Raw genomic sequence first — 57671 nt, 5'->3', positions numbered from 1 at the left:
AGGACGCGCCTTCTGGATCCTCGGTCTTTCCCCCATCCCCCGTTCCCGGGTTCTCTGGATCAAGCTGGGAGTCAACCTGGCTTGGGCGCTCCCGGTAGTGGTGGGACTGCTCGCCCTCTCCTGCCGGTACCTGGATATCTCGGGAAAGGCCTATCTTCTGGTCCTGCTCTCGGGCGCGGCGATGACACTGACGCTTGCCCTCTGCGCCGTAGGCATGGGGGCGATTTTCCCCGAATTCGGACAGGAGAACCCGGCGCGGATCGCCGCCGGCTTCGGAGGCACGATCAATCTGGTGGTCAGCCTGGCGTACGTGGCGGGAACCGTCGCCCTGGTAGGAAGCGTTTACTACCTTCACCTCATCCGGCGGGGGTCACCGCTTCTTTTCGCGGAAGGAGCGGCCGTTTTCCTGCTCCTCTCGGCGGGAACCGGCCCCTTGGTATTCGTCCTGGGCCTGCGCCGGTTCCGGCGCCTGGAACCCTGACCGGGCGCCTGGAACCGCCCCCGAAACCGGGGTTATAGATCCCGGAGGTTCCGGGATGGCGCGCAGATACTTTTCGACCTCTTCTTCCCGGGCTCGATCCCCCCGCTCCCGCAGCAGTAGCGCCGCTTCCTCCAGGAGACGACGGGCGGTAGCGTAATCCCCCATCTGCGACGCCGAAAGCGCGGCGATGACGCGGGGGTTGACCTGATCGGAGCGAAGTTCGATCGAAACCGCGCATTCTCGCCGGGCTCCCGGATAATCGCCGGCGCCGTAATAAGCTTGTCCCAGTTGATGCCGGGCCAGTGCATACCCGGGGTGGCGCTTCACCACCTCGGTCCAGAACCGCCGGCTGTTTCCCCAGTACCGCTCCAGGATCAGCCCGTTTATTCCCCAACAGCATACGACCGCGACTACCGCCAGCCGCGCCGGCATACCCGGCCGGGCCGTTCCCTCCGGCGCCGAACCCAAGGCAACCGCCGCTCCGGCCAAGGGCAGATAGAGAAAACGCAGCGCGGCGATCTCATCCCCCCCGAAGGGCACGATCCGCAGCACCGGGAGCAGACAAACTACGGCGAAAGCAATCCCGAAAACCGCCGTCCGTCCCCGGGGCGAAAGGCGGCGGCGAGCGGCCGAAACCGAGACCAGTACCGCTCCCCCCGCCGCCGCCGTCAACCCGAGAACGTCCCGAAAACCGGGCACGAAAGATCCTGGAGTCAGGGGATACAGCGGGGCCAAGCCGACCGGGAACAGGAATTTCTCCATGTAAAACCCGAGAGCCGATACTCCCAGCGCCGCCGAGGAGATCGCGGACGGGGCCCGCCCTTCAACGAACGGCTGCAACCGGGCGGCCTGCAGGCCGAAAAAAAGCGCCAGCAGGAAAAACGGCAGCTTTTCCCATATCTTGCGCGGGGTCAAACCGTCCAAAACCCATTCCAAGCCTAGAAGGACCAGGGGCAGCGTGACCGTGGTCGCCTTGCAGAGGAGCGCTCCCAGGAAGCAGATCAACGCCAGGGCCGACCCGGGGAAGCCCGGGCCCCGCTTCCGGTACACGAGCAGGGAAAGGAGAAAAAACGACGTGGCCATCAGGTCCTTCCGGGCCGAAATCGACGCCACCGCCGCGGCCTGAGCGGGATGGATCGCGAAACAGAGCAGGCCCGCCCATAAGCCGACGCCCGGACGAATGCCCAAACGCGAACAGAGAACGCTGACGAGAAAAACGTTGAAAAGATGGACGAGCAGGTTGTCGAGGTGGAAAAACAGGGGACTGGAACCGAAAATCCGGTACTCGACGGCGAAGGCCAGCGTCACCAGCGGATGGTATTGGTGCACCACCGATGTCCTGAAAATTTCGCCGACCGGTACCGGCCCTCCGCCGGCTACCAGCGGATTGGCCATCACTTGGGCGGGGTCGTCCCAGTTGATGAACCCGTGGCCGAGGGTAGGGACGGAGACGATTATCGCCGCCAGCGCCGCCGCCCAGAACGCGCGCCGGTCACCGCTCACGGCTGCAGCCCCCGTACCTTCAGCTCAGCGGCGCCGACGTCGTACACCAGGTATGAATAAGCGATGGTTTCGACCGGCAGAAAATTGTTCCGCAACCACGCGTACTTCTTCGGCCCCCATACCCCGACCAGTTCGTTGACGGAAACGACGATCCGGCCGGAAACCGGGAACGGCGGAGAAACCACGACACCGGGGTGGCGGCGGACGTACTCTTCCAGGTACGGCAGGTTCTGCCCCCAATCGAGGTTGGAATCGGCGAGGAGCAGATAGGCTCCCTTTCGCTCGGGCAGAAACTCGTTGAAATACGACAGCAGGTGCGGGTACCAGGAGTAGCCGGAAACGACCAGCCAAATCGTCAACACCGCGTAGAGGGCCGGGGAGACCCGCCCTCGGTCGGGCACGGCGAAAAGCGAGGCCACGAAGACGATCACGAAGGGGAAAGCCGGCAGAAGATAGCGGATGCCGAGGTTCACGTTCACCGCCAGGCTGAAATAGAGAAAAAGAAAGAGCGGAACGCTCAGCAGGTGGATCCCTTCCGGAAGCATTCGCGGCGTTTCCCGGCGGGAGAACGCCGAAACCAGGGCCAGTAGAGCCAGAATCAACATCGGGATCGGGACCTTATAGAGAACGGCCCACACATAATAATCGGGGAACCCCCCGGTCTTGCGGGTTTCCCCTTTCAGGTACATGTAGCCGAACCCCTCGCCGGTGCGCTCCTTCTCCGCGGCCCAGACGATTCCGTTGAGATAGGGGTAGGGGAGCGGCAGCCTCCACCCCCCGCCCTCCCCCTCCGGGGGAGAGGGAGAGCGGTAATCGTTCGCCGGCGCCATGGTCCCGGAAAAACCGAAGCCCAGGTTGACGATGAGCAGCGGGACGAGGAGAAAAAGGGCGGCGGCACCGAGCAGGCGCCCGGGGCGGCGCAGTACCCAGATCCGGGCTCCGGGGAGTGCGGCTCGCGCCGCCAGCGTGAACAGGAATATCGGGTAAAGCAGCAGACAGGTGTATTTGGTCAGTTGGGCGAGCCCCAGCACCGCGGCGGCGGCCAGGCACTTCTTCCAACCGCCTTCCTCGATGAAATTGCGGAAACAGTACCCGGCGGCGATGAAGCCGGTCGCCGCCCAGATATCGTGGGATGCCAGGCGGGCATGAGCCATGATCGTCGGGGAAAAAACATAGAGCGCCGTCGCCGCCGTCGCCGGCCAGGCTCCGAAAACGCGCCGGGCCCAGGCCCAGACCAGTCCCCCGGCCAGAAGGCCTCCGGCCACCGAGACCAGCCTGGCGCCGAAGAGAGCCCCCGCCCCGGCGCTGTCGGCCACCGCCGCGCCCAGGGCGTTGAGGGCCATCACCGGCATCGGACCCGCGTTTTCCCTCCCGGCGTGGCCGGCGAGCAGGCGCCGGCCGTAGCGGATCGCCCCGGGCTCGTCGTACGTGGCCGACTTGGGGAGTGAGGAAACGACGGCCATAACGGCGAAAAAAACCAGCAGCATCCTGGCCGCGGAGGTTTCCGCGGGCGTTTTCATCGTGTTCTCTCCTCCCGCAACCGCCGCAGCAGCGCCAGATTTTCGCGTCCTTCCCTGAAATCGGGGTTCAAGCGCAGCGCCCGCTTCATCAAACGCTCGGCGGCGGCCCATTCCTTCCGCTCGGCGGCGGACGCCCCCCTCAGCGACCAGGCCTCATAATCCCACGGGTTCAGGCGCACGGCGTAGGCCAGCAAGCGGTCGGCGCCGACTATATCCCCTTCCTGAAGAACCAGCCACGCCAACCGTTTGACCGCCCGGGCGTCCGCCGGGTCGCAGCGCACGGCTGCGCCGAGCAACATCCGGGCCCGGGCGTCTTCACCGCGGCCGTGACTGAGATCGGCCAGTCCCGTCAAAGCCGCGGCCCGTTGCCGCGGCGGCGCGGGCAGGTCGAGGGCGGTTTGGAACAGGGCCTCCGCTTCCGGTCCGCGGCCGCGCCCAAGCTTCTCCATCCCCAGGTTGACCGCGGCCGCGGCGCTGGCGGGGGCGCGGTCCCAGGCGTGTTCCCAGAGCCGAAGCGGATCGACCCACATCCGCCCGTAACTGACGGTGAGAACCGCCAGGGAAACCAGGACGATCGCCGCCGGGACGGCCCGGGCGCCGAACCGGTTCCGTTCCCCGGCCGCCGCCAACCCGGCCATGACCATCCCCCACCCCGCCAAGGGGATATAGAGATACCGGTCGGCCAGTGCCTGGGGAAGCGCCGTGAGGTGAAGTCCCGGCAGCAGCGTTATCCCCAGCCAGGCCGCGCCGATTTTCCGGAAACGGTTCCCGGAAACGCCGGCGAGCAAAAGCGCGGCCGCCGCGACGAGAGCCACGACCTCAAACGGGCGCGCGGCCAATCCGGGATAAAGACCGCCGACGGGATAGACCGGGCTCAGCCCCAGGGGGAGAAAGAGAAGCCTCAGATCGGCCAGCGCCACCGAGGCCCCCAACCCGATCCGGGCGAAGGGCTCAACGGGAGTGACCGTCTCCATTGCCGGGCCGGGGAAGAGACGGAAACGGACCAAAGCGTACACCGCCCCAGCCGCCGCCCAAAGCACCCAGGCCCGCCACCGCGTCCGCCTCCGACCCGAAGCCAGGCACAGGACCACCAGCAGGGGGAAAAAGACCAGGCCGTTTTCCTTGGAAAAACAGGACAGGAGCAGACAACATACCGAAACCGCCAGCCGCGCCCCGCCTCCCCGATCCAGGTACTCCAGGGCAAAAAGAAGGGCCGCAAGCAGGAAGAGCAGGCAGAAAATGTCGTCGTTGAAAGCGATACAGACCACGCTCTCCACGGCGAGGGGATGAAGAACGAACAAGAGCGCCGCGAAGGCGGCCGGGCCCGCGCCCCGCGACCAGCGCCCGATCAGGAAAAAAAGGAGAACGCCGTTGAAGGCGTGGAGAACGACTTTGAAGAGCCGGTGGCCGGAGGCATCGAGACCGAAGAGCGCATATCCGGCGAAGTAACCGGCCGCCGACACCGGCCGGTACCGCGGTTTGCCGGTGCCGGCGAAATACCCGTACCCCGCCAGCTCCGCCAGGTTGCCCGGGTCCTTGACGAACCCGTTATGGACGATATAGTCGAGATCGTCGTAAACGAACGGCGCCGACAGCGCCGGCAGGTATACGATCCCGGCGGCGGCGGCTATCGCCGCCGAGGCCAGCGCTGCCCTCCAGCGGAAGCTCACTCCGAATCTTTCCCGGCTCCGGTAAAAAAGGTTCCCACCGAACGCAACAGATCGAGCAGCTTCAGACGCGCTCGGCCGTAACCGCTTATCCCCACCGAGACCTCGCCGCTGTCGCGGTCGTAGGACCAATGGTAGATCCCGAACGTGGAGTCGGGGACTTTCCCCCCGTCGAACATGCTTCCCTCCAGTTTCTCGGGATAGGCGCCGGGCCCCCCGCGGCTGCGTTGTTCCCAGTAATAGGCGGAAACGGCGCTGCGGACCAACCCGGCCGTGTTCAGGGCCCGCAGGTGGTCCTGCCGGGACCGGGTATCGGTGGGAAGGGCGGGCTCCGGCCCCAGGAGAACGTATCCCACCGCCACGGCGACCATGACGACGATTACTACCAGCAGCACCAACAGCGAACTTTTCACGGGCGGCTCCTCAGTTGCGGTTTCTCCGTGCGGCTTCCAGCCCCATCCGGGCGCGCCCCGAATCCGGAAAAAGGCGCAGTGCTTCCTGAAAATGAAGTTCGGCGCGCGCCCAATCCCCGTTGCGCAGATCCGTCAAGCCCCTCCATTCGGCCAAAAAAGCGGGACGTTTGCAGCACCGGTCCTCTTCCAGGTCCGGTATCCGCGCCCAGCTCAGCCCGGTAAAAAGAGCGACCGCGATCAGGCCCAGGGCTACTCCGCGGGCGTCCCGGCGGCGGAAACAGGCGGCCAGGTCGACGGCGAAGCCCGCGGCGAACAGAACCAAGACCGGGACCGCGGCCAGACGGTATCGGGGCGTGACGTACAGGATCAGAAAAGAGAAAAAATAGGCGCCCAGATAGATCCGGGGAAGCGCGGTATTCCGGGCGCGGTGCAGGAAGAAGCCGGACAAGGCCAGGGGAAAAAGTATCCCCAGCGCGGGGAGCCGCGCGCCCGCCGCCGCCCGTTCGATCACCTCGGGCAGATCGTGGGGCTCGTAGCGGTTGAGGGCCGCCGCCAGCTTGCGGCCGAGCAGCAGGAGGTAGGCCCCCGGATTTTCGGAAATATACTCCCGGCCTCGGGCGAACCAATACGCGGACGCCTCCGCGGCGGAAAGAGACCTCCCGGCGTTGCGCGAGGCCAGGACCTGGGAAAAAAGATGCTCGGTATAGCCGAGCTTCTCGCCGGGAGAGGCGTAGTAGGAGATCGCCAGCTCGTCCAGTCCCGGCGGCGGGGCGTAGGCGAACCCGTTGGCGTTGGGGTTGTTGGCGCAGTAGAAAACCCATCCGCCGCTGGCGGTAACCGGTACCGGCGCGGATCCGGCCAGTACGTTCCAGAGGGTGACCGGGACCACCGCGGCCAGGGCCCCCAGAAGCGGGATCAGGCCCCGGCCCAACCTCCGCGGGAGCGCTCCCCTCCCCTTCCAGAATACGAAGGCGGCCGTGCCCAGGGCGAAGAGGAGGGCATTGGGACGGGTGACGATGCTCAGCCCCAGCCAGATCCCCGCTCCCCAGAGATCGCGGTGGCGACGGGAGCCCAGCCACCGCCCCGCGAAGCCCAGCGCCCACAAGTTGAAGAAGATCGCCCAGGTCGCGGGAAGCAGCGTGCAATCGTACAACACCAGGGGGAAGTAGACGACGCTGACGGCCGACGCCAGGCGGGAGACGTTTTCCCGGAAAAAGAACCGCCCGGCCCACCAGATCAGAACGCAGTTGGCGGCACCCACCAGGCATTGTCCCAGGCGCACGTCCAGGGGCCCGAACCCGGCCGCCTGCAGAAGCGCCGTCAGCGACACGTACCAGGGGCTTGAAAAAAAAGGGGCCGGGAGCGGCCCCACGACTCCCCGCAACCGCAGCCCCAGTTCCCAATACTTCCCCACCCAGGTTCCGGCAGGGAACACGTAGAAAAGAAACAGCAGCCGCACCCCCAGAGCCGCCAGGAAAACCGCGGCGGGAAACTTCCCATTCCCGGGGGGTTCCGGCTTCCTGCTCACGGCGCCCGGCCCCGCCGTCAGACCGGAATCTGCATCTGATAGAGGTAGTAGGCCATGAAGAAGAAGAAGATCCCGAACATCAGCAGGATCAGCCCCATGGTAATCCGGTACTTCAAGGCCTCGCTGTCGGTGGTCACGATCCGGTTCATGAACTCGCTCAGATGAATGATCGCCCGGGGACGGAAGAGAAAGAGCGCCCCCATCACCACCGTCAGCACTCCCATCAAGAGAAATGCGGTCATCGCTTCATCCTCTCGCGCGCTTTGGTTTGCCTGCCGGTTTCGGCGGAGCCCGGACTTTCGGCCCCTTCGCCGCCGGGGCCGCTCCCCTCGTCGGACGGCACCGGAGTCGGCTTCAGATCCGGTTCGTCGATATTGCGGTAAAGGTACGGCCGGACCCGGTCGTCGGAGACATAGCCGACGTCTTCCAGCGATTCCGGAGGGGCTTTTTCCAGCATCAACTTCTCGTATGCCGAAAGTCGGCTTTCCTCCACCACCCTGGCGGTGATGAAGATGAGCAGGTTCGTTTTCTTGGTGGCGGTATGCTCCTCTTTGAAGAGGTACCCGAGAATGGGAATGTCCCCGAGCAGGGGGATCTTGCTCTCCTCGTCGGCGGTGTAGCTGTCGACCAGGCCGCCGATGACGATGGTATCCCCGTCCCCGATGGTGACGTTGGTGTCGGCCTCCCGGATGGAGATGATCGGGTAGGTCGACTGATAGACCTGCCCGGTGGGGGTGTAGGCGATGGCGTAGCCTTCGATGTTGCTTACGGCCGGGTGGACGATCATGTTGATCGCCCAGGCGTTGCTGGCGGTTTTGCGCAGCTGGGGTATGACCTTCAGGGCGATCCCGATCTCCCGCCATTCCTCCACCTTGGTCCCGCCCACCGCTCCCGCCGAGGCGCCCCCGGCGGCATCGAACTCGGTGGAAAGAATAGGATAGCGCTGCCCGACGAAAATGTTGGCCGCGTAATTTTCATGAACGATGATCCGGGGGTTGGAGAGGATGGTGATGTCGGAGTCCGATTCCAGGGCGCTGATGAGAACGCTGAAATCGGCGGCGGAAAGGACCATGCTGGCGGTATTCCCCGCCTTGGCGATGGACTCGACCTGATCGACGATGCTGTTGATGTAATTGTCGAAGTAGGTGGTACTGTCGGCGCTGCTGGAAAGGGCGGTGTCGCTGTGGGAAACGACGCTCTCCTGTCGGTTGCTGTTGATCTGGTAGGGACCGGTGGAGTTGCTGGCGGTGTAATTGATGCCGGAATCGTTGATGAGGCTGTGCTCGGCCGAAGCCTCGTCGGAAATTTCACGGCTGGACAGGTTGGTGTTTTCCCACTCGTTGCCCGAGCTGCGGGTCACGGAGCCGGTGGAAGTCCTGGTTTTTTCATACGACTTGCTCAAGCCGACGCTGGCGCCGGTGACGTCGATCTTCAACTGATCGAGCGCTCCCGACCAGTCCAGCCCCAGGCGGAAATCCTGGTTGATGGGGACTTCGATCAGCTTGGCGTCGATCATGATCTGGTAGGGCTTGCGGTCGAGTTGTTCGATGACCCTGCCGATTTCGGCGACCACCGACTCCTTGTCCTTGACGATCAGGGTGTTGGACCGCACGAAATCGCGGGTTTCCTCGGTGCTCCGGGCGGCGGAGTAGGTGGTGACGTTCTCGAAGGCGAACCCGGTGAACTGCTTGGTTTCCAGGACCACGGCCGTGCCCGCGGGCTGGTTGACCCCGGCGACGGAAAGGAGCGGCTCGATCGCGGCCTGGACGTTGGTGGCGTCGATATACTTAAGCCGGAAAACCTTGATGATTACGGGCTCCTTGGCCAGTTCGGCTTCGGCCTGTTTCTTTTCCGCCTCCAGGCGCTTGGCCTGGGCTTCCTTCCTGATGGCTTCGTTCTCGTCCTCGATCTTGAGTTTCTCCAGGGTGGTAATCCGGAGTATGTCCCCCGACTCGCGGTAACCGTAACCGTAATCCTTGAGAATATTGTCGATGACGTCGCGGATTTTGACGTTCTGGAAATCGGCGGTAACCTTCCCCGTAACCTCGGGGGCGATGGTGATATTGAACTCGTAGGCCCGGGCCAGGCCCCGCAGGACGACCCGGATATCCTCGTTGACGAAACGGAAGGAATGGCGCTGGGAGAGCGCCGCGTCCAGCGATTCGGGCCCGGGAGGGGTGGGGACCGCGGTCGGCGCGGGAACGGCGACCGCCGAAGCCGGCGTGGATTTTCGGGCCGGTTCCGGAACGGGAGGGGACTCCTGGGCCGCCAGGCGGTGGGCCGGCCGGCCGACCGCGGAGATAACCACCAGGGTTGCGACCGCCAACGATTTCAGGGGAACGTTCATACCATCATTCCTCCGGAAGAGATATCGTGAATGTATTTCCGTTTTTGGAGAAGGTGACGAAAGACGCTCCCACCTCCACCAGCTCGTAACCCAGCATCGTCTCTCCCACTTTCAGGTCCTGGCCGTTGACGATGGCCACCCCGCCGCCGGCGGCGGGGAAAACTCCGCTGAGCACGAACCCCATGCGCGACTCCTCGCCTCCCAGTTCGGGTACGGGGGTGGGCGAAGCCTTGAAGGGGTTGCGCCCCCAGGGCTCGGCGTCGATCTCGCGTTGCCGGGCGCGCTGCTCCGCGCTCAAGACCGGATACGTCCTCGCCGAGCCCGCGGAGGCGGAAACCGCGACCGCGGCTTTTTCCTCGACCGCCTCCTTTTCAGCGGCGGCGGGGGGAGATGCGCCCGAGGTCTTCTTCCCGGCCAGGAGGTTGGAATAAACGATGTACCCCAGTACCGGAATCAGCAGTCCGATCAGGAGCAGCTCTTTCTTTTTCTTATCCAGTGCCATCCGTCCCGCTATTCCCCGTTGCGGCTCAGATAGGTGGTGAGATCCAGGGAGACGTCGAGTTGGCCCGGCTCTTCCCCCTCCGGAGACGCGGTGGCGGTCAAGCCGGAGATGACGATCAGAACCGGGAGATGGGTGACGTCATGGAGAAAATCGCCCAGCGAAGCGTAGCCCGACCGGGCCTCGATCTTGATGTCCCATTCCTGCAGCAACGATTTTGTTCCCTCCCCGGACGCATCCTTGCCGTCCGTCTTCTTTTCCGGCCGACCGACCGTGCGGTTGTTGAGGATGGTGAAATCGTTGCGCCGGGAAACCACGGTAATGGCCTGGTAAACGGTCTCGATCGCCCGGGGGTATTGTTCCTCGAGGCGTCCCAGCTCTTCCCGGACTTCGGCGATCTGCCGGGCGATATCGGGGAGCGCCACCTGCCGGCGGCGCAGCCCGTCGATTTCCGCGTCCAACTCCCGGCTGCGCGCTTCCAGAGCTTCCAGCTCGCGGGAACGGGGCAGATAGACGATCGCCACGAAGCCGAGCAGGACGATGAAGAGGGCGACGATGCTCAGCAGCGCTTTCTGCGAATAATTCACTGCTCTACTCCCCCTCCCTTTTCAATAGACCAGCTCCGCGTTGAAGCTGAAGGTCCCGGCGCGGTTGTCTTCCCTGATTTTGCTCAAGTTGCGGAAGTAGGGGGAATTTTCCATGGCGACCACGAAATCCGTCACCGGCGAGCGGGCGGCGGCGGGACGGGAGCGCAAAACCTGCCCGGCTATCTCCATCTCGTGGGGCTGAACGCCGGCGCTGGCCAGCAGCGTGATCCGGGTCAGGGTTATTTCCGGAGGCGTCAACCCGCCCAACTCTTTCAGTATCCCCCGCCAGGCCGGGCGGCGCTGGTGCGAGTACTCGTGCAGATGGCCCCGTTCCCGCAAACGGGCCCGGAGCTGGTCCAGTTCCTGGTAAGGAGCCAAACCGCCCCGGAGCGAGGTCGCCAGGGCTTCCTGGTCGGCGATCTGGCTCTGCAACCGGGGGATAACGGCGGCTTTGGAGCGGTAGAAGAGAAAACTGAGCAAAAACAGAAAACCGGCCAGAATCACCACCGCCGCTTTGCTGCGGAGCAGGTTCTGCAGGAAGAGGGCCAGCGGCGGGACGAAATTGACTTCCGGCTTCGACGTCATGGCCAGGGCCGCGCTCCGGGCCAGGATGGGGAACTTCCGAATAACGTCTTCCCGGTCCTGGATGGAGGGATGAAACCGGACCGTCTCCGGCGGAAGCAGCAGTTCGACCGGCACGCTGAAGCGTTCTTGAAAAAAAGAGGAGAAGCCGGGCAGGAGGGCGCCCCCCCCGGTCAGATAGACCCGTTCGACCTTGCCGTCGCGGAAAAGTTGATCGTAGTAATCCAGGGAACGGCGGCATTCCTGTACGATACGCTCGATGACGGGCCGGACCATACTCCCGGCCTGGGCCACGGTCAGGGAACTGCGCAGCTGGCCGCCGCCGAGACCGGTGACCAGGTTGTTCCCGCGCTTAAGAGCTTCGGCTTCTTCCCATTCGATATACTGTTTCTCCCCGAAAGCCTTGCCCGCTTCGACGATCCCGGAAGTGACCTGATCCCCTCCCCAGGGAAACTCCCGCGAAAACCGCACCTGGCGGTCCTTGCAGACGTGAACCTGGCTCCGGGCCGACCCGATATCCACCACCATCACCGTTCTCTCTCCTGCCCCCAGCGTTCCCAGCAACTGCTTCCAGACGAAGGGCATCGGGACCAGCGCCTTGAGCACGAGCCCCGTTTCCTGAAAAATCTCGAGGCGACGTCTCAAGACTTCCCGGCGCAGGACCGTGACCAGGTAGTTGACCTTCGCCCCCGGGCGGCCGGTCTGGTCCCCCACCGAACGGCTCTGGAGCAAGGCCTTCTCGACGTCGAACGAGACCCGGCGCTTGGCTTCCAGGCGGCTGGCCCCCTCCAGTTCCTTGCGCGGCATCCGGGCCAGGGGGATGAGGATGGTGTTGATACCGTCGCCACGCAGGCAGCAGGCGAATTCGCGGCTGCGGACATGCGTCAGGGAAACCAGTTCCTTCAGGACCGCAACCACGGCTTCGATCCGGTCCAGCCCTTCCTGGTCCGGATCGAGCCTGACTTCCTTGATCGCGACTCCTCCGATCTCCCATCCGCCCGCCACCGGGTAAACCTGGACCGCCTTGAGGGAGCTGCGGCCGATATCGACGCCGATCAGGGCGTTGCGGCGGTTGGGGAAGGTGCCGACGACGAAAATCTCGCCGGCCGTTTCCCCGGAGTAGGGTTCTCCGCCGGCGGAAGCGGAGGGGGCCCGGGCGCTTTCGCTCTGGCTTCCCCCTTCTTCCAGGGAAAGCGTCTTCGACCCTCCGCCGTTTGCGGCTTCCGCGCCGGAATCGCGGGGCGCCGGGGGCTTCTCCGAACGGCCCGCGGCCTCGTCGCTCCTGCCGTTGCCGATCTCCTCCAGCCCGGCGAAAATCGAAGAAATATCCTTATTCAGCCCTGACTGTTTCTTCTCTGCCGACAAATTCCAGTATCTCCTCGGCCAGTTCCTCGTAGTCCCGGGCCCCGCGCGAACGGGGGGCGTAAAAACTGATCGGAAGCGCGGCGCTGGGGGCTTCCGCCAGCTTGGCATTGGTCCTGATCACGGTTTTGAGCACGCGCCGCCCGAAAAAATCCCGTAAGCCTTCAAGGACGTCCCGGCTGATCAGCGAGCGCCGATCGTAAAACGTGGGCAGCAGACCCAAAACCGAAAGTTTCGCGTTGACGCTTTTTCTCACGATATTGATGGTCTTGAACAGCAGTTTCATTCCCTCAAGGGCGAAATAGTGGGTCTGGACGGGGATCAGGACCTCATCGGCGGCGGCGAGCGCGTTGACCGTCAGCAGGCTCAGGGAGGGAGCGCAGTCCATGACGATGAAGTCGTACCTCGGTTTTTCTTCCTCCAAGCTCCGCCGCAACAGCACCTCTCGTCCCATTTTTCCCGCCAAGTCCAAGTCCATCCCCGACAACCGCAACGACGACGGGATCATTTCCAGATTGAAAATACCCGTCGGCTGAATCATCTCCCGGGCTCTTCTCCCTTCTTCCGTCAGGAGCGCGTGCACGTCCCGGCCCGCTCCGGGCTCCGCGCCCAAAGCCAGGGTGGCGTTGAACTGCTGATCGAGATCGATCAGCAGCACCCGTTCCCCCCGCTGAGCCAGGCACGCCGAGAGATTCACCGCCGTCGTCGTCTTTCCGCAGCCTCCTTTCTGATTGACAACCGCAATGATCATCGTTTTCGTCCCGATCGGCGGTCCGGCGATCAGGCCCTGAAATCCTCCGGAATCAAAGCGAACTCTTCCCGGTTCTTCGCATGTTGAATCGCTTCCTGGTACGATACCTTCCGGTCCAGGATCAGTTTCTTCAGGCTTTGGTCCATGCTGTGCATTCCATGCTGAGTCCCGGTCTGGATCAGGGTCGGGATCTGGTGGGTCTTGTGTTCCCGGATCACGTTGCGCACGCCCGGGGTCCCGATCATGACCTCCGTCGCCACCACCCTTCCCCCCCCTTCCCGGGTCGGCAGCAGGATCTGGGCGATCACTCCCTGCAGGCAGCTGGCGATCTGGACCATGACCTGCTTCTGCTGCTCGGCGGGGAAGACGTCGATCAGGCGGTCGATGGTCTGGGCTGCGTCCGGGGTGTGCAGACTGCTCAGCACCAGATGCCCGGTCTCGGCGGCGGTAACGGCGGTGGAGATGGTTTCCAGGTCCCGCATCTCCCCCACCAGGATCACGTCCGGGTCCTGGCGGAGAACATGCTTGAGCGCGGCCGCGAAGGAGTGGGTGTCGGAGCCGACTTCACGCTGCTTGATGATGCTCTGCTGGTTTTGGTGGAGATATTCGATCGGGTCCTCGACGCTGATGATCATGCACTGCCGTTCCCGGTTGATCAGATCGATCATGGCCGCCATGGTCGTGCTCTTCCCGCTCCCGGTGGGGCCGGTGATCAGAACCAGGCCGTTGGGCCGGCGCGCCAGGTCGGTGGCCGCGGGGGGAAGGCCCAGGGAATCGATCGGCGGGATCTTCATGGGAATGGTCCGAAACGCCGCTTCCACGCAGCCTTTCTGGAGGTGCACGTTGACCCGGAAGCGGGAGAGCCCCGGGATGAAGAGAGAAACGTCCAACTCCAATTCCTGTTCGAAGCGCACCCGCTGGGAGTCGTTGAGAATGCCGAAAATGATCCTCTTGGTGTCGTCCGGGCTCAGGATCGGGAACTCGGAGGGCTGGAGTATCCCGTTGATCCTGATGATGGGGGGAACGCCCACGGTCAGGTGGAGGTCCGATGCTCCGTGGTTGACCGTGTATTCGAGTATTTCCTTGAGGTGCATCAGATTGCGATCCTTTCTACATCACCCTGAAGGTGTCCTGCCCGGTGTAGATCCCCTTGATGGCCAGTTCCAGCAGTTCCGGGTTGTCGGAATTCTCCAGAGCGACGTCGTAAGCGACGAGACCGTCGCGGTAAAGCTTGAGAATGGACTGGTTGAAGGATTGCATCCCGAAAGTGCCGCCGTCGTCCATGATCTTCTTCAGGTCCTCGATCCGGTTGTCCATGATGGCCTTGCGGGCGGTGGGGCTGGGGAGGAGCAGCTCCACCGCCGGGATCCGGCCCTGGCCGTCCTTGCGGGGCAGGAGCCGCTGGCAGACGATGCCCCGGAGCACGAAGGCCAGCTGCATCCGGATCTGGGGGTGCTGGTAGGCCGGAAAAAAATTGATGATCCGGTCGAGGGTCTGGGAAACGTCGATGGTATGCAGGGAGCTGACGACCAGATGACCCACCTCCCCGGCCATGATGGCGGTGCTCATGGTTTCCAGGTCACGCATCTCGCCGATGACGATCACGTCCGGGGCCTGGCGGATGACGTACTTGAGCGCTCCCCGGAAACTGAAGGTGTCGTAGCCGATTTCCCGCTGGTTGATCAGGCACTTGTCCTCGGTATAGGTGAACTCGATCGGATCCTCGATGGTAATGATGTGTTTGGGTTTCTGGTGGTTGAGGAATTCGACCATCGCCGCCATGGTCGTGCTCTTCCCGCTCCCGGTGGCTCCGGCGATCAGGATCAGGCCGCGCGGTTCCAGGCTCAGCTTTTCCAGGGCCGAAACCGGCAACCCCAGTTCTTCGAACCCCTGAATATGGGCCTTAACCCTCCGCATCACCGAAGCCGGATTGCCCTGCTCGTAGAAAAAATTGATCCGGAACCGGCTCCCCCCGCTGATCCCATAGGCGATGTCGAGCTCCCTCTCTTCCTGAAACACGGCCAACTGGCGGTCGTCCAGGATATGCCGGGCCAGGGAATCCATGTCTTCCCGGACCAGCGGCGGGAACTCCCCCAGAGCCGCGATCTGCCCGTTGATGCGCATGTGGGGAGGACGGCCGACCTTGAGGTAGAGGTCGGACGCCTGTTTCTCGTCCATCAACCGCAAAAGTGTGTCCGGGCGCATCGACGACTCACTTGGTAACGGGCTCGTCCCCGCTCTTTCCCCAGTAAACCCGGGCCCCCGCCCCGTAGAACCACAAACCGGACCCGCCCCGGAATATCCCCGGGAGAACGGTGCCGTCCCCCAGGTAATCGGCGGGGACGGGTTGATCGCCGATCGTCCCCAGGAAGAACCTGGTCAGCCCGCGGACCGCCCAGAGCCCCTGCGCAGGGCGGTAGACGGCCGGCAGGGAGAGCGTACCGTCGTAGTTCCCGGGAACCGGCAGGTCGCCGAGTTCTCCCAGATAATACCGCGTCACCCCCCGCACCAGCCAGAGTCCCGATACCGGTCGGAAGATACCGACGTCGACGCCGGCGGCCCCGTCGAACTCCTCGGCCAGAGGAAGATCGTCGCCTCCCCCGAAGTAGAACCGGGATATCCCCCGCTGGACCCAGAGCCCGCGCGACGGGCGGTAGACGGCGGCGTCGACGCTTCCGTCCCCGTCGTAATCCCGGGGGAAGGGAATGTCCCCGCTCCGGCCGAAATTGAACTGGGTGACTCCCTTGGCCGCCCAGAGGCCGGCCGCGTCCCGGAAGACCGCCAGGTCGGTGGTGCCGTCCCCGTCGTAGTCGCCGCTGACGGGAATGTCTCCCGCCTGGCCGAGGAAATCGGTGCCGACGCCGCGCACCGCCCAGAGGCCCGCGGAAGCGCGGAAGACGGCGATGTCGGAAGTGCCGTCGCCGTCGTAATCCCCGGACTGGATCAGAATGCTCTCGGGGAGCCCCAGTTCCGGGGTCGGAGTCGGTTGCGGCGTCGGGGTGGGCGTCGGCGGCGCCCAGCAGAGGGTGAGGCTCCAATCGGTAATCGATCCTCCCCCGCCTGACGTCGAGTTGAGCACGGCCAGGACCCAGTCTCCGGGAGCGAACTCCCCGGCCAGATTGGCGAAGGCCTGGGCGGGCCGGAAGGTTCCCAGATAGGGGGAACTGCCGGCGGCCATCAGCAGGCCGGCCGAGTCGTCGAGGCGGGTTTCGTAGAGGCAGCAGCCGGAGAGGGCGCCTGGATTGAAGAGGGTAAGGCTGGTTCCCGACGGGGAGATGAGGTAGGCGGAAACCTCCCCGAGATCGTTGGTCACCTGCGCTTCCAGTTCCATGGTCAGCCCCCGGATCTTCCCTTCCTGGGTGATGGTGATGGTCGACTCGGAAACCTGGCCCCCGGGCAGATCGAAGGAGGAACCGTCGTATTGAAGGCAGTTGCCGGGGGTGGGGATGGGGGTGGGTTTGAAGGGGGTGGGGGTGGCGGCGGCGCAGATAAGGATGCTCCAGTCGCTCAGGTGGACCGGGCAGGTGGTCACGCAGCCGGAGGTGCTGTTGTAGACCAGGAGGGACCAGGTGCCGGCGATGGTTTCGGATTCGAAGTCGGAGAGGTTGCCGGCCGGCTGCCAGTATCCGGGGTAGGGAGCGACCCCGTCGGTAATGGGGCTGGACGCGTCGTCGTCGAACCAGGTTCCGGAAAGTGCGGCCCCGCTCAACTCGTCGACCTCGAAGAGGGCCACGACCTTACCCGCAGGAGAGTAGAGATAAATACCGACGTTCTTGAGCGCGCTCTCGTTTTCGGTGCTGAGCTGGTTGATCGCCACCAGCACCCGGTCCACCCGGCGGGGGTCGGTGGCGGTGACGCCGGTGAGCTCGATATCCTGCTGGTAGATGTCGGTGGGAAGTCCGGCGTAGAGGACGCACCGCTCCAGGGGGGTCGGGGTCGGCGTCGGCGAGGGGGAGCGGGTCGGGATCGGGGTCTTGTAGCCGACCGGCGTGGTGGTAGGGGTGGCGCTGGGCACGGGGGTGCGGGTAGGGGTGGCCGACGGGGTCGGAGTGGGAGGCACCAGGTAGGCGTACTCTATCTTCCAGTCCGTGACCCGGCCCCCGTTCTCGTCGTTGTTGTTGTAGAAAACCAGGGTCCAGGTCCCGGTCAGCCATTCCCCGTCGAAAGCGGTCAAATTCTCCACCGGCCGGTAATCGCCGGTGTAGGGTTCGACTCCTCCGGTAATCGCCTGCGGAGCTTCGTCGTTGAAGAGGGTCTTGTAAAACGATCTCCCGGTCAAGTCCCCCACCCGGTACATGGCGGCATGTTGGCCCTCCGGAGAAAATAGGTAGAGGCCGGTGTAGATAAGGGTGCTGTTGCACTGGGCATCGATGCCCAGGTTGATGTCGGTAACGATACCCCGCACGGGGATGTTGACCCGGGAGGTATACCAACCACCCCGCTCCCAGGCAAAGGCCCCCCCGAAGACGGTCCCCTCCCCCCCCGCTCCCGACGGCGTGGGAGACGGAATGGGAGTGGGGGTCGGCGATTCGAATTCGTTGACATAAAGTGTCCAACCGGAGATTGATCCGTTGTTGCCGTAAGCTTCGTTGACCAAATGCAATACCCACGTTCCCGTCATCCACTCCCCGTCAAGGGTACTTAAAACCTGCTCCGGCCGATAATTCCCGGTATAGGATCCACTTCCGTCACCGATCATAATGGGGGCGTCGTCATCGAAGCGGGTCAGATAAAGACTGTGTCCAATGACAGTATCCAAGGGGAAGAGACAGACGCCGGTCCCATCCGGAGAAACCAAGGAAAGAATAATATATTCGAAACCAGAGCCGATAGGAATATTCCCCTCCTGAATAAATACTTCCACTTCTTGAACGTTGCCGGAATCCGGCACGTAGATTTCCGATGAATAACCTCCCGCGCCGACGGGCCAAGTGAGAGGGGCGGTGGAAGAATATTCCCCGGCACGAACCGGAACCACCCCCAGTAAAAATCCCAGAACCAGCGCCGCCCGGATGCCTTTCCGGATTTTCATCTTTTACCTCGTTACCGGTATCGACCGGCTGTCGCCGTAGTAAAACGCGGTTAGACCCCGGACGACCCAGCGGCCGCTGCCGGGGCGGAAGACCCCGAACTTGTCCACGCCGGTTCCGGCGTAGTCGGCGGGGACCGGCTCGTCGCCTTCCTTTCCCAGATAGAACCGGGTGAAGGCGTACATGGCCCAGCGCCCCGTGTCCGGGTTGAAGACGGCCAGGTCCGCCCCCGGAAAAACATCGTAATCGCCGGGGAGCGGGATGTCTTCCGCTCCCCCGTAGTGGTAGCCGGTCAGCCCCCGCAACGCCCAAAGCCCGCTCGAGGGCCGGTAGACGGCGGCCCGGGTGGGAGCGGAGACCCCGGCCTCGTAACGGGCCGGAACCGGGACGTCGCCGCTGCGCCCGTAATAAAAGGCGCTCTGCCCCCGGATCCGCCAGAGGCCGTCCGCGCTCCCGAAGACCGCTCCGTCGGCGGTGCCGTCGGCGTCGTAATCCCCCGGAACCGGGACGGACTCGTCGTCCCCCAGCCAGAACCGGGTCAGGCTCCGCGCCGACCACATCCCCGTAGCGGGGCGGAAAACCGCGGCGTCGGTGGTCCCGTCCCCGTCGTAGTCTCCCGAAGCGGGGTAGTCCCCCATCCGTCCGAAATAGAACCGCGTCAGACCCCGCGCGCTCCAAAGCCCGTCGCTCCAGCGGAAGACGGCGGGGTCGGCGGTCCCGTCGCCGTCGTAGTCGCCCGAGGCGATCACGAAGCGCTCGGGGGCGTTCTCCGCCGTCCAGGCCGGGCGGGCGGCCACCAGCGCGTACGGCTGGGGACCGCAGGGAACGTTGTAGCCCCGGACCCGGAGGGTATAGACACCGGGCGCGGGAAGATCGATATCGACGGTCTCGACGTTGTTGGTCCGGTCCTGGACCGAAGTCGCGGTCGTTCGGGCCCGGATGAGGGCGTCGAGAATCGGGATCTTGACCCATCCGCTGCCGGGCACGTACTGCCAGGTGCGCCCGGCGGTTTCGAGATCGACGTCCGCCGCCCAGAAGAGATCGTCGTCGAGGGGAGCCACCCCCAGGAAGATGTCGCCGGAAGCGACGGCGATCCCTTCCCCGGAAAAATCCACACTCTGCCAGCCGGGCGCGGTCACCGTGCGGTTCCCGCTCCAGAGCAGCTCCTTGGGTCCGGACGCATCCCCCCGGTAGACGCGGATGCCGGTCTCGGCCGGGTAGGACCCCGCGGTGCTGCCCAGGTAGAAAACGCCTTCGTCAAGCCGGGCCGGGTAACGGGAGGGGGTGAAGCGGACCGCCTCCACCACCCCCAGAAAACCGGTCTGCTCGTCTTCGACGGTCCCGTCGTCGTACACCAGTCCTTCCGCCGCCGTCGCCCGGTTGGGGTAGTAAACCTGGCCGCCGGGACCGGCGACGGTCAGGTCGAGATCGTTGACCAAGGCTCCGCCGGCGGGCGCCGAACCGGGGTAATCGCTCCAGGCCAGGGTGACGCTGAGGGCGGCCAGCATCGGGGAGACCGAAATCCGATAACTGTCTTCCCCGCCGGTGGACAAGCCCGGAGTCGCCTGAAAATAATAAAAATCGCCCTCGTCCTGCAGAGGCGCGGAGGACGGAAGATCCAGGCGCCCCCAGCCCTCGACGTTGTTGGGCCGGGGAGCGGGGGGAACCTCCCGGGCGGCACCGGTGCCGTACTGCCCGGGGGTGGTGTCCCGGGCCCCGTTGAGCAACGTGGCCTTGATCAGGGCGGCGCTGGGGACGGCGCCGAAGGCGGTCCGGTAGCGCTCCCGCACCAGGGCGGCGGCGCCGGTCACCAGGGGCGCGGCCATGCTGGTTCCCCCGGAAAAAGTGTAGTACTCGCTCAAGCTCCCCGAGAGCCCTCCGGGCCCCCAGAGAACGGACTGGGAAAGATCGATGGCATGGCTGCGGCAGGAAACGACGTTGGTGCCGGGCGCGACGATTTCGGGTTTAAAGCGGCCGTCGAGGGTGGGCCCGCGGGAGCTGAAGGCGGCCAGCCCCTCGGGGTGGTTGGAGACGTGGTCGTCGCTGATGGGGGCGGCGGGGTAGTCCCAGGGCCAGAACCACCCGTAGGCGGCATTGTATGCCGGCTCCGGGGTCGAGGACTCGTCGCGGTCGTTTTCGCCGGCACCGACCGCGATGCAGTTCTTGGCATTGGCCGGAGCGTTGATCGAGGAACCGTCGACGACTCCGGAGGCGTCGGCGTCGATGCCGGAATTGCCGGCGGAGAAGACCACCGAAAACTCGGGGTTGTCCCAGATGAACTCGTCGACGTCTTCGCTATAGGAGGTGTAGCCGTTGGTCCCGATCTCGCCCCAGCTGTCGTTGTGTATCCGCGCCCCGCCGCCGTAAGCCTGGGCGAAAAGAACGTTGAGGTCGTCGGGGAGACCGGTGATGTTGCCGTTGAGGTCGGCGATGTTCTGCACCACCAGTTCAGCCTCGGGCGCGATCCCGGCGTAGCAGGTGGAAGGGAAAACCCGGGAGGACGGCGTCGCCCCCGAGAGCTTGCCGTTGCCGAGGATGGTCCCGGCCACGTGGGTCCCGTGCCCGATCATGTCCTTGACCGCGGTGGAGAGGTGGACGATGGCCGTGACCCGCGAACTCCCGGACCCGTCGAGAAAATCCGCCAGCAGCTCCGACGGTTTCTTCGATCCCCGGTCGATCCCGGAATCGGCGATCCCCACCGTCTCCCCGGAACCGTAGACGGCCAGGCTGGAACGGACCACGGAGGCTCCCACGATCTCCGAAGCCTTGTTGTTATGCCAGTCCCAGCGGGGGGCGGGCTCGACCCATTTCACCCCTTCTTCGGCCGCCAGCTCTTCCAGGCCCGCTCCCGGGACCGTAGCCAGGACCCGGGTTTTCCAGGGACCGGCCGCCGTCGCCGTCACCTCCCCCCCAACCTTCCCCACCGCTTCCCGAAAAGGTTCGGGATCGACGCCGGGGAAGAGAACGAACACCACCTTCCGCGCGGCGGCTCCCCGATTCCGCAGCGACGGGGAAACCCGGTAACCGGGCAGCCAGGGCCCGGTCCAGGCCAGGTGGGGAAGCTCCGAAATCGCTTGCCGGCGGTCGCGGGGGACGCGGGCGATAAAGGCGAAGTCGGGAACGTAGTCCAACAACTCGATCCCCGCCGCCCGGCAGGACTCCAGCCAGGAGTCCTGGACGGGACCGTCGAACTGGATCAATCGGTAGGCGGAATCTCCGTCGAGCCCGTTTCGCCCGGAAAGAGCGCTGGTATCGACCGTGCCCGCGGCCAACCTGATGACGGACGCGGAGGCCATAGAAAAAGGCTGGATCCAGACCAGGAGGAAACCGGCCGCAGCGGCTATTGTCCGTACCGTGTTCATCTTATGTAATAATACTATGCATCGGGGCTTCCGTCAATCCGGCCCGGGGCCGACCCCGGCCTGGTCCGTTTCTCTCCGGGCATCGAGGAAAGCGCGGTAATTCGACGCCGCCAGGGCCGACTCCGAATGAAGTTCCAACGCGCGCCGGTAGATCCGGTCAGCCTCGGCGTAATTTCCCTCCCGGGCCCGGAGCCCGGCCAGGAGGATCAGCGCGCTCTCGTTGCCCGGATCGATGCCCAGGACCCGTTCCAGTGCCTTTGCTTCCGCAACCCGGTCGTCTTCCCGTTCGGCCGCGACCGCCGTCAGGACCAGCACCGGAACCGCCTCCGGATCGATCGCGGCGGCCCGATCCAGGGCGGCGCGGGCGGCGCCGGGTTCGCCCCGGGCCAGCCGTGTTTTCGCCAGCATCAGCCAGGGGTCGAGGGCGCCGGGGTTGAGACGGGCATACTCCTCGGCCAGAGCCAAGGCTTCCTGCATGCGGCCCAGGGAAAACCGGGCCGCCCAGCGGTTGTGAAAGGTGTCCAGCGAGGGAGTGAGGACCGCGGCCAGGTCGGCCTCGCGCAGCCCTTCCCGGAAACGGCCGAAGCGGATCAGGGACCCGGCCAGGCTGTAGCGCGCCAGCCCCGAAGCCGGATAACGCCGGACGTTGCTTTCCCAGAGCGCGACCTCGGTGCCCCAGCGGAGGTTCCGGGAAAAAGCCATGAGGGCCAGGCAGAAAACCACGGCCCAGGCCGCGGCCCGGGCCGGGGCCGGACGGGCGCCGGAGGCGAGGGAAACCGCCGCGGCCAGCACCGTCCCCGCGCCGGCCAGGCCCAGGTAGAGGTGGTGTTCGGAGAAAAACGGCCAGAGCACCACCACCGAAGAAGTGGGGAGAAGACAGAGCACGAACCAGAGCATCCCTCCTCCTCCCACCGAACCGGCGCCCAGAAGCCGCGCTCCCAGGAGCAGGAAGCCGGACAGGAGCAGAGCCGAAACCGCCACGTCCGCCCGGAGCAGGGAGCGCGCCGGCTCCAGCTCGTGGTAGACCGCCTGGCCCACTGGTACGGCGGCCAGAGCCAGGTAATCCCGGAAGGCGTTCAACTGGGTGTAGAGGTATTCCCGGCGGGAAGCGAGGCTGACGCCTTGAGCCGGGACCGTCAGGGCGGCGGAGCCGGACGAAAAATTCCGGCGGTAGTAAAATCCGTCCATCCCTTCCCCTTCCGGCCGGGCCGCCGTGGCGGCCACCGCCGCCAGCGGGACCAGAACCGCCAGCACCCAGGGCAGCGCGAAGAGCAGGCGCCGGCTCCGCGGGCGCTCCGCCGAAGACGACGCGGCTTCGCCGACCAGGATGGCCGCCGGGAGCACCAGCGCCGACTCCTTGGAAAAGGAAGCTCCCAGGAAGCAGGCCAGCCCCGCCAGGTAGGGAACGGCGATCTCGGCTCTCCCTTCCCCCCGCAGCCACGCCCGGCGCCCGGACAGGTAACCGAGGACGGCGGCCAGGACCAGGCAGCCGGCCAGGGAGACGAACCGCTGGACCACGTAACTGACGGCCTGGGTGGCGGCGGGGTGGACCGCGAAAAACAGCGCCCCGAAAAAGGCCCCCGCGGCCGCGGCCGGGGTCCGCCCCAGCAAAATCCTCAGGATCCCGTAGAGAGCGAGGGCGGACGCGGCGTGCAGAGCTATGTTGAAACCGTGAAATCCGGGAAGGGACCAACCCCCGACGAGGAAGTTGAGGCGGAAGCTCCACAGGGCCAGGGCCCGGGAGGGCCAGAAAGCCGCCGCCGCGCCCCAGCCCCGGAGCAGGGCGGGGTTGTGGCGGATGATGTTGTAGTCGTCGAGCTGGAACTCCCCGGTCAAGACGGGGAAGTAGACCAGGGCCACGGCCACCGGAATAAACCAAGCCAGGGGAACGGCCCATCCTTCCCCGGCTCCCCGGCGGTTCGTTTTCACGCCCGTCTGACCTCCCCCCGCCCGGCGCGGGGCGCGATCCGGCCGGACGCTTCCGGAAATACGAAAGGGCCTCCCCATGAGGGGAGGCCCTTTCGTATCATGCCTGTTGCCCGTTTCAGTTGGTGGAAACCGTGCCGGTGGCCGAATCGTAGGACCAGGTCCAGGTCCCGTTGACGGTCGGGGGGACCGTGGCGTCGGCGAAGAGGTCGGCCACGATGGTGGCCGGGAAGGACGGTCCGCCGGCGGCGGCCTGTTCGGCATAGTACATGGTCACCGCGGAACGGACGGCGGAAACGTTGCCGTCACGGGCCGCCTTCTGGGCTTGCTCCTGCAGGTCCAGGTACTTGGGGATCGCGACCGCGGCCAGAATGCCGATGATCACGATCACGATGATCAGTTCAATCAGCGTAAAACCCTTCATGTCTTACCTCCTTGGTAAGGGGTTTCCGGTTTGTCCGCGCCTTAATAGAAGCAACAGTCATGCCAAATACGAGGGTGGTTCCCGGCGCATATTTTTAAGATGCTGCCCGGAAAAGAGATACCGATATTGTCTTCGGTCCGGAAGATAGCGTGTGGTCGAGAAAAATATCAGCGAAGCCAGAATGTCAGCTATTTTCGGAGGATGTTGTTCATTAAATAAACATTTATTTGTATATATTGTCGCCAATGATAAATAATTGATCGGTTTTCGCTCCCTGTTCTTCCTTGAGGAAGGTGGCTTTCCTTTGGACGGAAGTTCAGCGCTGGGCGATCTTGATCATGTCCCACATGGGCAGGAAGATGGCCAGGGCGAAGAGGAGCACGAACCCGGCGATAAAAACGGTCATCACCGGTTCGATCAGATCGGTCAGGGTGGCGACGGTGTAGCGGATCTCCTGCTCGTAGTAATAGGCCACCGATTCCGCCATTTCATCCAGGCGCCCCGTCTCCTCCCCCACCGAGAGCATGTTGCTGACCATGGGGGGAAAGACCGGCCGGGCCATGATCGATTCGGAGATGCCCTTGCCGTCGCGGATGTCCTTGCGCATCTCCAGAAGCTGTTCGGCCATGATGTCGTTGCCCACGGTCATGGAGACGATTTCGATGATCTTGAGGATGGGAACGCCGCTCCGCTCCAGGGTGGCCAGCATCTTGGTGAAGCGGAACATGGCCAGCTTGGTGAAAAGCGGACCGAAGATGGGGAGCTTCAGCTTGAGCCGGTCGATCTGATAGTGCCCTTTCTTGGTCCGGCCGTAGGCGATGAACGCGAAGATCGCGGCGATGACGGCGGGGATGAGGATCCAGTAATAATGAAGCATGCCGTTGCTCATGGCGATCATCATCCGGGTGGGCAGCGGCAGGTCCATCTTGATGGCGGTGAAGATCTTGGCGAACTTGGGAACCACCATGGTGCTCATGACCACGAACGCGATGATCAGGACCGTCAGGGCGATCATGGGATAGCGCACCGCCGACTTGACCGCTGTCCGGGTTTCCTGCTCGGATTCGAGGAGGTCGGCCAGGCGCCCCAGCACTTCGGGAAGCGCCCCGCCCGTCTCCCCGGCCAGGACGGTGTTGACGTAGAGGTCGTCGAAGACCCCGGGGAAGTTCCGCAGCGCGTCGGAGAGGCTGGCGCCCCCGCTGATCTCCTCCTGGACACGGGTCAGGATCCCGCGCAGGGTCTGGTTCTGGGACTGCTTTTCCAGAACGTCGAGGGCCATCATGATGGGGATACCGGCATGGATCAGGGAGTGAAGCTGCCGGGTCATCATGACCAGGTCCTTGCCCTTCACTTTCTCCATCTGCCCGAAGATCCCGCGTTTCTGGGACTTGCGGGAAGCCTTCTCCAGCTTGACCGAAATGGGGGTGTAGCCCATCTCCTCCAGCTGCCGGACGACGGCCTGCTCCGACGAGGCTTCAAGGGCCCCCGAAAGCACCTTGCCCGCGTCGCTGCGCGCCTTATATCGGTAAATCGCCATGGTTGTTCCGCCTCGTCGGTTCGCTGTTGCCGTGATGCGGCCCGGCAATGCCGTCGCCGCTCAAGAAATCACGGATCCCCTCCGCCGTCTTTTCCTTCCTTCCCGCTCTCGCGGACCCCGTACTCCTTGATTTTTTTATAGAGCGTCGCCCGGGATATTCCCAGGCCCCGGGCGGCGCGGCTGATGTTGTTGTCCGCGATCCGCAGGGCCTCGATCACGGCTTCGCGCTCGGCTTCGGCCAGAGACCGTATCCTTTCCGGCCTCGGCGCCGGCGGTTCCCCCTCCTCGGCGGCGAAACCGGCGGCAGCGGGATCGGAATCCGGTTTAGGGCCGGCCCGGCTCCCCCCCGGGACCTCTTCCCCGGTATCGACGCCGACCTCGGTGATCACCCCCCCTCCCGCCAGGATCGCCGCCCGGCGGACCAGGTTCTCCAACTGGCGGATGTTTCCCGGCCAGTCGTAGGCGATGAGCCGGGCCAGGGCTTTTTCCGAAACCGCGCTCACCGTTTTCTCGGTGGAACGGTTGAAGTTTCTTAAAACCGCGCCGATCAGAAGCGGGATGTCCTCGCGGCGGGAGCGCAGCGGCGGGATGAAGATGGGAAAGGTCCCGATCCGGTAATACAGGTCCTCCCGGAACTGGTGTTCCCGAACCGCCGTCTCCAGGTCCCGGTTGGTGGCGGCGAGCACCCGAACGTCCACGCGGATCGGGGTCCGTCCTCCCAGCCGCTCGAATTCGTGGCCTTCCAGGAGCCGGAGGATCTTGGCCTGGGTCTCGAAGCTCATGTCTCCGATCTCGTCCAGGAACAGGCAGCCGCCGTCGGCCTGCTCGAACCTTCCCACCACCCGGGAATCCGCCCCGGTGTAGGCTCCTTTTTCATGGCCGAAGAGTTCGCTCTCCAGAAGACTTTCGGGAAGAGCGGCGCAGTTGACCGAAATAAACGGTTTCCCGGCCCTGATCCCGGTCCGGTGGATGGCCCGGGCCACCAGTTCCTTCCCCGTGCCCGACTCTCCCCGGATGAGGACGGTGACGTCGCGGTCGCGGACCTTGTCGATCAGATCGAAGACCTCCCGAATACCGCCGGACTGCCCCACGATCTCGGGGTAATCGGAAGAGAAGGAAAGAAGCTTTTCCCCGCACCCTTCCGTGAGGAGCATTCCCGAGGCCAGCAGGACCCTGCCGGCCGCGGTGAGAAAATCCGCTTCCAGAAAGGAAACCGCGCCGTGGTGGTAGTCGACGTCCGAAAGTTCTCCCCCGCGGGGGCGGCCCATCACTCGAACCGCCAGGCGGGGGTGGCTGCGCTGGGCGCGGCGGGCCAGTTCCGGGCCGGACATGATGGGGAGGTCTTCCCGGCAGATCATCCCCCCCGTCTCCTGGAGGTGGAGCAACTGCAGGGCGGTGAAAGGATCCGCGGTGGCGGCGCAGGGTATCCCCCATCCTTCCAGCCGGGCCCGCCAGGAAGCGAGCTGCGACGGGTTATGGTTGACTAAAAGCAGGGATTTCCCCACCGCTTTCTCCTCCGGTTCCGGGAGCGGTGCCGGCGAATATTTCCCGGGATTCGCGGAAGACGGCGGCATCGATCCGCGGGGCTTTGCGGGCGAACCCCGTCATCAGCCCCAAATCGCAGAGGTGGTTGATCCGCCGGGGAATGCCGCCGGTTTCCTTGAATATCTCTTCCACCACTTCCTCGGTGAAAATTTCGTCTTCCCTTCCCGCCGTCCCCAGCCGGCGGCGGATATAGTCGGCGCTCTGTTCCCGGGTGAGCGGGTTGAGGTGGCAGCGGATGGCGATCCGCTGGTCGAGCTGCCGGAGGTTGGCGACCTTGTTCCGCAGCTCCGGCTGCCCGACCAGAAGCAGGTTGACCAGAAACCGGTCCTCCTTCTGGAAGTTCAGCAGCAAGCGGACCTTTTCGAAGATCTGGTCGTTCTCCACGGCGTGGGCCTCGTCGAGAATGATGACCGTCTCTTTCCCCTCTCTCTCGTTGTCCTGGACCTGTCCCTGCAGGGCTTCCAAGAGCGCGTCTTCCATGAGTTCGGTCTTCTTTTCCGGGAGTTCGCTGTATTTGAGGGTCCTGACCACCGCGCGCAGGAATTCGCCGCCCGAGGCCGGCGGGTAGGATAGGTAGGCGAAGGCGTATTTGCCGCGGCTGAGACCGTTCATCAGGGCCCGGGCCACCAGGGTCTTGCCGCAGCCGAAGACCCCGGTGAGGAGCGCCGCTCCCATGTTCTCCCTGACCGAGTAGGTCAGTTTCATCAGGGAGTCGGAGTACTGGCTGAAATCGCAGAGAAACTTGGGGTCGGGGGTGTTGCGGAACGGCTTTTCCTTCAAACCCCAGTATTTCTCGTACATGGTTTTTCCCCTTCGGGAGGCCGGGCTATTTTTTTGCCAGCCAGTGGGTTATCTGCCGCTCGTAGTCGTCGATCGAAAGAGAGTCGGAGGCGCCTTCCTCCTCGAAAACCGTTTCGGGAAGGACTTCTTCCCCCTCCCCCGCCTCTCCGGAGGAGCCCGGCGCCTCCGCTTCCGGGGGCCCGAGATCGACTTTGGTCCCGGTGACCCGGGCCATCTCCTCCACCGTGGTCTCTCCGTCGAGGACCTTGCGCAGCGCGTCGTCTTTGAGGGACACCGTGCCTTCCCTGATGGCGGCGTCCATGATGTCGTCGCTCCCGGCCTTGGCTATGGCCAGGTGCCGGATGGCGGGGCTCAACTCGATGATCTCGAAGATGGCCACCCGGCCCTTGTACCCCGTGCCGCGGCATAAATCGCAGCCTTCTCCCCGAAAAAATTCGACTTTCTTTTCGGGGTCGAGTCCGATCTGTTTCAGAACCAGGGGATGGGGTTCGTAGGCGACCCGGCACTGGGGGCAGATCCTCCGGACCAGCCGCTGAGCCATGATCGCCTCCAGCGCCGCCGCCACCAGGAACGGTTCGACCCCCATGTGCATCAGCCGGGGGATGGCGCCGGCGGCGTCGTTGGTGTGCAGGGTGGAGAGGACGAAATGCCCGGTCAGCGCCGCCTGAATGGCGATCTCGGCCGTTTCCGCGTCCCGGATTTCACCCACCATGATGATGTCCGGGTCCTGGCGCAGAATCGACCGCAAACCGGAGGCGAAGCTCAGCCCCACCCGGGGGTTGACCTGGACCTGACGGATGAGGCGCAGTCGGTATTCCACCGGGTCCTCCACCGTGATGATGTTCTTGTCCATGCTGTTGACCGTCTGCAGGGCGGTGTAGAGGGTCGTGGTCTTCCCGCTCCCGGTGGGACCGGTGTTGAGCAGCACCCCGTGAGGCTTGAAGATGATCTGACGGAATATCTCCAGGTTGCGGCTGGTAAACCCCAATTGATCGAGGCCGACGATGACGCTGCTGGAATTGAGGATGCGCAGAACCACGTTTTCGCCGTGAACCGTGGGCAGGGTCGAAACGCGGATGTCGATGTCGTTGCCCTCGATCCTGAGCCGGACGTGGCCGTCCTGGGGTTTGCGGGTCTCGGCGATGTTGAGATTGCTCATGACCTTGATCCGCGAGGTGATCGCCGCCCGCAGCCGGGGCGGGGGGGACGGCACCTCGTAAAGGACCCCGTCGATGCGGAACCGGACCCTCAGCGCGTTTTCGTCGGGGTTGATATGGACGTCACTGGCCCGGTCGCGGACGGCCTGGGCCAGGATCAGGTTGACGAGCTTGGTGATCGGGGCTTCGTCGGTCAGATCCTTGAGCTCGGGGATCTCCTCCTCCTCCTCGATCAGGCGGGTGACCTCAAGGTCCTCGATCATTTCCTCCACGGACCCCATCTGGGACTGGAACCGGCGCTCGATCGCCCGCTTGATGTCCCGCGGCGAAGCCAGGAAGGGATCGACGGTCAGGCGCGTCATCAGAGCCACCTGATCCAGTGCCTCGACGTTGCGGGGATCGGCCATGGCCAGGCCGATCGAATCCTCGAGAAGGTAGAGCGGAAAGATCTGAAACCGCCGGGCGACTTCCTCGGTGATCAGGGTGAAGACGTCCTCGTCCACCATATAATTGGATAAGTTGGCGTAGGGAACCCCCAACTCCAGGGCGATGGTTTCGTAGATTTCGTCCTGGCCGAGAAACTCCAGTTCGATCAGGGCCTCGTGCAGGGGCTTGATCCCCGATTTGCGGGCCCGGTCGAGCTGTTCCTCGTCGATCCGGCCCGCGTCCAGCAGGCGGTTGACGACGACGTTTTCCTCGTTCTCGAACATGAGGCTCCGCTCAGTTCCCCAACAGTTCCTTGACCCGGCTCATGAGCTTGGCCGAATCGAAGGGTTTGACCATGTAATCGTCGGCCCCCACCTTCTTCCCCATCTCCTGGTCAACCTCCTGCCCCCGGGCCGAAAGCATGAGCACCGGGATCCGGGAGTAGCGGTTGTCGAATTTGAGCATACGGCAGACCTTGAAACCGTCCATCTTGGGGAGCATGACGTCGAGGATGATGACGTCGGGGTCGAGGGTGCGAGCCTTGCGCAACGCTTCCAAACCGTCCCGGGCGACCTCCACCTCGTACCCGGCCGACTGAAACCGGGCCTTGAGGGCGATGACCAGGTCTTCCTCGTCGTCCACTACCAGCACCAGGTTGCGGTTCTCACTCACCGGCTTTCTCTCCTTCCAACAGTTCTTCCTCTCGCTTTTCCAGTTCTCCCTGCACCACCTTGACGAATTCGTTCATGCTCACGGGCTTGCGCAGGGCCGGAATGGCCCGGTCGCCGTAGGCGGCCAGGCGCTTCTCGTCGAGGCCGTAGCCGGTGAGAATGACGACCCTGATCCCGCAGGTGGTCTGCGACTCCCGGAGGCGTCCCATCACCTCGTAACCGTTCATCCTCGGCATCACGATGTCCAACACCACCAGGTCGGGGACTTCGGCCACGGCTTTGCGGATGGCTTCCTCTCCGTTGTAGGCGGTTATCACCCGGTAGTGGTAGGGGGTGAGAAAATCCTTGTACATCTCCACTAGGTCGGGGTCGTCGTCCACCAGGAGCACCTTGGGGGCCTGGGTGATGGGAAGAGAAAAATAGAAGGTGCTGCCCTGCCCCACCTCGCTCTCCACCCACATCTCCCCCCGGTGCAGCCGGATAATCTCGCGGGATATGGCCAGCCCCAGCCCGGCTCCCTTGCGGCCGAACTTGTGCCCGTCACGGATCTGCTGAAACCGGTCGAATATCCTTTCATGGTCTTCGGACTTGATCCCCACCCCGTTGTCCTTGACCCAGGCGACCAGGCTGGCTCCGTCGCGCCGCGCCCCCAGTTCGATCCGGCCCCCGTCGGGGGTGAATTTCATGGCGTTGCCGAGAAGGTTGATCAGGACCTGGATCACCCGGTCCGGATCGAAGAGAATCCGGGGCATTTCTTCCCCCAGGTTGAGCGTGAGATCCTGGCGCTTTTTGGCGGCGGCGGCCTGGTAATCCTCCTTGACCTGGGCCAGGACTTCCCCGAAATCGAGCTGTCTCTTGTCCAGCACGATCTTTTCCTGCTCGGCCTGGGACATGAGGAGAAGATTGTCGATGATCCGGGCCAGACGGTCGATATTCGCTTCCACCCGCTCCAGGTACTTTTTCTGGTCCTCGTTCAGTTCCCCGGCCACCCCGTCGATGAGCAGCGACGCGAACTCCCGCATGGCGGTGAGCGGAGTCCTGAGCTCGTGGGAGGCATGGGAGATGAAGCGGTTCTGCAGTTCCTCCAGGTTCTTGCTCTCGGAAATGTCGCGGGCGATGATCATGGCCCCGATCACCTCCCCTTCCCGGTCGCGGACCGGCGAATTGGCGCAGGCGAGGTTGATGGTGCTTCCCCCGGCGTGAACCGCGTCCAGTTCGAACCGGGGCGCTCCGCCCTTGAGCGTTTCCCAGTAGTTCTTGATGGCGACGTCGCGGCAGGCGGCCGTAATCAGATCGTAGAAGGAACGGCCCAGCCATTCGGCCGCTTCATATCCGAGGATATCCCGGAACTTCCCGTTGACCTCGACGAACCGGCCGTCGCTGTCGAGAACCATGATCACGTCGTTGGCGTTGTCGAAGAGGTTCTTATAGCGGTCTTCGGTGGTGACCAGGGCGCCCCGGCTTTCCCGGACCTCTTTCTCCAGCAGGTTTTTTTTCTTTTCCATCTGGGCCTGGCGCTTCCGTTCGAAGCCGCTGAGCAGGCCGATGATCATGCCGATCAGGATGAAGATCACCCAATCGAGGTTGATCTGGTTGAGTTGGGGGAGGCAGCCGCGCAGCAGCAGTCCTACCAGCAGACCCATGCAGGTCCCGACCAGGGTGTTCTCCATCACTACCCGGCTCAGGGAATATTCCCGGCGCATCCACCGCAGATCGGGTTGCTTCATATATCGCCTTCGTTCCCTTCCGGTACGACCGTTTTCGCAGGAGACTGTACAATAATATAACAGTTTTTATCCGCGGCAGCCACTCCGGTCGAGACGGTCTTTCAGCTCCTTGAGCCTCTGCATCGCCTCGAAGGGCGTCATGAATTCCAGCCGCATCGAACGCAGCTCGTCCACGACCGGATCGGTTTCGGTCTCGAACAACGTCAGTTGCTGGCCGCCGGTATCCGGAGAGGGGAGGGAAACGGCGAACTTCGGTTTCCCGTCGGCCGAGAGCGTGCCGGACTCGAGTCCGGAAAGTATCCGGTTGGCCCGTTCGATAACCGCTCGGGGCAGCCCGGCCAACCGCGCCACCTGGATGCCGTAGCTTCGGTCGGTGCCTCCGGGCACCACCTTGCGCAGGAAGATCACCCGGTCGTTCCATTCCCTCACGGCCACGTTGAAGTTCTTCACCCCGGGAAGCGTGAGTTCCAGCTCCGTCAGTTCGTGGTAGTGAGTGGCGAACAGGGTCCTGGCTTTGCGGGCCGGACGGTTATGCAGATACTCGGCCACGGCCCAGGCGATCGAAATCCCGTCGAACGTGCTGGTCCCGCGTCCGATCTCGTCGAGGATGATCAGGCTGCGGGGCGTGGCGTGGTGCAGGATATTGGCGGTTTCGGTCATTTCCACCATGAACGTGCTCTGGCCGCGGGAGAGGTCGTCCGAGGCGCCGACACGGGCGAAAATCCGGTCGGCGCACCCGATCCGGGCATAATCGGCGGGCACGAAGCTGCCGGTCTGGGCGAGAAGAACGATCAGGGCCACCTGCCGGATATAGGTGGACTTCCCGGCCATGTTGGGCCCGGTGATGATATGAATCTGGCTCTCTGCTCCGTCCATCTCGGTGTCGTTCCCCACGAAATTGCCGGCGGCCACGGTCTGTTCCACGACCGGGTGCCTTCCGTTCCTTATCGTCAGGACCCCGCTCTCCTCGACAATGGGCCGGACGAAGTTGTGCGCAAGGGCGGTATCGGCAAAACCGGCGGCGACGTCGAGAAGGGCCAGCGAACCCGCCGTCTCCTGGATAAGCCGTTCCCGTTCCCGCACGGCGTCCCGGAGTTTCTCGAAGAGGGCGTACTCCATGGCGGCGGCGCGTTCCTGCGCGCCCAGGACCTTGTCTTCGTACTCCTTCAGTTCGTCGGTGATGAAGCGTTCGGCGTTGGCCAGGGTCTGCTTTCTCAGATAATGATCCGGAACCGAGGCGAGGTTGGCTTTGGTGATCTCGATGAAATATCCGAACACCCTGTTGTAGCGGACCTTGAGCGACTTGACTCCCGTGCGTTCGATTTCCTCCGCCTGATAGCGGCTGATCCAATCCTTGCCTTCGCGGGCCAGCCGGCGGATCCCGTCCAATTCGCCGTCGAAACCTTCCCGGATCACCCCGCCGTCGCCGGGAGAAAGGGGTGGCGTGTCGACCAGGCCCCGTTCCAGAAGTTCCACGAGGGAAGTGAAATCATGGAGCCCGGCGCGGATATCCTCCCATATCCCGTCCGCGAACCCCGCGAGTTCTTCCCTGAACCCGGGCACGGCCTTCAACGACTGACGGACGGCGCCCAGGTCCCGGGGGTTCGGGGTTCCGCAGGCGATCCGGGCGATCAACCGTTGCAGATCCCGCACTTCCTTCAGGCGGCTCCGGACGGACGTCAGAATATCGCGGCGGGAAATCAGCCCTTCCACGGTTTCGAGGCGGCGGGAGATGGCGGCGGGATCGACCAGGGGGCGAACCAGCCATTCCCGCAGCAGCCGGGCGCCCATGGGAGTTACGGTCCTTCGCACCGCGCCCAGGAGGGTGGCGGTGTCGTCGGTCCCGCGTAAGGGTTCCACCAACTCCAGGCTGGAACGGGTGGCGGCGTCCAGAACCATGTAATGTCCCGTCTCGTAGGCGATCAGGTGGTGGATATGGCCGACGGGCCGGCGCAGGTTTTCCCGGGCATACTCCATGACCGCGCCCGCGGCGGCGATCCCGGGGATCATGGCGGCGCAGCCGAAACCGTCCAGCGAGGCGGTCCCGAACTGACGGTTGAGGGTTTCGTACGCCATCTCGTAATCGAATTTCCATTCCTCGACCGTAGTCAACAGGGGGCCGGATCCGAGCTGCGCCTGCAGCGGCTTCCCCACTTCTTCCTCGAGCGAGGGGGGGAGCAGCAGTTCGCCCGGGCGCAGGCCGATCAATTCGTCCAGGAGCTGTTCCACGGTCCCGATCTCCGTGGTCCGGAACTCCCCGGTGGAAATTTCCAGAGAGGCCAGGCCGAACACCGAGCCCAGCCGGCAGACCGAGGCCAGATAGTTGGCGCGGGCCTGGTCGAGCAGTTCCTCTTCCACCATCGTCCCCGGGGTGATGATCCGGGTGATCTCCCGGCGGACGATGCCCCGGGCCTGCCGGGGATCCTCGACCTGGTCGCAGACGGCGACCTTGAACCCCGCCTTGACCAGCTTGGCGATATACCCGGTGGCGGCATGGTAAGGAATGCCGCACATGGGCATGGTGTTGCGGGCGGTCAGGGCGATCTCCAGCACCGGGGCCGCCCGGCGGGCGTCTTCTCCGAACATTTCGTAAAAATCGCCGAGTCGGAAAAGCAGGATCGCTCCCGGGGCCTGGTTCTTGACCGCCCGATACTGGCGGAGCATGGGGGTGTCTTTGCCGGGGGAAAGTTCAGTCATGCGCCGGGCGCTCCGTCACGGTTTCTCCGAAGAGGCTCAGGGGCGTCGAGGCCGCGATCGCGATCCTCAGCAGCGATCCGGGCGGGTGGGCCCGGGTCAAGGGGTAGAAAACCATCCTCCCGTCCCGGGCGCGGCCCTGCCCCCGTTCGGGGCGGAGGCGGTTGCGGCCTTCATGCATCACTTCCACCGTTTCTCCCACGAAAAGCTCGTTTTCCTCCGCGCCGATCCGCTGCTGGAGCCGCAGCAGCGCATCGAGACGTCTCGACTTCTCCTCCGGCCCGACGTCGTCGTCGAGCCGGGCGGCGGCCGTTCCGGGGCGCGGCGAGTAGGTGAAGGCGAACACCTGGGAGAACCGCGCCCGCTCCATCAGGTCCAGCGTCCGGAGGTAATCGGTTTCGGTCTCGCTGGGAAATCCTACAATAAAATCCGAACGCAGGGAAACCCCGGGTATTTGCCGGCGCAGCCGCGCCGCCTTTTCCAGGTACTCTTCCCGCGAATACCCCCGGTTCATGAGGCTCAGAATCCGGTCCGACCCGGACTGGGCCGGAAAATGGATGTCTTCGCAAACGCTCTTCAGTTCCCGAACCGCCTGGATCAGGCTTTCGGAGATGTCCTTGGGGTGCGAAGTCACGAACCGGATCCGTTTCACCCCCTCCACCCCGTCCAACAGGAGAAGCAGATCGGGAAAGTCGGCCGTGCTCCCGTCCCCGGACCGGCCCCGGTAGGAATTGACGTTTTGTCCCAACAGGGTGATTTCCCGGCACCCGGCAGCCGCCGCCCGGCGCGCCTCGGCCAGAATATCGCGGGGAGGACGGCTCCATTCCCGGCCCCGGCTGAAGGGGACGATGCAGTACGAACAGAAATTATCGCAGCCGCGCATGATGGTGATGGACGCGCGGGGCCCGGGGGAACGCGACGGCTCCAGGGAAAAGAAAGCCTCGTCCCGCCCGGTCCCGGGGGCGACGATCCGGTCCCGCTCTCCCAGTACCCGGCGAAGGAGAGCGCCGATCTCCGAAAAACGCCCGGGCCCCACCACCAGGTCGACGGCAGGAAAACGCCCCGCGAGTTCGCTCCCCCGGATCTCGGCCATGCAGCCCAGGACTCCGACCACCAGGGCGGGATCGGCGGCTTTGCGGTGGGCGTATTCGTGGAGTTTCCCCCGGACCCGCTCTTCTGCGTGATCCCGGACGCTGCAGGTGTTGAGAAGGACGATCCGCGCGTCCCGGTCGTCCTCGACCCGCACAAACCCCGCCCTCTCCAGCGCTCCGGCGATCCGCGCGGAATCGTGCCGGTTCATCTGACATCCGTAGGTGCGCAGAAAAAACGAATACCGTTCGGCCATGGAACCCCGCTTTCTAAGCCGGCGGCGGCGAAGGCCGCCCGGAGAAGTTTTTCCATATGGTCTTCAGGTCCGAAAAATCGCCGGGGTACCTCGACTTCCCTAGCACCCCTGATTTCCACGCTTCCGCCAGAGCGGAAAAAAAATACGAGGCCGCCAGGCTATCCTCCGGGAACAGGCCCCAGGCGGCGGCGGCGGATCGTGCCGCCTCCAGATAGTGCCCCTGGCGCCCCTGGGCGTAACAGGAGCCGAGCAGATATCCGTACAACAGCTTCCGCTCCAGGGGGGCGTAGCCGGACTCGGAAACCGGGTTCGCGCTGCGGCGCAGGTTCTCTCGGGCCGCGGCGTATTCCTCGACGGCTTCGGCGTAGCGGCCGCGGGAAGAAAGCACATCGGCCAGGACGGCCCGGGTCCGAAACAGCCGGGGCTCGGCGGCGGCGGCCCCGGCCGCCAGAAGCGGGGGCGCGCCCCAGAGCGCGGCCTGCCGTTGGGAAAGAACGGCGAGAAGGACGAGGATCGTTCCCGCTCCCAGCCGGGCGGAAACGCGGGCGCACCGGGCTGCGGCTCGGAACGCTCCGGCGAACAGCAGCGCCGCCCCACCCAGGGCCAGATAGTGGAAATGCTCTCCCCAGAAGACCACGCCCGGCTGCAGCAGCAGCGGTTTGATCCCGGCGAAGGGAGCCATCGCCGCCAGAAACCAGACGGCGCCGGCAGCCGGCCAGAAAGGAAGGTCGCGGGGGCGGGCCAACCGGCTCGCATAAAGCACCGCTCCACCCGCCGCCAGGGCCGCTCCGGCGGCGGCGGCAGCCGGAGCCCCTTTTAGGGGAAGGGACCGGAAAAGATGAAGTCCGCCGGGGAGAAGGACCAGCCGGGCGCTTTCCAGGAGCCCCCGGGCGGAAGCCGGGATCCCGGCCGCCGGCCCCGGCCCTCCGGCGGACCCGAGAAAGGCGATCCCCGGCAGAAACCAAGCGCGCAGGGCGAGATACAGACCCGCCGCCAGGCAATGGGGGAGGAGCAGACGAAGCCGCTTCAATCCGCACATGCCGGGGGTTTCGGCCCAGATCAGCAGCGCCGCCCAGACCGGGAACAACAGGGCCGACTCCTTGCTCAGAAGCGCGCAGGCATAGACGCCCGTCGAGACCGCCACCGTGCCTTTCCCGGCCGCCCCCAGGAGCAGGCGCAGGGAAAGGAGCATGCCCAGCGCCGCCAGCAGCCCGCCCATCCCCGAAATATAGGCCACCTCCTCCGCCTGGAGAGGATGGACGAGAAAGAAAAGCCCCGCGGCCAGACCGCCCGGAGCCGAACCGAGCCAGCGCGCCGCCAGGGAAGCGACGAGGGCGCCGGCGGCGGCGTGCAGAACGACGTTGACCAGATGAAACGGAACCGGGTTGTCCCCGGCCGCTCCCAGAATGAGTTTGTAGGCCGCCAGCGCGGCCGGGCGGTAGTATTGCCCCGCTCCCGTCCCCGGGATCGTGAAGAACGGGCGGTCAAGCAGCTCCGGCCAACCCGGAGAGCGGATCGGCCCGGCGGGGCCGGCGATGTGGATACCGTCGTCGAGAAAGAACCCGCCCCCCAGGCAGGGGTAATAGACGACCAGAGCCGCCAGCAGCAGCAGCGCCGCCGCCGGGAATGAGACCCGGCACGGCGGGAGCGGCTGGCCTCGGGCGGCGGTACGTGGTAGATTATCGGCGAAAGGCATGGGGTCTTCCAATTTCTTCCGGTCTGCGGTCACTATGATAAACCGGGCGGGTTCCGTCGTCACTACCGTACTCTGGTCTCTCTCCCTGCTTGCGGCCGGGCTGGTCGCGGCTTCGGCGGGGCGCTACGAGGGGATCGATTTTTATCAATACTGGTCCGTGGGCAGGATTATGGCCGGAGGGGCGCCCCTCGACCTCTATGGTCGAGGAAAGGGGGAGAGCTGGGAAGACCGCGTGGTCCGGGAATTTCCGTACGCCGGAACCGACCGGCGGTGGCGGGCGGCCGCGGGCTTTCGCCGGGAGTTGGAAGTCTACTCTTCTCCCTTTCTCTACGCTCTGTTCTCTCCTCTGGCCCTGCTTCCCTACTCCCGGGCGCTCGATCTCTTCCAGCTGGCGGGCACGGCGGCCCTGGTCGTCTTCGCCGCGGCCGGCGGCGCCGCCGCCCGTTCCCGGCCCTGGATCCCTCCCCTGCTGCTGCTGCTCCTCCTCCTCGCCTATCAGCCGGCGGCAGCCGATCTCAGGGCCGCCAACGTCAACCGTCTCCAATTGGGGATGCTGGGAGCGGTTTTCTGGGCGGGTGCGCGCGACGGCCCGGCCGGGTACGGGCTCGCCGGGTTTCTTCTGGGCCTGGCGGTGGCTTTCAAACCCAACCTGGCGCCGGCGGCGGGGTTGGCGGCGGTGTCGCTCCTGGCCTGGAGGAAGACGGCCGCGGCCGGACGCTTCTTCGCCGGGGCCGCGCTGGGAGGGGCCACGGCCGTGGCCGCCGCCGCCGTCGCCTGGGGCGGGATCGGGTGCTGGAAACGATGGGTGGAAGCGGCGGCGGCCATGCCTCCCGACATCATCCCTCCCCGCCTGGGAAATTACGCCCCGGGCTGGTACTTCTCCCGTTGGGCCGGCACCGATCTGAGCATTCCCCTGGCGCTCGGGCTCTTCGGGGTCGCGGCGGCGGCCGTCGCCGCCGGCGCGCGCCGGCGGATGAGGAGCCCCGAGATTTTTTCCTCTTCCTGGCAGGCGGCGATCGCCCTGGGCGCACTGGTCTTCATCCTTTCCTCCCGCCTGGTCTGGATCCATTACTATCTTCTCGCCGTTCCCGCGGCTTTGATCCTGACCTCTCCCCCCGCGAAAGGATGGCAGATTTTTTTGGGGGCCGCGGGGTTCGCTCTCATCGCTCTCGATCCCATGCTCGCGGTCGTCCCCCCACCGGGAATTCCGGCCGAAACCCTGGCCGTCGGGACCGGAGCCGTTCTCCTCCTGATCGGGCTTATCGGAAAAATCGTCGGGAAAAGACCGACCCCGGAAGCGCGCCCGGGCTAGAGGGGGCGCTCGTATCTCCGCGGGAGGGGGAACGCGGCCGGCGGGTCACTCCCCGTTTTCCGTGCCCGGCTTCTCTTCGGCCCCGGAGATAAGGCCGATCCCCTGTTCCACGGTACGGCGTCCGGCTTTGCCCAGGGTCAGGGAGATATCGCGGAAGGCCCCCCACACCCGCGCCCGGATCGCCTCCTGTTCTTCTTCCGGCTGTTCCCGGTAGAGAAGCACCAGTCCGTATACCAGGGCCGCCAGGACCAGGAGAGCCGCCGTCCTGAAAACGAACCGGATCATTTCCCCGATCCGGGAGGATGGGGAAACACTTCTTTTCCCCCGACCATGGTCCGCTTGACGGTGAATTTGCGGTCGAAGATGACCAGATCGGCGTCCATGCCCTCGCCCAGGTCTCCCTTGACGTGATCGATGCCCAGCACGCGGGCCGGATGGAGCGTAGCCAGAGAGATGGCCCGCGAGAGCGGAACCGACGTGTATTCGACCAGATTCTTCAGGGCCTGGTTCATGGGAAGAACCGATCCCACCAGGGTGCCGTCGTTCAGGCTGGCCCGGCCGTCGGCGACGGAGACGTCCCTCCCTCCCATCGTGAACTTGGCCAGCTTCTTCCCCATGGCGGCGGTGCCGTCGGTGACCAGGTGAATCCTTTCGAAGGCCTTGAGCCGGAACAGAAGCCGGATCAGAACCGGGGAAACGTGCACCCCGTCGGCGATCAATTCGGCGTTGACGAGTTCTTCCTCGAGAATGGCGGCCAGGGCGCCGGGTTCGCGGTGGTGCAGGGGCGGATAACTGTTGAAGATATGCGTGGCGTAGTTCAAACCCCGCTCCACGGCTTTTCGGGTCTCGTCGTACCCGGCCTGGGTATGGCCGATGGCCGCGATCACGCCGCTGGCGGTCAGGAGCGATATCAGGTCCTCTCCTCCCGGCAGTTCCGGGGCCAGGGTCATGATTTTAATCAACCCGTCGGCTTCCTTGAGGAACTGCCGGAGGCAATCGGGGTCGGCTTTGCGGATATAACGCAGGGGCTGGGCTCCGCGCTTGCCGATGCTGATGAAAGGTCCTTCCAGGTTGAGGCCCAGAATCGACGAACGGTATTTCGATTTCGACGCCGGACCCTTGATGAAGCGGATATATTCGAGAATCTCTTCGGGCGAGAGCGCCGAAAGCGTGGGCAGACAGGAAGTGGTCCCGAACCGGTAGAGGGTGCGGATAATTCCGTAGAGATTCCGGTAGGGCCGATCGCTGAAATGATGGCCGCCGGCGCCATGGACGTGCAGATCGATGAATCCGGGCGCGACGAAATTACGCTCGGCGTTGATCTTGCGGACGCTCCGGGAAAGACTGGGAAGCTGATCGGGAAGGAGTTCCTGGATCTTCCCGTCGCGGATGAGAATGCTTCCTTTCCGCGGCTCCCGGTTGGGCCGCAGGATTATGGCATGAATGATGGCAACGGTTCCAGATTCGGTCATCTTCATCCCCTCCGGGTCCGCCGGTCCCGGGACCCGATCATCCCCCGAGCCGCCCCCGCCAGCCGGAGCGATCCGGCGACCACCACGGTCGAAACGGGCTCTGCGCCACTATAGCAATCCCCGATCGCCCGCTCAAGGGTTTCGCAGGAAATAATCCTTCCGTCATCCCCGGCGGCGCGGCAGCGGGCCGCCAGTTCCTCCCCGGGAAGGGCCCTGCTGCCCGCCACCGTAACCGTCCGGACCACTCGGGCCCCGGGAACCAGTTCCCGGACGATACCGTCCACGTCCTTGTCCGCCAGGACCCCCAGAATCAGGGAATACGGGCGCCCCCGCAGGTATCGGCCCAGGACGTCGGCGAGGGCCCGGGCCCCCGCCGGATTATGGGCGCCGTCGACGATGAACTCTATCCCCCCGCGGCGCATGATCTCGAAGCGTCCCGGCCAAAAGGTCTCCTCCAGGGCCCGGGCCACCCGGCCGCGGTCGAGGCGCCCGGCGGCGCCGGCCTCTCCCGTCCACCAGGCCGCCAGGGCGGTGAGGCAGTTGTCGGCCTGATGCCGCCCCAGGAGGCGCAGAGCCAGTTTTACGCCGAGGCCGTCGGGAAAACCCACCGTAAAGACGCTTCGGGAACCGGCCACCTCCGGCTCCGTCCGGGAGAACAGCGACGATGCCCGCAACAGTCGCGCCCCCCGAATCCGGCAGGCGTTTTTCACCACCCCCTGGGCTTCCGGTGGAAGGTCTCCCGTCACCGTCGGCACCCCGGATTTGACGATACCGGCCTTTTCGGCGGCGATGCTCTCCAGGTCGTTCCCCAGATACGCGGAGTGGTCCATCGCCACCGTGGTGACGACCGCGACCTTGGGGACGACCGCGTTGGTGGCGTCCAACCGCCCCCCCATTCCCACTTCCCAGACCGCGGCTTCGACCCCGCGTTCCCGGAAATAGCAGAGGGCCAGGGCGGTCACGGCTTCGAAGTAGGTGGGGTGGGCGCAGCCCGGAGCGCGGGCCACGCCCTCCAGGACCGGCGCCAGGCGTTCCAGCAAACGGCAGACTTCCTTCTTCCCTATCGCCTTGCCGTCGACTCGGATCCGTTCCCGGAAGTCTTCCAAATGGGGGGAGGTGAAGCATCCCACCCGGGTCCGGGTGAGGCCGAGCAGGCTGTTCAAAAAGGCGCAGGTGGAGCCCTTGCCGTTGGTTCCGGCGACGTGGTAAAAATCGATATTCGCTTCCGGGTGGTCGAGGCGCCGGAGCACTTCGCGGATATTGTCGAGTCCCAGCTTGGTCCCGAACAACCTCAGCGAATACAGATATTCCAAGGCCTCCCGGTAGCGCATCTCCTCACCCTTCCCCCCCCCGGTCGCGCAGCGAAGACAAAAACCGTCGGGCGCCGGATGAAAGATCCGGGTCCCTGGCCCCCATGAAAATAACCGCGGTTTCCGGGCGCAAGGCCTGCTCCACCGCGGCCGCGGCCTCGTCCAGGTCGTCGGCCAGGAGGACGCGGCAGCCCCCGGTTATCCCGACGGCCAAGTCCCTGCTGCCCTTCCCCTCCGCGGCGGTGCCCCCCGCGTAGAACACCGGGAGGAGAACCAGGAGATCCTCCGGTCCCAACCCCGCGGAAAAGGCCCGGGCGTACCCGGCAAGGAAACGGGCCAGCGGGGTAAAACCGTGGGGCCGGTACACTACCGCCAGGTGTTTCTTCAGCAGCCGCGCCGCGGCCAGGGAAGCGGCGATCTTGGCCGGGTTATGGGCGTAGTCGTCGAGAACCGCGGTTCCGCCGGAGTACCCCACCACCTCCAGTCGCCTTCCCAACCCGGGGAACGAAGCCAGGGCGTCGGCGGCCGAACGGGGATCGGCGCCCAGCACCGCGGCGACGGTCAAAGCGCAGAGGGCATCGGCGACATTATGAACGCCGGGGAGGGAAATGAAGCATGGGATTTCATTCCAGCGGAAGCGGGAACCGGCGGGCTTCAATTCCACCTCCGAGGCGTTGTAATCCCCCTCCCCCTCCAGGGAGAAAGTCGTGCAGGAACGGGCGTGCCGAAAAAGTGCGCGGCACGGCGACGAATCCCGGTTGACGACCAGCGTCTCCGTCACGGAGGCGGCGAAGCGCTGAAAGATCCCGACCAGATCGTCCAGGCAAAAATGATCTTCCGAGATGTTGGTAACCGCTCCGACTTCGGGGCGGTAGGAATCCAGTTCCCCGTCGCTTTCGTCGGCCTCGAAGCAGAAGAGGTCCGATCCTCCCGCGCGGGCGTTGCCCTCTCCGCCCCAGTCGCCCCGCGGCTCGGCCCCCAGGACCACCGTCGGGTCCCGCCCCAGGCGGTGCAGTATCCAGGCCAGCATCGCCGTCGTCGTCGACTTCCCGTTGGTCCCGGCTACGGCCACCCGGCGGTATGGACGTCCCCATTCCCGGAGAAAGGCGGCGCGGGAGACCACGGACACTCCCATTTTCCGTGCCTCCGCCACGTCGGGGATATCCGCCTCGACCGCCGCCGAACTCACGACCGTTTCGGCCCCGCTGACCCCGGAACCGTCCTGGGGAAGAATGACGATCCCTTCCTTCTCCAGCGCCCGCCGCAGTTCCCGCGACTCCCCCCGATCGAAAAAACGATCCGAACCGCTGACCCGCAGCCCGCGCCAGACCGCCAACCGGGCCAGGGCACTCAGACCCGTTCCCGCGATCCCGCAAAAATGTATTCTCCCGCTCACGTGCCCCCTTCCCCCACCGTGACCGTCATCCCGTCTTCGGCCACGTGGATCCGGCCGGCGAATTCCCGGGCGGCCTGGGCGTGGACGTCGACCGAGTCGCAGAGCGGATACAGATGGGTGATCACCAGCTCCCGCGCCCCCGCTTCCCGGGCGACGCGGCCGGCCAGTTCGGGGGTCAGGTGACCCGGAACAGCGCGGCCCGCGGGAAAGGAGGCTTCGGCGACCAGAAGATCGGCCCCGGCCCCCAATTCGACCAGGGCCGGGCAGTAGGCGCTGTCGCCCGTATAGGCCAGTATCCCCTTCCCGGGCGCGCAAAGACGGTATCCCAGACTTTCGGGGCCGTGGACGACCCGAAGGGCGGTAACGGCGATATCTTCGTCGAGATACCGGCCCGGGGCCAGCTCCCGGACCGTCAATTCGTACTCACGGGCCTCCAGCCAGTCCGGGTAAACGCAGCGGAAGCCGGCGAGCGCCCGCTTCAGACCCGCCGGTCCCGCGATCTCCAGGGGGCGGCGGCGCGGCGGGCGGGAGTAACGGCAGGCGAAAAGCAGGTGGGGGATGCCCAGGCTATGGTCCGGGTGAAGATGGGTGATCCAGACCCGGTCCAGGTCGCCGGGGAAGCAGCCGGCCTCGGCCAGGCCGTGGAGCGTGTCCGGGCCGCAGTCGAAAAGCATCTTCCGACGGCCGGTTTCGACCAGAAGCGCGGGCGCTTTCCGCCGCGGGGAAGGCGTCCCCGTTCCCGAACCGATGACGGTTATCTTCATCTCTCCCCCTGTGGCCTCACTACCGAGCTCGTGTTATGTTAGTATAAAGAACAACGGCCGTCACCTCAGGTTAAAGAATGTTGGCGATTTCCATGGCTCTGGCGGCGATCGTATCGGCCCCGGGTTCCCGGGGGACATGCCCTCCCCTCTCCGGGGTTCTCGACGCCTGCGCCTACCTGGAACCGGGGGACGTCCCCGAAACTCCCTGGCAACCCCAGGGAGAAACGGTCGTCTATGTCGCCCCGGGGGGGAACGACGGCAATCCGGGAACGTCGCCCCAGGCGCCCAAGCGGACCCTGGGGGGCGCCGTCATTCTCGCCAACCAGTACCCCCAAACACCGATGCGGATCGAACTCGCCGGGGGTGTTTATCTGCGGCCCGTCGAACACGAATACCTGGAAATAACCCGGGGGAATCTCCTGATCGAGGGGAAGACGGGCGAAGAAGCGGTCATCCGGCCCTCCTTCTGGCCCGGCGATCCGGATTCCTGGGGAGCGGCCCATCTCTTCCAGGCCTCCGGCCCCTACGCCAACCTCGCCTTCCGCAACCTCACCCTCGAGGGTTGGTCCAACCCGTTTTATCTGGGCGCCCCCCTCGAGAGCGCGGCCATGAAGAACGTTTCCCTTGTCGATATCCGGGCCCGGGAGTTCAGGCACCGGGGCGAGGGGTTCATCACCGAATTTTTCAGCACTTCCTACCTTCTCTCCGACGTCTATGACGGGCCCGACGGCTTCGATCCCGACGGGCCCGGGGTCAAATACCAGATCGAAGGACTCATCCTCGAAGACGTCGAGGTCGAAGGAGCCGATATCGGAGTCAATATCGGGGACGAGAACGACGCCAACGTCAAAGGGATGCGGATATCGGATTGCTCGTTTCGACGTTCGACCGGCGGAAACGACACCTCTCTCGACGCCGTGGCCGTGGTCAACAGTTCCGACATCCTGGTGGCGGGGTGCCTGATCGTCGGCCCGGCGGGCGACGGCCTCGACTTCAAGGCCAGCGACTGCTCGGTGATCGGCACTTCGGTCGTCGGCGCCGGCCGCAACGCCGTCAAGTTCTGGAGAAACGGGGAACTGATCGATTCGATCGTCTACGGCTGCACCCCCATCGACGACGGCGCCGTTATCTACCGGCAAGGCCCCGGACGTATCGTCAACTCCTTGATCGGAAGCAAATCGGTCGGTTACTGCGGCACGTTCGCCTACGACACGGACGCGGCCGGACCCCTGGAAATCGTCAATACCGTCTTTATCGGGCTCGACCACACCTTTTACCTGGGGACCGGCGACCTCGCCGTCCGCAACTGCTGCTTTTTCGATATGCCCGGCGGCCTGTTTTCGGGCAAGGTCGCCGCCGCCGACGCCGGCGAGCTGAACGCTCTCCCCGGCTGTTCCGGCAACATCGGAGCCGATCCCCTCCTGGAAAACGCCGGCGAGCATTCTTTTTCCCTGCTGCCGGGTTCGCCCTGCGTCGACGCCGGAAACGGCGGCGGCGGGCCGCTCCCCGGGTTCGACATCCGCGGCTTCTGCCGCCCCCGGGGGGCCGGCATCGACATCGGACCGCTGGAGTTCGATCCGGGCTCGGCCCGGCGGGGACGCGACTTCGACGGGGACGGAACCGACGATTTCGCCGCCTACCGGGAGTCGGACGGACGTTGGACCATCCGCGGTTTTTCCGCATTCTCTTTCGGCGGAGAGGCAGACGTTCCCGTGGCCGGGGATTATTCCGGGAGCGGGAGCGCCCGGCCCGCGGTCTATCGCTCCCGCGACGGGCGCTGGGCGGTGCGCGGAGAGACCCGGTTTTATTTCGGCGCCCCCGGAGATCTGGTCCTGCCCCCCTATACTCGGGGGAACGGGCGGATCGACGCCGGTTTTTTCCGTCCCGGGGCGGGCTTGTGGGCTTATCGCGGAAAGACCCGGTTCTGGTGGGGCCGGGACCGGGATCAGCCGGTCCCGGCCGATTATTCCGGGGACGACAGCGTCGAAGCCGCCGTTTTCCGTCCCGGTACCGGTTGCTGGGCGATAACCGGTGAGGGGGCGAGAGCCTATTATGGAGCGGCATCGGACATGCCCGTTCCCGCCGATTTCAACGGCGACGGGACGGAGGAGATCGCCGTATACCGGGGTTCGAACGGAAGCTGGTTTATCCGGGGAAGATCCCGCTTCTTTTTCGGGAAACCCGGAGATATTCCGGTGACGGGCGATTATGACGGGGACGGGAGCGACGACACCGGGGTCCTCCGGGGTGATCCTCCCCGCTGGTTCATCCGCGGAATGACCCGAGTCTTTTACGGAACCGAAGGGGGAGGACCCGGTGCTTAACGGGAAAAAAATCGTGGTCGTGCTCCCGGCGTACAACGCGGAACTGACCCTGGAGAGGACCTACCGGGAAATCCCGTCCTGGCTGGTGGACGACGTCCTTCTGGTCGACGACCACAGCACCGATGCCACCGTGACCAAGGCCCGGGAACTGGGAATCAAGACCATCATCCACCGGACCAACCGGGGTTACGGCGCCAACCAGAAGACCTGCTACCGGGCGGCCCTGGCCGAGGGCGCCGACATCGTCGTCATGCTTCACCCCGACTACCAGTACAGCCCCAAATTGCTGACGGCGATTTCAAGCCTGATCTCGATCGGCCACTACGACCTGGTCCTCGGTTCCAGAATCCTGGGGGTGGGGGCCCTGGCGGGGGGAATGCCCCTGCATAAATACGTCGCCAACCGGGTGTTGACCCTGATTCAGAACCTCCTGCTCCACCATAAACTTTCGGAGTATCACACCGGCTACCGGGGCTATTCCCGGGAAGTGCTGGAGGCGATCCCCTTCGAGGACAATTCCGACGATTTCGTCTTCGACAACCAGATTCTGGCGCAGGCTATCTACGCCGGGTTCCGGATCGGCGAAATTTCCTGCCCCACCCGCTATTTCGCCGAAGCTTCCTCCATCGACCTGGCCTCCAGCATCCTCTACGGCCTGGGGGTTCTGCGGACCTCGGTTCTCTTCCGTCTCAACCGCCTCGGGATCGTTCGTTCCCCTCTTTTCGCGGGCCTGAAGTCCACGCCCCCCCGGACGCTTTATTGACCGGCCTGCGGCTCCCTGCGGAAAACGGACGCGTGGCCGGGGCGCGCGATTTGTGCTAGTGTTGGTCTTCTCCGGAAAAGGATAAGGAGCGCGGTTATGAGAAAAACGGATGTGCTGGTCGTCGGAGGGAGCGCCTCGGGGATCGTGGCCGCCACCACCGCCAAGGCGTTTCATCCCGGGAAAAGCGTTCTGCTGGTGCGCCGGGAGAAGCAGGTTCTGACTCCCTGCGGGATCCCTTATATCTTCGCGACTCTCCGGGGCATCGATCAGGATCTTATCCCCGATCGGGTTCTGCTCAATGCCGGAGTCGATCTGCTGATCGACGAAGTCGTCGCCGTCGACCAGGAGGCCAAGACCTGCGCCACCGCGGGCGGGGAAACGATCGGTTTCGAGAAACTCGTTCTGGCCCTGGGTTCGGTCCCCTCGGTCCCCAAGACGTTCCGCGGCAAAGAACGGGAGAACCTCTTCCTCATCCCCAAGGACAAGGAGTACCTGGAACGGATGGTCCGACGCCTGGGCGAATGCGGGTCCGTAATCATCGTCGGCGGCGGCTTTATCGGAGTCGAGGTCGCCGATGAACTGACCAAATCCGGCAAACGGGTGACCTTGATCGAAAAGCTCCCCCATGTTCTGGAATTGGCCTTCGACCCCGAATTGACGATAAAGGCCGAGGAGATCCTCAAGGACCGAGGGGTGAACGTCGTCGCCGGGGTCGGGGTCCGGGAGGTTATGGGAAAGGGCCGGGTCACGGGGGTGCGCCTGGAAAGCGGCGAAGAGATAAAATCCGACGCCGTCATCCTGGCCACCGGCTATATCCCCGCTACCGGGCTGGCCGAGGCCGCGGGGATCCCGCTCAACCGCATGGGCTTCGTCCAGGTCAACGAATACATGATGACCGAAAACCGCGACGTTTTCGCGGTGGGGGACTGCGCCGAAAAGAAAAGCTTCATCACCCGCGACTCCATTCCGGTGATGCTCGCCTCCACCGCGTGCGCCGAAGCCCGGATCGCGGCCATGAACCTCTATAGCCTCTCGGCGGTCAAGACCTTCGGCGGCACCATCGCCATTTATTCCACCGCGGTGGGGACGACCGCGTTCGGGGTGGCCGGCGTCAAGGAAAACCTGGCCCGGGAACGGGGATTCGATATCGTCACCGGATCGTTTCAGGGGGCGGATAAACACCCCGGGACCATGCCCGGGACTCAGATACAGCTGGTCAAACTGATCGCCTCCCGGGAATCGGGAGTGATTATCGGGGGACAGGTCATGGGGGGAGACGGTACCGGGGAACTCACCAACCTGATCGGGATCATGATTCAGAACCGGATGACGGTGAGTTCGATCATGACCGCCCAGATCGGGACCCATCCTCTTCTGACCGCCCCGCCCACGGCATATCCCCTGACCCGGGCGGCCATGGCCATCACTCTCAGCTACCGGCACGGGTGAAGCTCCCGGCGCTTTTTTACCGGGGAAACGGGCGGTTTCGGTTCCCGCGGGAACGCCCGGGACTCAGGAGATGAAAAAAATTCGATACTACAGCACCAACCGCGCCGTCGACACCGCCGGGCGGGCGCCGTTCGCCGGAACCGTCAGCTTCCGCGAAGCCCTGATCGCGGGGCAGGCCCCGGACGGAGGCCTGTTTCTCCCGGAACGGTTCCCCTCGTTTTCAACCGGGGACATCTCCGCGCTGCGGGACGCTCCTTATTGGAAAGCGGCGTTTCTGGTCATGCGCGAATACCTGGGCGGAGAGTTGGACGACGCCGGCCTGGAGGAGGCCGTCCGGGACGCTTACGACTTCCCGGTGCCGTTGGAACGGGTCTACGACCGTAAGTTCGTCATGCGTCTCGATCAAGGCCCTACCGCCTCCTTCAAGGACTTCGCGGCGCGCTTGATGTCGAGGCTCATGTCCCGGCTCAAGGACCCCCGGCGGCGGCTCAATGTTCTGGTCGCCACTTCCGGAGACACCGGCAGCGCCATCGGCGAAGCCTTCAAGGGCGTGGAGGGGATCGACGTCTGCATCCTCTACCCCCGGCTCGAGGTCAGCCCCCGCCAGAAAAAACAGCTCGACACCATCGGGGGAAACGTCCGCACCCTGGTGGTGGACGGCAAATTCGACGACTGCCAGAACATGGTGAAACAGGCGTTTCTCGACCCCGGCCTGGCCGATCTCAACCTTACGTCGGCCAATTCCATCAACATCGGCCGGGTCCTTCCCCAGAGCATTTACTATCTTTGGGGCTATGCCCAGGTCGCCGACGCCGGGGAAGAAATCGTGGTTTCGGTCCCTTCGGGGAACTTCGGCAACGCTTTCGGCTGCGAGATCGCCCGCCGCATGGGGCTTCCCCTGCGGCGGCTGCTCATGCCCACCAATGAAAACGACGAATTCCCCCGTTTTCTGGCCGACGGCTCCTACCGCAAGGTCTCCCCGTCCCGGACGTGTCTCTCCAACGCCATGAACGTCGGGCATCCCAGCAACCTTGCCCGTTTCTTCGACGTTTACGGGGGCACCGTGGACAAGGACGGCACCGTTTACCGCCTGCCCGATATCGAAGAAATGCGCCGGAGGATCCGCTCGGTCAGCGTCAGCGACGAAACCACCCGCCGCACCATTCTGGCGGCGTGGAAGGAACACCGGCTCCTGCTCGAGCCCCACGGGGCCGTCGGCTGGAAGGGCCTGCGGGAATTTTTGGCCGAGGAGGGGGATTTCAACCCCTGCCTCTCGATCGAGACCGCGCATCCCGCCAAGTTTCCCGAAGAGATCGAAACGCTGCTGGGGTTCCACCCCGACGCCCCCGCCGCGCTCGGCGACCTTGATTCCAGAAGCGGAAGCCCGATGCCGATGGGCTGCACCTACCCGGAGTTCAGGGAGTTTCTCCTGGCCAACCTCTCCGGGAAAGTCTGAGCGGGAATCTCATCCGCGTCTTTTTGCCGACCGGCCCAGAAGCATGTCGGCCGCCGCCGCCATGGAAACGGCGGTATGGCCGTAGGTGGCGAGCGCGGTCCAGTCCGGGTGGAAGAGCTCGACGTCACGAGGGTCGCGGACCGCGACGGCGACGATGCCGGCGCGCGGAAGCCTTTTCAGGAGCGCCCGCTGGAGGGGGAACCGGTAGGCGTCGTAGGTACAGACCACCGTCAAGCCGCCGGCGGCGGCGGATTCGATCCGGCGGGCGGTTTCGAGAGAAGGATCGACGTCGATGTCGAACGGGGAAACCTCCGCCCCCCCGGAGAAGAGAACATCGGCCAAACCGGCTCCCCGGGAACCGGAACGCTCCTCGGCGCCGGTCCCCGCCCGGGGAAGAAAACGGACGACCGCGGGTTTGCGGGAAACGTCGATGGGAAGCAGCCCTCCCGGGTCCCGGAAACAGCGGACGGCGGCGGCGGCGATCGTCCCGGGCAGGGCTTCGTCGGCGGGGACGGAACCGGAAACTGGGCGGGCGGCCATCTGCCGGAGCGGCGCCAACCGCGCGGCGGCATCCCGCAGCCGCTCTCTCAGTCGAGGGTCGGCGGCGCTGTCGCGGGTCAGAGAAGAAATCGCCTCGGCCTGGGCTTGGGGGGAGTGGCAGAGGAGCAACAAATCCGCGCCTGCCATCAGGGCGTTTCTGGCGGCGGCGGAAGCCGAACCCCGGACGGCCCCCATCCCCAAATCGTCGGTCACTACCGCCCCCCGGAAACCCAGGCTCTCCCGGAGCAAATCCCGCTGCACCCGGTCGGAAAACGTCGCGGGAACGACGGCCTTCCCCCTCTCCAACTCCGGGTAGGCGGCGTGGGAGACCATCGCTGCCGGAAGGCCGGCGGCGAACGCCGCCCGGAACGGCTCCAACTCCCGCGCTTCCAGCAGGCTCCTCCCCCGGTCGATCACGGGAAGCCCGAAATGGGAATCGACGCGGGCCGCGCCTTTGCCGGGGAAGTGTTTGGCGACCGGGATCACCCCGCCCGCCAGGAACCCCCGGACCAGGGCCGCGCCCAGGTCGGCCACGCGGGCCGGGTCGGGGCCCAGGGATCGGATTCCGGTGCTCGGATTCCCGGGAATCTCGTACAGGTCGAGAACCGGCGCCAGGTTGACGTTGACCCCGATTTCCCGCAGCTGCCGCCCGATCTCCAACCCTTGCCGGTAGGCCCAATCCCGGTTCCCGGTTTCGCCCAGAGCGCGGTTGCCGGGAAAGACCGAGACCCCTTCGACGAAGCGGTTGACGGCGCCGCCTTCCTGGTCGACGGCGACCAGGAGAGGGTCGGCGCGGACCCGGGCTCTGAGTTCCTGGAGGCGGCCGATCAACTCGCGGGTCTGGGATACGGAATCGATGTTGCGTCCGAAGAGAATGACCCCGCCTACCTTTTCATCGAGAACCATGCGCTCCAACTCGGGAGCGGGGGCGTGGCCGAAAAAGCCGATCATGAAGACGGCGCCGGGATCGGGGCCATCCAAGCCGACTGTTTTTTGATTGAGAGCGGGCACGTTCATCGACTAAACTATAGTATTATGATTCGATAAGAATAGGAATCGAGAGTGAGCCCGGAAGGCGACACCCAGGATCCTCACAGCTTTTCTCCCCCGGAATGGCGGGCGATAGAAGTTCACCGCTATTTCCTTTCCCAGCGTTTCTGCCGTTTCGTCAGCATGGAAGAAACCATTCAGAGCTGGCTGAACCACCACTCCCAGGCCTGGCGCGAAACCCAGGTGCGCAAAGCCACCGAGGAACAGCTCCAGGAGATCGAAAAGCATAAGTGGATCGAGTCGGAGAAAGCGGGCTGCGACCTCGGCAATATCGCCATGCTGGACTGGATCAACAAATACGCCGAGTCCTGGCGCCGCCAGTGGGAGCGGAACGAACGCTACAACCGGGAAACCGGCGCCGCCGGGACGTGACCCCCGGGGGCGGCGCATACGGCCCCGGATGCTCCTCCTGAAACCCGATCAGGGCTTCGAGGCCGGAGGCCGTTTCTTCCCGAAGAACGTCGCCTTGACCCAATTCCAATTGAGCCCGACGTGAAGAACGACCAATCCCGCCAAAACTATTCCGCCGGTTTCGTGAACCACCTCGAAGACATCGTGGTCCAGGTATTCGTGAAAGACCCCGGAAAGGATCTGGGTCAGGAAAACCAGGGCGAGAAGGGGATTGAGTACCTTGAGAGCCCGGGACCTATTCATGGAGCGGGCACGGGGGCTTTTTCGTGGAGGAGTTCTTCATACATGGCCTTGGTTTTTCGGGCGATCGATTCCCAACTGAAATAGTCCTCGACCCGCTTCCGGCCGTTGCGGCCCATCTTCAGCGCCAGGTCGGGCCGGCTCAGAAGTTCGTTGACCTTTTCCGCGATCTGCCCGGCGGCGGCGGGTTCGACGAGGAAACCGGTTTCTCCCGGAACCACCACTTCCATGATCCCCCCCACGGCGCTGGCCACGACCGGAGTTTCGCAGGCCATCGCCTCCAGATTGATGATTCCGAAGGGCTCGTAGACCGAAGGGCAGATGAACACCTTGGCCGAGGAGTAGAGTCCGGCATTGATCTCGTCCCCCAGGTTCTCGTGAATCCAGAGGATGTTCTTCTTCCCCTCCACTTTGGCTGCCATCCGGTCTTCGTATTCCTTGGTGTCGGCGCCGACCGCTTCGATGACCACCTGGACCGGAATATCGTCGGCCGCGTCGATCAGGTACTCCATACCTTTCTGGGCGGTGGGGCGCCCGACGAACAGCACGTAATCCTCCTCGATGCCGTAGTGGGCCCGGACCTCGGGCGACAGGGGGCGGCGGCGGTACTTATTCAGGTCGATCCCGTTGTGAATGACCGTCACCTTCTCCGGGTCCACGTCGAAGTTGGCGACGATGTCCTCCTTCATCATCTTGGAGACGGCCACCACCCGGTCGGCGTTTTCCAGCCCGACCTTTTCCATCCAGGCGGAGACATGATAAGCCTCCGCCAGCTGCTCGACTTTCCAGGGCCGCAGCGGCTCCAGGCTGTGCGAAGTGGCGACATGGGGCATGTTGTAGAGCTTTTTGCCCAGGAAACCGGCCAGGTGGGCGTACCAGGTGTGGGTATGGATGACATCGCCGGTGATGCCGTCCGTCAGCATGGCCAGGTTGGTGTAGAGCGTGTTGAAGAGAGCGTCGAACTTCGGCTGCGCCGGACAATGGGGCCGGGGATCGATCTCATAGCCCTTGACCCTGATGCCGTTGCTCTCGTTCTGGTCTCCGAAGCACCGCACCTCGACTTCCATCAATTCCGAAAGGCAGCGGGCCAGTTCCCGGATGTGAACTCCGGCGCCTCCGTACACATTCGGCGGATATTCCCGGGTTATGAACGTGACTTTCATGCTTCCTCCTTCTCGTTAGCGGTCGTCCCGGGTCGCCGACGGCGCCGGTTTCTCGATCCGGTAGATGGCGGCGGGCTCGACTTCCGGATCCAAGGTGACGATCTGTTCCCTACCCCGCCACGGCTCCGGCACCCCGTCGAGCAGATTGACCGCCCGGTACTCCTCGTTCGAGCCGATCCCGAACTCCTCCAGGGGAAGGGTAATGCGGCCGGTGTGGGAGGCGAAAGGATCGAGGTTGACCGCGCAGACGACGATGTTGTCTCTGCCGGGGGAGATTTTACCGTAAAATAGGATCTGGTCGTCGGTGGAACTGAGGATGCGGAGATTATCGTAGTAGCGAAGAGCCCGATTCTCCCGGCGGATACGGTTGAGAGCCGCGAGATAGTCCTTGATGTTTCCCGCCCGGTCCCAGTCCCGTACCTTGATTTCGTATTTTTCGGAATCCAGGTACGATTCCTTGCCGGGGACCAGCGGCTTGTTCTCCAGCAGTTCGAATCCGCTGTAGATTCCGTATACCGAGGAAAGGGTCGCGGCCAGGGCGGCGCGGATTTTGAAAGCGGGTTTCCCTCCGGTCTGGAGGTATTCGGGGAGGATGTCGGGGGTGTTGGTGAAAAGGTTCACCCGGAGAAATTCGCTCAGATAGGTCCCGGTGAGCTTGAGGAAATATTCGATCAACTCGTTTTTCCCGTTTCTCCAGGTGAAGTACGAATAGGACTGGGTGAAGCCGGCCCGGGCCAGTTCTTCGAGCTTGTCGTAATCGGTGAAGGCCTCGGAGAGGAACACCGCCTCCGGGCAGACTTTCCTGATTTCCCGGATCAGCCACGCCCAGAATTCCGTGGGCTTGGTGTGGGGGTTGTCGATCCGAAACGTCGTCACCCCCCGCTCGATCCAGCACAGGAAAATATCGAGCTGCGCCTGCCACATGGCTTCCCGGTCTTTGGGGTAATAGTTGAGCGGACAGACGTCCTCGTATTTCTTGGGGGGGTTTTCCGCGTATTTGATGGTCCCGTCGGGGTTGCGGAAAAACCACCCCGGGTGTTCCCTGATCCAGGGGTGGTCGGGGGAACAGTTCGAGGTAAAATCGAGGGCAAGCTCCATCTCCATGTCTTTCAGAAGCGAAACCAGGTGCCGGAACGATTTCTCGGTTCCCAGGAGGGGGTGGATGGCGGTATGGCCGCCGTGTTCGTTCCCCACCGACCAGGGAGTGCCCGGGTCGTCCGGCGCGGCGACGAGGCTGTTGTTGCGGCCCTTGCGGTTGGTGTGGCCGATGGGGCAGACGGGGGGAACGTAAATGACGTCGAACCCCATGGCCTTGATCTCCGGCAGCCGACGCTCCACGTCTTTGAAGGTTCCGTGGCGCCCCGGGACCGTTCCCTGGGAACGGGGGAAAAGTTCGTACCAGGCCGCGAAACGGGAGCGTTCCGTCCCGACCCAAAGCTCCTGCTCCAGACCGTAGCGCTCCGGCTTCGACCCGGGCACGGACGCCTCCGCCGTAAACAGATAGGTGCCGCAGCGCCGGATCGGGATCTCCCCTTCCCACCTGATCGGCGAAACCCGCTTCATGGGGACCCGGTTCCAGTTCCCGGGCGCTTTCTCCTTTTCTCTCCAGAGAAGCTCAACCTTCTTCCTGCCGGGGCCGCATACCTCGACGGTAGCCCGCAAGGGCCGGTCGACCTCCCGCTTGACCGGGAAACTGCCGTCGGCGATGGTGGGATAGAGATTTCCGATCTCGATCGTTTTTTTCATTCCGGTTTGACCTCTTCTTCGCTCGATCCGGGCGAGCGTCGGTTTCGTGCCAACAGATACCCCCCGGTGCGGGCCGCTATCTCCATATCGCCCCGGGATATCCACTGCATGGAATCTTCGTCTTCTTCCTCGAAAACCACGAACACCTCTTCGGCTCCGGCCATCTTCCGCCGCAGCCGCGTTCCGGGGATGAACCAGCGCCGGTTCTCCTCGGACCCCCGGTAGGCCCCGAACCGCAGTTCGCCGAGACTGTCCACCAGCACCAGCCGTTCCCCGGTGTAAAACGGAAACCCCTGGGCGTAAAAGTTGAAACTATAAAACGGTTCGCGGTTCCGGCGCAACGAAAGAGCTTTCATCGCCAGGGCCTTGGTGGAGCGGAAGTCTTCCAGGGAACTTCTGATCAGGGCCAGGCTCGAGGAGACCACGGCCGCCGAAACCGCCCCCAGGAGGCAGAAGGAGAAGAGGGAGGGCCGGCGTCCGGCGACCCAGACCGCGGCACCCCCCAGGAGCGCGGCGGCGGCGGGAAGGAAGCAGGCGGCGGGGGAAAGCAGCGGTTCCGGAGCGAAGAGGCGGTAGCCGCCCAGACCCAGCCCGATCAGGGCGAGGAGCGCGGCGGCGAACCGCAGTTCGGCGCTCCCGGGCTTCCCGGTTCCGCGGTCCAGAATCCGATCGATCCCCCACCCCACCCAGACCGCCAGCGGCGGCAGGCAGGGAAGCACGTAGGGGATCAGTTTGGAACTGGAGATACTGAAGAAGATCAGGATGCCGGCCCACCAGGCGGTGAGGAAGGCCAGGGGCTTCCTCGTTTCCGGAGAGCCTCCCCGCAGGACTTCCCGGACCGCGGCCGGAATGCACGTCAGCCAGGGGAAGATCAAGGCCAGCAGCACCGGGAAGAAAAACCAGAAGGGCTCGGCGTGAAAGGCCTTGCGCGCCGAAGAGGCGAAGAAACGCTGCAGGTGCTCGTGGTAGAAGAAGAAAGCGGGGAATTCCGGGTTTCTCAGGCTGACGAGCAGGAACCAGGGGACGGTCACGGCCGCGAAGATCAGCGCCGCCGGCGCCGAAACCACCCGCCGGAACAGCCCGCGGTCCCGGGTCAGGAGAAAATAGCCCGTCACGACCACGGCCGGGAGCACGAGCGCGACCGGGCCCTTGGCCAGGACCGCCAGGCCCAGAAACAGCGCGGCGCCGCGGTCCCACCCCCTCTCTTCCCCCAACGCGGCGAGCATGAGCAGAGCCGTCCCCGTACTCAGAAAGAAGGTCAGCGTCATGTCGATGACGGCCAGCTGGCCCATGGCCAGGTATCCCCCCGCCGAACCCAGGACCACCGCGGCCAGCAGGCCGGCGCGGGGGCCGAAGAACCGCCGGGCCAGGAGACCGGTAAGAGCGATCCCGGCCAGGGCCATGACCGCGGTCGGGAGCCGGACCGCGTACTCGTTGCGTCCCAGCAGGGCCAGGGAAGCGCCGGTGAGCCAGTAGTAGAGGGGGGGCTTTTCGAAGTACTTGACGTAGTTGAGGCGGGGGGTGAGGAAATCCCCGCTTTCGATCATCTCCCGCGGGATTTCCCCGTACCGGGCCTCGTCCGGTTCGATCAGGGCCCCGGATCCCAGGGAAACGAGATAGACCGCGGGGAAGAAAACGAGAAAAAACGCCGCCGCCGATCTGACCCGGGAAGGCGTTCTGCCGGCCGTCATCTCCTCTTCCCCCTCTCTCCCCGGGAGTACGGGGAATATAAGCTTCCTGGTTGCCGGGCGCGTATACTATCATACCCGTTTGAAATGAGAATACTGCAAAGATATATCGGGCGCATGGTCCTGCACCACACCCTCATCATCCTGGTGGTCATCGTCGGCATCCTCTGCCTGGGCAATCTGATCAAGATCGCCGACTACCTGGTCAAGGGCATGTCCCCCTTCGTGGTCGTGAAGCTGATGGCCTTCATCATCATGAGCATTCTCGACTACGCCGTGCCCATGTCGCTGCTGGTGGGGACCCTCCTCGTCTTCGGCCGCCTCTCCGCCGACAACGAGATCACGGCCATGCGGGCCAGCGGCATCGGGCTGAAGACGATCGTCACCCCGGTGATTCTTCTGGGCCTGGCGTTCACCCTGGGCTCCACCATCCTCAACAACGAGATCATCCCCCGCAACACCTTCAACATCCGCCTGCTCAAGCAGCAGGTGGGGATCCAGGGACCGGAAGTCCTGCTCGAACCGGGCGAGTTCATGGAATTCCCCGGCTACGCCATCAACATCCGCAACCGGGAAGGCGATTACTTCCGCAACATCTCCATCTATCAGTACGAGAACGAGATGCTGAAAAACGTCATCCTGGCCAAGAAAGCCAAACTCGTCACCGACCCCGAGAAAAAGCTCTGCTACCTCCACCTCGAGGACGGGAGCCTGGACGAGTACGATCCCGACAACCCCCAGATCAGCACCAGGACGACGTTCGGGGTCCTGGACTACCCCATCGACGTCAGCGACCTCTTCGGCGACGCCAAAAACGTCAAGAAACGGGTCAAGGACATGACCGGGAGGGAGGTGGTGGCCCACCGCAAGAAGCTCCTGCGCTCCGGGGGCGACCCGGCGGACGTCTCCCGGATCACCACCGAGCTCCACCGGCGCTTCTCACTCTCCGTGGCCTGCCTTGCCTTCGTCGTCATCGGCATCCCCCTGGCCATCACCACCCACCGGG

Annotated in this window: 44 protein-coding genes (2 of these 44 running past the window's edge); 8 read left to right on the top strand and 36 right to left on the bottom strand. The window is 64.6% G+C overall.

Annotated elements, in window-relative coordinates:
* Nucleotides 1-481, top strand: the end of a protein-coding gene (locus PLZ73_00505) for a hypothetical protein (GenBank protein HOO76355.1). Its footprint begins 1187 nt before the window's first position; 481 of the gene's 1668 nt are visible here — the last part of the coding sequence; its start codon lies beyond the left edge, outside the window; the stop codon is at nt 479-481.
* On the opposite strand, the gene PLZ73_00500 is transcribed toward PLZ73_00505, so the two are convergent.
* The 26 genes from PLZ73_00500 to PLZ73_00375 all read right to left on the bottom strand — a co-directional run bounded on the left by PLZ73_00500 (nt 371) and on the right by PLZ73_00375 (nt 37581).
* Nucleotides 371-1984, bottom strand: a complete 1614-nt coding sequence (locus PLZ73_00500; GenBank protein HOO76354.1) for a hypothetical protein — start codon at nt 1982-1984, stop codon at nt 371-373. The two genes, PLZ73_00505 and PLZ73_00500, sit on opposite strands and share 111 nt — an antisense overlap.
* A complete protein-coding gene (locus PLZ73_00495; protein HOO76353.1) occupies nt 1981-3504 on the bottom strand; it encodes a glycosyltransferase family 39 protein in 1524 nt (507 codons plus the stop codon). The genes PLZ73_00500 and PLZ73_00495 overlap by 4 nt, the downstream gene beginning before the upstream one ends.
* Complete coding sequence (locus PLZ73_00490) at nt 3501-5174, bottom strand: glycosyltransferase family 39 protein (protein ID HOO76352.1); 1674 nt, start codon at nt 5172-5174, stop codon at nt 3501-3503. Before PLZ73_00490 ends, PLZ73_00495 begins: the two co-directional genes overlap by 4 nt.
* Entirely contained in the window at nt 5171-5584 is a 414-nt protein-coding gene (locus PLZ73_00485) for a hypothetical protein (protein HOO76351.1), read from the bottom strand. Before PLZ73_00485 ends, PLZ73_00490 begins: the two co-directional genes overlap by 4 nt.
* Before the next feature lie 10 nt (nt 5585-5594).
* Nucleotides 5595-7112: a glycosyltransferase family 39 protein gene (locus PLZ73_00480; GenBank protein ID HOO76350.1), complete on the bottom strand. Its 1518-nt coding sequence runs from the start codon at nt 7110-7112 to the stop codon at nt 5595-5597.
* Between the two features lie 17 nt (nt 7113-7129).
* Nucleotides 7130-7354 carry a hypothetical protein gene (locus tag PLZ73_00475; GenBank protein ID HOO76349.1) on the bottom strand — a complete coding sequence of 75 codons (225 nt, stop codon included), beginning with the start codon at nt 7352-7354 and terminating at the stop codon, nt 7130-7132.
* Nucleotides 7351-9459 carry a secretin N-terminal domain-containing protein gene (locus tag PLZ73_00470; protein ID HOO76348.1) on the bottom strand — a complete coding sequence of 703 codons (2109 nt, stop codon included), beginning with the start codon at nt 9457-9459 and terminating at the stop codon, nt 7351-7353. The genes PLZ73_00475 and PLZ73_00470 overlap by 4 nt, the downstream gene beginning before the upstream one ends.
* A 4-nt stretch (nt 9460-9463) precedes the next feature.
* On the bottom strand, nt 9464-9961 hold the full coding sequence (locus PLZ73_00465; GenBank protein HOO76347.1) for a hypothetical protein: 498 nt from the start codon (nt 9959-9961) through the stop codon (nt 9464-9466).
* An 8-nt stretch (nt 9962-9969) separates the two neighbouring features.
* Nucleotides 9970-10545, bottom strand: coding sequence for a type 4a pilus biogenesis protein PilO (gene pilO / locus PLZ73_00460; GenBank protein ID HOO76346.1), 576 nt, complete (start codon nt 10543-10545; stop codon nt 9970-9972).
* A gap of 21 nt (nt 10546-10566) precedes the next feature.
* A complete protein-coding gene (gene pilM / locus PLZ73_00455) occupies nt 10567-12492 on the bottom strand; it encodes a pilus assembly protein PilM (protein HOO76345.1) in 1926 nt (641 codons plus the stop codon).
* Complete coding sequence (locus PLZ73_00450; protein HOO76344.1) at nt 12458-13240, bottom strand: ParA family protein; 783 nt, start codon at nt 13238-13240, stop codon at nt 12458-12460. Before PLZ73_00450 ends, pilM begins: the two co-directional genes overlap by 35 nt.
* Before the next feature lie 29 nt (nt 13241-13269).
* A complete protein-coding gene (locus tag PLZ73_00445) occupies nt 13270-14334 on the bottom strand; it encodes a type IV pilus twitching motility protein PilT (GenBank protein HOO76343.1) in 1065 nt (354 codons plus the stop codon).
* 16 nt (nt 14335-14350) lie between these two features.
* Nucleotides 14351-15445, bottom strand: a complete 1095-nt coding sequence (locus tag PLZ73_00440) for a PilT/PilU family type 4a pilus ATPase (protein ID HOO76342.1) — start codon at nt 15443-15445, stop codon at nt 14351-14353.
* Nucleotides 15446-15452: 7 nt separating this feature from the next.
* Nucleotides 15453-17861, bottom strand: a complete 2409-nt coding sequence (locus tag PLZ73_00435) for a proprotein convertase P-domain-containing protein (protein ID HOO76341.1) — start codon at nt 17859-17861, stop codon at nt 15453-15455.
* Nucleotides 17862-18275: 414 nt separating this feature from the next.
* A complete protein-coding gene (locus tag PLZ73_00430) occupies nt 18276-21632 on the bottom strand; it encodes a S8 family serine peptidase (GenBank protein ID HOO76340.1) in 3357 nt (1118 codons plus the stop codon).
* Nucleotides 21633-21665: 33 nt separating this feature from the next.
* Nucleotides 21666-23561, bottom strand: coding sequence for a hypothetical protein (locus PLZ73_00425; GenBank protein ID HOO76339.1), 1896 nt, complete (start codon nt 23559-23561; stop codon nt 21666-21668).
* Nucleotides 23562-23676: 115 nt separating this feature from the next.
* The gene (locus PLZ73_00420) at nt 23677-23982 is read right to left on the bottom strand and encodes a prepilin-type N-terminal cleavage/methylation domain-containing protein (GenBank protein HOO76338.1); all 306 of its coding nucleotides are present in this window, start codon (nt 23980-23982) and stop codon (nt 23677-23679) included.
* Nucleotides 23983-24298: 316 nt separating this feature from the next.
* Nucleotides 24299-25519: a type II secretion system F family protein gene (locus tag PLZ73_00415; GenBank protein ID HOO76337.1), complete on the bottom strand. Its 1221-nt coding sequence runs from the start codon at nt 25517-25519 to the stop codon at nt 24299-24301.
* A 68-nt stretch (nt 25520-25587) separates the two neighbouring features.
* Nucleotides 25588-27024, bottom strand: a complete 1437-nt coding sequence (locus tag PLZ73_00410) for a sigma-54 dependent transcriptional regulator (GenBank protein ID HOO76336.1) — start codon at nt 27022-27024, stop codon at nt 25588-25590.
* Nucleotides 26993-27865, bottom strand: a complete 873-nt coding sequence (locus PLZ73_00405) for an AAA family ATPase (protein HOO76335.1) — start codon at nt 27863-27865, stop codon at nt 26993-26995. The genes PLZ73_00410 and PLZ73_00405 overlap by 32 nt, the downstream gene beginning before the upstream one ends.
* Before the next feature lie 25 nt (nt 27866-27890).
* Nucleotides 27891-29732, bottom strand: a complete 1842-nt coding sequence (locus PLZ73_00400) for an ATPase, T2SS/T4P/T4SS family (protein ID HOO76334.1) — start codon at nt 29730-29732, stop codon at nt 27891-27893.
* Nucleotides 29733-29742: 10 nt separating this feature from the next.
* On the bottom strand, nt 29743-30120 hold the full coding sequence (locus PLZ73_00395; GenBank protein HOO76333.1) for a response regulator: 378 nt from the start codon (nt 30118-30120) through the stop codon (nt 29743-29745).
* Complete coding sequence (locus PLZ73_00390) at nt 30113-31846, bottom strand: ATP-binding protein (protein ID HOO76332.1); 1734 nt, start codon at nt 31844-31846, stop codon at nt 30113-30115. The genes PLZ73_00395 and PLZ73_00390 overlap by 8 nt, the downstream gene beginning before the upstream one ends.
* 66 nt (nt 31847-31912) lie before the next feature.
* A complete protein-coding gene (gene mutS / locus PLZ73_00385) occupies nt 31913-34543 on the bottom strand; it encodes a DNA mismatch repair protein MutS (protein HOO76331.1) in 2631 nt (876 codons plus the stop codon).
* On the bottom strand, nt 34536-35885 hold the full coding sequence (miaB, locus tag PLZ73_00380) for a tRNA (N6-isopentenyl adenosine(37)-C2)-methylthiotransferase MiaB (protein HOO76330.1): 1350 nt from the start codon (nt 35883-35885) through the stop codon (nt 34536-34538). The genes mutS and miaB overlap by 8 nt, the downstream gene beginning before the upstream one ends.
* A gap of 13 nt (nt 35886-35898) precedes the next feature.
* Nucleotides 35899-37581, bottom strand: coding sequence for a hypothetical protein (locus tag PLZ73_00375; GenBank protein ID HOO76329.1), 1683 nt, complete (start codon nt 37579-37581; stop codon nt 35899-35901).
* A 34-nt stretch (nt 37582-37615) separates the two neighbouring features.
* On the opposite strand from PLZ73_00375, the gene PLZ73_00370 reads away from it, so the two are divergent.
* A complete protein-coding gene (locus tag PLZ73_00370) occupies nt 37616-38893 on the top strand; it encodes a glycosyltransferase 87 family protein (GenBank protein HOO76328.1) in 1278 nt (425 codons plus the stop codon).
* A gap of 45 nt (nt 38894-38938) precedes the next feature.
* On the opposite strand, the gene PLZ73_00365 is transcribed toward PLZ73_00370, so the two are convergent.
* From PLZ73_00365 to PLZ73_00345, 5 genes are read right to left on the bottom strand one after another with little or no spacing between them, the layout of a single operon-like run.
* Nucleotides 38939-39178 carry a hypothetical protein gene (locus PLZ73_00365; GenBank protein ID HOO76327.1) on the bottom strand — a complete coding sequence of 80 codons (240 nt, stop codon included), beginning with the start codon at nt 39176-39178 and terminating at the stop codon, nt 38939-38941.
* A complete protein-coding gene (gene nagA / locus PLZ73_00360; GenBank protein HOO76326.1) occupies nt 39175-40365 on the bottom strand; it encodes an N-acetylglucosamine-6-phosphate deacetylase in 1191 nt (396 codons plus the stop codon). The genes PLZ73_00365 and nagA overlap by 4 nt, the downstream gene beginning before the upstream one ends.
* A 2-nt stretch (nt 40366-40367) precedes the next feature.
* Nucleotides 40368-41696, bottom strand: a complete 1329-nt coding sequence (locus PLZ73_00355) for a folylpolyglutamate synthase/dihydrofolate synthase family protein (protein ID HOO76325.1) — start codon at nt 41694-41696, stop codon at nt 40368-40370.
* 4 nt (nt 41697-41700) lie between these two features.
* A complete protein-coding gene (locus PLZ73_00350; protein HOO76324.1) occupies nt 41701-43071 on the bottom strand; it encodes a Mur ligase family protein in 1371 nt (456 codons plus the stop codon).
* Entirely contained in the window at nt 43068-43835 is a 768-nt protein-coding gene (locus tag PLZ73_00345; GenBank protein ID HOO76323.1) for an MBL fold metallo-hydrolase, read from the bottom strand. The genes PLZ73_00350 and PLZ73_00345 overlap by 4 nt, the downstream gene beginning before the upstream one ends.
* A 77-nt stretch (nt 43836-43912) precedes the next feature.
* Here PLZ73_00345 and PLZ73_00340 point away from each other — a divergent pair, with 77 nt between their 5' ends.
* From PLZ73_00340 to thrC, 4 genes are all read left to right on the top strand, one after another.
* Nucleotides 43913-46159: a choice-of-anchor Q domain-containing protein gene (locus PLZ73_00340; GenBank protein HOO76322.1), complete on the top strand. Its 2247-nt coding sequence runs from the start codon at nt 43913-43915 to the stop codon at nt 46157-46159.
* On the top strand, nt 46152-46922 hold the full coding sequence (locus PLZ73_00335) for a glycosyltransferase family 2 protein (GenBank protein ID HOO76321.1): 771 nt from the start codon (nt 46152-46154) through the stop codon (nt 46920-46922). The genes PLZ73_00340 and PLZ73_00335 overlap by 8 nt, the downstream gene beginning before the upstream one ends.
* Before the next feature lie 96 nt (nt 46923-47018).
* Nucleotides 47019-48371 carry an FAD-dependent oxidoreductase gene (locus PLZ73_00330; GenBank protein HOO76320.1) on the top strand — a complete coding sequence of 451 codons (1353 nt, stop codon included), beginning with the start codon at nt 47019-47021 and terminating at the stop codon, nt 48369-48371.
* 70 nt (nt 48372-48441) lie between these two features.
* Entirely contained in the window at nt 48442-49827 is a 1386-nt protein-coding gene (thrC, locus tag PLZ73_00325; GenBank protein HOO76319.1) for a threonine synthase, read from the top strand.
* A 9-nt stretch (nt 49828-49836) separates the two neighbouring features.
* Here the strand turns inward: thrC and PLZ73_00320 are convergent, their stop codons facing one another.
* Entirely contained in the window at nt 49837-51384 is a 1548-nt protein-coding gene (locus tag PLZ73_00320) for a glycoside hydrolase family 3 protein (GenBank protein HOO76318.1), read from the bottom strand.
* Between the two features lie 45 nt (nt 51385-51429).
* Here PLZ73_00320 and PLZ73_00315 point away from each other — a divergent pair, with 45 nt between their 5' ends.
* The gene (locus PLZ73_00315) at nt 51430-51789 is read left to right on the top strand and encodes a hypothetical protein (protein ID HOO76317.1); all 360 of its coding nucleotides are present in this window, start codon (nt 51430-51432) and stop codon (nt 51787-51789) included.
* A 48-nt stretch (nt 51790-51837) separates the two neighbouring features.
* On the opposite strand, the gene PLZ73_00310 is transcribed toward PLZ73_00315, so the two are convergent.
* Genes PLZ73_00310 through PLZ73_00295 form a run of 4 tightly spaced genes read right to left on the bottom strand, consistent with a single transcriptional unit; the run spans nt 51838 to nt 56668 of the window.
* Nucleotides 51838-52071 (bottom strand): DUF4405 domain-containing protein, encoded by a 234-nt coding sequence (locus PLZ73_00310; GenBank protein HOO76316.1) that lies wholly within the window; start codon nt 52069-52071, stop codon nt 51838-51840.
* Nucleotides 52068-53231 carry a glycogen synthase gene (gene glgA, locus PLZ73_00305; GenBank protein HOO76315.1) on the bottom strand — a complete coding sequence of 388 codons (1164 nt, stop codon included), beginning with the start codon at nt 53229-53231 and terminating at the stop codon, nt 52068-52070. The genes PLZ73_00310 and glgA overlap by 4 nt, the downstream gene beginning before the upstream one ends.
* A 15-nt stretch (nt 53232-53246) precedes the next feature.
* On the bottom strand, nt 53247-54977 hold the full coding sequence (locus tag PLZ73_00300; GenBank protein ID HOO76314.1) for a DUF3416 domain-containing protein: 1731 nt from the start codon (nt 54975-54977) through the stop codon (nt 53247-53249).
* The gene (locus PLZ73_00295; protein HOO76313.1) at nt 54974-56668 is read right to left on the bottom strand and encodes a glycosyltransferase family 39 protein; all 1695 of its coding nucleotides are present in this window, start codon (nt 56666-56668) and stop codon (nt 54974-54976) included. The genes PLZ73_00300 and PLZ73_00295 overlap by 4 nt, the downstream gene beginning before the upstream one ends.
* Before the next feature lie 84 nt (nt 56669-56752).
* On the opposite strand from PLZ73_00295, the gene PLZ73_00290 reads away from it, so the two are divergent.
* Nucleotides 56753-57671, top strand: the 5' portion of a protein-coding gene (locus tag PLZ73_00290; GenBank protein HOO76312.1) for an LptF/LptG family permease. 182 nt of this gene lie beyond the right edge of the window; the window shows 919 of its 1101 coding nt (coding positions 1-919); its start codon is at nt 56753-56755; the stop codon falls past the right edge of the window.

This window comes from bacterium (assembly GCA_035380285.1).
Taxonomy (GTDB): Bacteria; Auribacterota; Erginobacteria; order Erginobacterales; family DAOSXE01; genus DAOSXE01.
The sequence above is the reverse complement of the archived record's forward strand: the minus strand, read 5'-3'. Positions and strand labels throughout refer to the sequence as shown.

Excerpts from the sequence above, each read along its gene's own strand:
- PLZ73_00495 (HOO76353.1), bottom strand. The coding sequence starts at position 3,504 with ATGAAAACGCCCGCGGAAACCTCCGCGGCCAGGATGCTGCTGGTTTTT.
- PLZ73_00475 (HOO76349.1), bottom strand. The coding sequence starts at position 7,354 with ATGACCGCATTTCTCTTGATGGGAGTGCTGACGGTGGTGATGGGGGCG.
- PLZ73_00470 (HOO76348.1), bottom strand. The coding sequence starts at position 9,459 with ATGAACGTTCCCCTGAAATCGTTGGCGGTCGCAACCCTGGTGGTTATC.
- PLZ73_00465 (HOO76347.1), bottom strand. The coding sequence starts at position 9,961 with ATGGCACTGGATAAGAAAAAGAAAGAGCTGCTCCTGATCGGACTGCTG.
- PLZ73_00450 (HOO76344.1), bottom strand. The coding sequence starts at position 13,240 with ATGATCATTGCGGTTGTCAATCAGAAAGGAGGCTGCGGAAAGACGACG.
- PLZ73_00445 (HOO76343.1), bottom strand. The coding sequence starts at position 14,334 with ATGCACCTCAAGGAAATACTCGAATACACGGTCAACCACGGAGCATCG.
- PLZ73_00440 (HOO76342.1), bottom strand. The coding sequence starts at position 15,445 with ATGCGCCCGGACACACTTTTGCGGTTGATGGACGAGAAACAGGCGTCC.
- PLZ73_00435 (HOO76341.1), bottom strand. The coding sequence starts at position 17,861 with ATGACGGGAACGTGGGTATTGCATTTGGTCAACGAAGCTTACGGCAAC.
- PLZ73_00430 (HOO76340.1), bottom strand. The coding sequence starts at position 21,632 with ATGAACACGGTACGGACAATAGCCGCTGCGGCCGGTTTCCTCCTGGTC.
- PLZ73_00420 (HOO76338.1), bottom strand. The coding sequence starts at position 23,982 with ATGAAGGGTTTTACGCTGATTGAACTGATCATCGTGATCGTGATCATC.
- PLZ73_00415 (HOO76337.1), bottom strand. The coding sequence starts at position 25,519 with ATGGCGATTTACCGATATAAGGCGCGCAGCGACGCGGGCAAGGTGCTT.
- PLZ73_00405 (HOO76335.1), bottom strand. The coding sequence starts at position 27,865 with ATGTACGAGAAATACTGGGGTTTGAAGGAAAAGCCGTTCCGCAACACC.
- PLZ73_00400 (HOO76334.1), bottom strand. The coding sequence starts at position 29,732 with ATGTTCGAGAACGAGGAAAACGTCGTCGTCAACCGCCTGCTGGACGCG.
- PLZ73_00390 (HOO76332.1), bottom strand. The coding sequence starts at position 31,846 with ATGAAGCAACCCGATCTGCGGTGGATGCGCCGGGAATATTCCCTGAGC.
- mutS (HOO76331.1), bottom strand. The coding sequence starts at position 34,543 with ATGACTGAACTTTCCCCCGGCAAAGACACCCCCATGCTCCGCCAGTAT.
- miaB (HOO76330.1), bottom strand. The coding sequence starts at position 35,885 with ATGGCCGAACGGTATTCGTTTTTTCTGCGCACCTACGGATGTCAGATG.
- PLZ73_00375 (HOO76329.1), bottom strand. The coding sequence starts at position 37,581 with ATGCCTTTCGCCGATAATCTACCACGTACCGCCGCCCGAGGCCAGCCG.
- PLZ73_00370 (HOO76328.1), top strand. The coding sequence starts at position 37,616 with ATGATAAACCGGGCGGGTTCCGTCGTCACTACCGTACTCTGGTCTCTC.
- PLZ73_00365 (HOO76327.1), bottom strand. The coding sequence starts at position 39,178 with ATGATCCGGTTCGTTTTCAGGACGGCGGCTCTCCTGGTCCTGGCGGCC.
- nagA (HOO76326.1), bottom strand. The coding sequence starts at position 40,365 with ATGACCGAATCTGGAACCGTTGCCATCATTCATGCCATAATCCTGCGG.
- PLZ73_00355 (HOO76325.1), bottom strand. The coding sequence starts at position 41,696 with ATGCGCTACCGGGAGGCCTTGGAATATCTGTATTCGCTGAGGTTGTTC.
- PLZ73_00345 (HOO76323.1), bottom strand. The coding sequence starts at position 43,835 with ATGAAGATAACCGTCATCGGTTCGGGAACGGGGACGCCTTCCCCGCGG.
- PLZ73_00340 (HOO76322.1), top strand. The coding sequence starts at position 43,913 with ATGTTGGCGATTTCCATGGCTCTGGCGGCGATCGTATCGGCCCCGGGT.
- PLZ73_00330 (HOO76320.1), top strand. The coding sequence starts at position 47,019 with ATGAGAAAAACGGATGTGCTGGTCGTCGGAGGGAGCGCCTCGGGGATC.
- thrC (HOO76319.1), top strand. The coding sequence starts at position 48,442 with ATGAAAAAAATTCGATACTACAGCACCAACCGCGCCGTCGACACCGCC.
- PLZ73_00320 (HOO76318.1), bottom strand. The coding sequence starts at position 51,384 with ATGAACGTGCCCGCTCTCAATCAAAAAACAGTCGGCTTGGATGGCCCC.
- PLZ73_00310 (HOO76316.1), bottom strand. The coding sequence starts at position 52,071 with ATGAATAGGTCCCGGGCTCTCAAGGTACTCAATCCCCTTCTCGCCCTG.
- glgA (HOO76315.1), bottom strand. The coding sequence starts at position 53,231 with ATGAAAGTCACGTTCATAACCCGGGAATATCCGCCGAATGTGTACGGA.
- PLZ73_00300 (HOO76314.1), bottom strand. The coding sequence starts at position 54,977 with ATGAAAAAAACGATCGAGATCGGAAATCTCTATCCCACCATCGCCGAC.
- PLZ73_00295 (HOO76313.1), bottom strand. The coding sequence starts at position 56,668 with ATGACGGCCGGCAGAACGCCTTCCCGGGTCAGATCGGCGGCGGCGTTT.